The organism is Actinoplanes sp. NPDC051859 (genome assembly GCF_044452725.1).
In the GTDB taxonomy this organism is placed as follows: domain Bacteria; phylum Actinomycetota; class Actinomycetes; order Mycobacteriales; family Micromonosporaceae; genus Actinoplanes.
Genome location: NZ_JBITBX010000004.1, coordinates 530,472 through 584,754 on the forward strand (window position 1 = coordinate 530,472; position 54,283 = coordinate 584,754).

A 54,283-nucleotide genomic window follows, 5' to 3' on the forward strand; every position below is an offset into this window, starting at 1 on the left:
CGTCCTTGCCGGACTCGATGGCGTTCAGGCTCTCGTTCATTGGTCTTCCTCCTCTCCGCGTTCTCGATGGGGTTGTTCCGGGGGTGGGGTCGTCGCTCAGGTGATGGAGGCGACGGATACGGCCACGGCCGAGCTGATGCCCGCGCCGATGCTCACGCCGGTCCAGAAGCCCGGGGCCTCGAGGACCTCCAGCTCCTGCATCTCCAGCTCCAGCTCCGCCTCGTCCTTGCCGGACTTGGCGACGTCCAGGTTCTCGCTCATGTGGTCTCGCTCCTCTCGATGTGTGTGTGCGGTTCGCTGCCGGGGCGGCGACTTACGTGATGCTCCAGGCGATGGACACGAGGCTGACGCCCACGGAAACGCCGGCGCTGGTCGCCCAGCCCGGAGCCTCCAGCGACTCCAGCTCCTGCATTTCGAGCTCCTGCATCTCCAGCTCGACCGCGGTCTCTTCATGGTTCTCGGACAAGGTGGTGCCTCCCTTCGGACGTACGGATGAACGGTGGGGGTGGTGCGGGATCAGGTGATGCTCCAGGCGATCGACACGAGGCTGACGCCCACGGAAACGCCGGCGCTGGTCGCCCAGCCCGGAGCCTCCAGCGACTCCAGCTCCTGCATCTCGAGCTCCTGCATCTCCAGCTCCACCGCGGTCTCTTCGTGGTTCTCCGACACGGTCTCGCCTCCTTCCTTCGTGATGTTCAATGTGGTCACTCCCCCGCGGCGATAGACGTCGCGGAAGCTTCTATGGGTGCGGTGGTGGCTTCGGCCAACACCGCACGCAGTTCGTCGGCTTGCAGACCGCCGAGCATCGGCAGACCAGCGCCCCAGGCCCGCATGGCCCGTACGGTGGTCGCCTCGATCTGGTCGGAATCGGCGTGGACCACCTGGGTGATCCGCCAGTCTCGAATGAGTTGCTCCAGTCCGTCCGCGGGATCGACGGGCAGCCAGGGGGCCTGCTCCCGCACGATCCGCCACAGTCGGGTGATGCGTGCCGCCACGCCGACCCGGGCATCCCCGGCCAGCGCCCGCCGCCACAGCACGGGCCACACGACGGCCACCGCGCGCATCTTCGCCAGGCCGAGCGTCGTGGACAGCTCGTTGGCGATCGGCCAGGTCTTCACGGCGTGCACATAGCGGCCGACGTTCGTGTGCCCGATCTGACTTTCGGCGCTGAGCGAAGCGATCCGCAGGCGAAGCTCCGCCTCGATGGGACGACCGGCGACGCGGTCCCGCGCCACCCGGTAGCCCACGTCCACCAGCTGCCGGGCGAGGTCCTCCACCAGGGCGTCGGGAACCGGCCTCTCGACGGGATCACCCGCGTACGGACTGACCGCCCGGAACAGCGCCTCCAGAACCCCGTCGGCGACCAGGTCGACCGGCAGACTCTCGGTGGCGGCGGCGTCGTGGATCGAGGCGACCGCCCGCAGGCAACTCCCCGTGACGATGCGTTTCGCGTCGCCGTACGGATAGCACGCCACCGGTCCCAGCTCGCTACCCGTGCCGAGGGTGGTTGGCACGGCGAGCACCCGGACCGAGGTTCCGAGCCGTGCCGGAAGGATGACCATGCCGCTGCGCTGCGGAGCGGCAAGCCAGTCCCGGACTTCCAGCCAGACCGCGGCCAGTTTCGCCAGTTTGGCGAGGTCCATCGTCGTGCCGCCGCCGAGGGCGATCAGCAGACCGGCGGACGGCAGCGCGTCCGCCAGAGCGGTGATCTGGTCCAAGCCACCCTGTGGGGGGCAGGGAATCAGGGTGGGTTCGATACCGGCCTGCCGTACCTGCGCGAGGACCCGCTCGGTGACCGGCCGGTCGAGTACTGCCGGGTCCACCAGCATCGTGACCTCCGCGGTCCGGTCCCGGCGCAGCCAGCCGGCCAGGTGGTCGATGCCCTGCATCGGGGTCGCGGGTGCGTCGAGGGTCAACAAGTTCAGTCACCTCCGTCCATTGTTGATAGGGTGTGGTTCTGCCTGGGCCCAGCTCATTCCTTTGCCGGCGGCGGGTTCCGGGCAGCGTTCCGTGGCGCGGGCGGGAGGGGTCAGGCCCTTCCGCCCCGCTGCATCTCCGGCGCCGCGACCAGCGCATCCAGCCCCTCGGCCACGCAGACGACGAGCTCGTCGACGTCCGCTGCCGAGAAGGTCAGCGCGGGGATGAGCTGCACCCCGCCCGGTCCGGGATGGACGATCGCTCCGGCCCGGCGAATCCGGGCCACCAGCGCCGCGACCTGCGTCCCGCTGAGCGGTTCACCGTCGTCACCCTGGATGTGTACGGTGCGGAAGCAGCCGATTCCCGCCGCCCCGGCCACCCGCGGGTGCCCGTCGACCAGGTTGGTGATCGCCGCGTCGAGCCGGGCGGCGACCGCCCGACCGGACACCACCGCGTCGAGCCGGTGCATTTCGTCGATGGTCGCGCTGATCGCGGCGGACGGAAGTGAGCTGCCGCCCTGCGTCTCGGCGTGCACCAGGATCGCGTCGCCGGTGACGAACGGTTCGGCGACCCGGCCCGAGAAGACCACCGCCGAAGCCGGGCAGACACCGTTGGTCAGCCCCTTCGAGGTGATCAGCACGTCGGGCTGGCCCGGCCAGGTCTGCGAGGCGAAGAAGCTGCCCGTCCGCCCGAAGCCGGTAGCCACCTCGTCCGCGACCAGGAGATACCCGGTCTCGTCCCGCAGCCGCACCAGTTCCGCGATGAACTCTTCGGTGAGCGGCACCGTGCCGGAACCGAGCACCGGCTCCACCACGATCGCCGCGATCCGGTCGGCGTTGCGGTCGACCAGCGCCCGCAGTTCGCCGATGTCGTTCGGGGTGATGTGCCGGATCTGCCGCTGGTCCACCTGATAGAGCCGCTGGCCCAGGTCCTCCCCGGTCAGCGCGAAGCCGCCGAACGTCAGCCCGTGGAAGCTCCCGCGCAGACCCACGACCAGCTTGCGGTCAGGCTGTCCGGTCAGCGCATGATGATGCCGCACGAGCTTCATCGCGGCGTCGTTCGCGGCACCACCGGACGAGGAGAACAACACCTTCGCGTAATGGTCGGCGCCGCACACGTTGACCAGTGCATCCGCCGCCCGCCGGGCGTAGTCGTTCTCGTAACGGAACGCCCCCAGGTACGAGGCGTTCGTCGCGGCTTCCCGCACCGCCTCGGCGATCGCGGCGTTCCCATAACCGAGGTTGACGTTCCACAGCGCACTGCTGCCGTCGAGGACCACATTGCCGTCCGCGAAGGTCACGCGGTGCCCGTGTGCACTCACGGCTCGGATGTCCGCCGCGCCGTGCGCACTCGGGGGGATCAGATAGGGCCACAGGGCCGAGGGGCTGGTCATGCGCGCACCGCCTTCAGCAGAGTCACGTGGTGGCGGCCACCTGCCGGGGTCAGCGCCCGGCGTTCCAGGATCCGCAGACCGGCTTCGGCCAGCTCCCTCTCGACCGCGGGGACGTCAGTGATGCCGACCTCGTCGGTGCAGGCGTACACCGGGCCTTCCGCCGGATCGGCGGGCAGGATCGTGACCACGCGGGACGCGGAGCCGACCGGCCAGTGGTCGTACACCTCGTAGCGGGTGCCGGAAGCCCCGGCCACCTGATCCACCTGCTCGTCCGGACCGGACGTGTCACCGCGCTCCAGGACCGTGAAGAGGAACTGCCCGCCGGGTTCGAGATGGTCCACCACCGACCGGAACAGGCGGCCGCGGCCCGCGGCGTTGAGCAGCGAGATCGAGGTGGTGCCAAGCACGATCGTGGCGAAGCCGGACCCGAGGTCGAAACCGGCCATGTCGCCGTGGACCACCGTGCAGGCTGCGCGCAGTCGTGCCGGTGCGGCTTCCAGTCGCTCACGGAGCAGGCCGAGCATGTCCTCGGACAGGTCCAGGGCGGTGACGCTGCGACCGAGTGCCAGCACCGGGAAGGTGAACCGGCCCGAGCCGGCGGCCAGGTCCAGGACGGCACCGGGCATCGCCCGTACCGCGCGGACGATCTCCCGCACCTCGAAGGCGTCGTTGGCGGCAAGGTCGTGATAGATCGGGGCGCCGTGCACGTCGTACACGTCGCAGAGCCGCACCCGGTCGCCGAGCTGCGCGATTCGTTCTCCGGCCCGCCCGGGCGGCATGACGATCGCCGGGGCCGTCACCGCGCACCCGCCGACTCGTCCTCGGCGGTACCGGGGCGGACGCCATGCTCTGCTTCAGTGGTGCCCAGGCGAACGCCGCGGTCGGTCAGGAAGCCGCCAACGCGGGTGAGGGCCGCGGGTGGGACGAACTCGGCTGCGATGTCGGAATCGCCGGAGGCGATCAGGCACTCGACCGCCATCGCGGACTGCCGGTCCATGGCGAAGACGCGGCCTGCGGTGTCGTACACATAGGCCTGGTCGTCGGTCCAGAGCACCATCGGGAGCTGCGGGTCGCGGAAGTCGCAGGCGTCCGTACGAACGCCCAGGTCAGGGTTGAGGCGACCGCCGAAGCCGGAGACTCGCACCCCGGTGACCTCGTTCGCGGTCATCATCCGCAGTGCTTCCAGGGCGACCAGATAGCGGCCGATGAAGGGCCGGCTCAGCAGAGCCGCGGACCGTTCCTCCTCCGGCACGACCGCGCCCAAGCTCACCGCACAGGGCGCGTCGCTCGCCGCATTGGCCTGTTCCCACGCGGCGACGATCTCGTCGAGCGGGGCACCGACCTGCGCCAGTGGCACACCGCCCGGCGACGTCGAGATCCCACCGTCGGGGCCGACGTAGAGTCGCAGCATCGGCCCGCCCTCCGCGGGACCGGCGCCCAGCGCGGGCAGGTCCGTGATCCGCACCGGTGGCGTGATCGCGAAGTCCGGAAAGACCCCGCTGGTAAAAGCCGTGTCCGCGTCCGCCAGGAACGCGTCCAGGTCGTCGCCGCAGGTGATGCGCAGCAGGGTCGGACCGAGCACCGACATGAACCGGCTGCTCGCGTAGTCCTGGATCTGGAGGAAGAAGTCGTCACCGACGGCCAGGTCGGCGCCGGGCTCGGACAGCGAACCGGCATAGCCGACCACTCCCGTCGCCTCGTCGTCGGCACCGGGCGCCAGGATCACCGTGTCCGCACCGGCAATGCCCGATTCAAGAACGGCTTGCAGATGGGTACGGTCGGCGAGCGCGATCGTCGCGACGGTGCCCGCCGGCACCGACACCGGCTGGCTCGTGCCCGTACCCCACGACATGATGTGCCGTTTGACGAGCCTGAGTCGTGTCCTGTCCATTAAAGTCCCCCGCCCGCGGCGTGAATGATGTTCTTGAGGTCTTCGACGCCCGCGCGGGGTCCATGAACTTTGTGGACTCCGGTGACGTTCAGTACGATTTCGTCCACACCCGCATCGGCGTAGGAACGCAGTTTCTTGACCACGTCGTCCAGCCCGCCGGCCACGAAGGCATCCGTCTCGAGGACACCCCGGGCTGCCGCCGCCAGATCGCCGGGCGGCACGTCCACACCGGCACTGCGCAACATGTCCAGGTAGTGCGGCGCTTGCAGGTGTGCGCTGTTGCTGGCCAGGACGACCTGCACCGGATCGTCATCCCGCTCGACGGCCACCGGCACCATCGCCACGAGCCGCGGCGGAGTCGTCCGCCCCGACCGGGCCATCCCGTCCCGGATCGCCGGCCAGAGCACGTCCCGGATGTAGTGCGGCGGCGTGAGCCAGGTGATCGCCACGTCGGCGACCTCCCCCGACAGCCGCGCCATCCCCGTGCGCAGCACGCCCAGGCCGACGTCGACCCGCGGCGCCCGCACCGGCGGCAGCTTCGCGTGGACCTTGAGGTATCGGCCGTCGACCTGCACTTCTTCGCCGTCCAGCAGCCCGCGGACCACCTGCACGTACTCCCGCGCCATCGTGAGCGGGCTCTCGTACGGCGCACCGAGCATGCCCGTCTGCATCTCCCGCGAGCCCGGCCCGAAGCCTGCGATCACCGGGTGGCCGGTAGCCAGCGCCAGCGACCGGGCACTCACCGCGGCCTCGTACGGGTGCCGCAACGGCATCAGCGTCACGCCTGTCCCGACCGGCACCCGAAAGCCGGCACCCGCCGCGGCGGTGAACGCCTGGTGGGTCTCCAGCACCACGGACTGGCCCTGCCACAACCGGTGTGCGGTCGACCATTCGACCATCGCGGCGTACGGCAGCATCTGCTCGGAGCGGCCGGGTACGAATGGCACGAGCACCGAAAGCTCTGTCATCGCAAATCCTCCCCCTTCGGTCCGGCCGGTACGCCACGCTGGAAATACCGGGAACTTCTCGGCGCCCCGTCCGGGTGGCCGTTCGGCGATCGCTCGCCGCTGATGAGAGAAGTCTCGTTGGCGCGACCGGGTCTGAGTAAGTGGTCTGATCCGGTCGCGATTCGCGATGGCCGGTTGCGGACGGGTCGACATCGGACGCCTGGTCAGGGCATGATCATCATGGATGTCCTGATTCGGGGGGCCGTGCCACGAAAGCGGTGCAGGGACATCCGGCCGCACATTGAGGAGTTGCGCCTTGACACTCGATCGCCTAGGTCTCGATCCGCTCGCGCAGGCCGTCTATCGCGCCATGCTGGCCAGTCCCAGTTCCGACCTGAACGCGATCAGCGAAATCGCCGGCGTCAGCGAACCCGAGGCCAGGAGCGCTTTCGACCGCCTGGCCAGCCTGGCCCTCGTGCGTCAAGCCGACGACGAAATTTCTCCCCCGATGCTGAACAACCCCTCGGTCGCCCTCTCCGCCCTGCTCGCCCGCGAGCAGGTCCGGATCGCCGAACGGCAGCTCCAGATCGAAGAGAGCCGCGCCGCCATCGCTGAGTTGCTGGCCGCGGGCGCAGCGTCCGGCCAGGGCCCGGATCATCACGACGTCGAACGGGTGCTGGGCATCGACGCGGCTCGGGAACGGATCAGCGATCTGGCCGCCAACTGCCAAGAAGAAGTGTGGAGTTTCAATCCTGGTGGTGGACAGACGGCGCAGAACCGGGCCAACTCCCGCCCGCTGAATGCCGAGGCCCTCGAGCGCGGCATCCGCATGCGCGCCGTCTACCTCGAGAGCGTGCGCAACGACCCGGACACCGTCGACCACGTGCAGTGGCTGACCGAACGCGGCGCAGAAATCCGCACCACGCTGACCCTGCCCATCCGCATGCTCATCATCGACCGCGCTACCGCCGTCGTCCCGATCGACGATCGGGCCACTAGCCAGGGGATCACCGTCATCACCGGCCGGGGAATGGTCGCCGGCCTGGTCGCTCTCTTCGTGACGACCTGGAAGTCCGCGCAGCCGCTGTCCTCGCGCCGCAGTCGTGTCCCCGGTCAACCCAACAGTCAAGAACGGGCCGCGCTCCGGCTCTGGGCCCAGGGTGCCACCGACGCCTCGGTCGCCCGCACTCTCGGCATTTCCGAACGCACGGTTCGTCGTATCAGCGAAAACTTGGCGGAGCGGCTGAACGCCCGCAGCCGCTTCGAAGCCGGCGCCCGGGCCATGGACGTGGGTTGGCTGAACGCCGAAGACCTCGTCTGAAAAAGAATCGAGGCGGTCCCGTCGGGACCGCCTCGGTGGAAACTCATTTGTCGCGTCCGGAATCGCTTCGCGCACGCCCTGGTCATCCATCCCAGGGCCAGGGGGTCCGATCCGCGAGCGGCTCCAGCGGCATCCGCTCCACCAGGATCGTCGTGGCCTCTCCCCGCCTCACCACCGAGGCGAGCGCCACCCGCACCCGCTCCACATCCCGGTCCGGGGCCCTCGACGACGCTCCGTTCAGGAACAGACCGATGATCAGCCAGTCATCACGCTCGCACAGGAACACGTGCGCGACACGCGTCTGGGAAATCTCCCGATCGACCGCCCAGGCGATCCGCTCCCGACTGAGTTCCGGGCCGGCGGGAAACACCCAGGCCGCGATCAGGTACATGACTCATTCCCAGCCGAAGTCACCGGCGAAGTAGCTAAGGACGCCGGCCTGCATCCACATCGCCATCAAGATGTTCTTCATAATCTCCGCCCTCCGTCGCCGCCCTCTGTGCCATCAATCCTGCGTTTCTGCCATTGATGAAGGTAAGTGGTCGGATTCGGCCATGGCCGAATCCGACCTGGTCGAGGACTCTTCCGCCAGGCACCCACGGTGGGCATCGCCCCAGCTCAGACGGCCTTCCTGAATCCGCACGCAAGCCGCGCTCAGGTGCTCCTGGCCGCTGCCGGCCACACCCGGAAGGGCATTGACCTGATCCGGACACGAGAATGCGGCACAGCTCTTCCCTTTGCCGTAAATCGATTCTCACAGGCAACCCTCAGGGACCGCCGGCACCTATTGCGTAATACAGAAAATTGGCGGGCTCGCGATGGATGTCCCGCGGGGCTGGCTCCACGGCGTCGCACGAAGATCTGCGCGCCATCCCACAAGCCCGGCCTCACCTGTCGAGGGATGGGCGAGCTCTCCGGAGGGCCGGGCGGTGTTCGACACCGTCCTGGCAAATATCAGGGCCGAAGCATTCCGCGGCCGGTCAGACCGCGCCGCCGCGCAGGATCGCCGCGGCCAGCAGCGCCTCCACCGGCAGCCGCCGCGCCATAAGCATCGGCGTCGGCCTCGTGCTGGCGATCGGTGTGGGCGGCGGCGTTGCGGTGGCCGATGGGCTGCCGTTCTCCGCCGCCGATGGCAGCGGCATGTGTGCCCGTACGGTGTCCGCGGACGCTGATCTGTCTCAGCCGGTCGGCAGATTCGACCCGCAAGACCCGGCGAAGGCCTGTGCCGACAGCGGGGATCGGCTGTGGGGGCGACGGCAGCCGAGACCGCCCACTTCGTGGCTCGGTATCACCCGGGCGCGAACGCTGGCGGGTCTATCGGCTACCCGGCTGGCCTGTTCACCGATGACGCCTCGGCCTGCGCCTCGATAGGCAGCAACCCGAGTTGATAGCGGGTTCGCCGGCTCTTGACCCGGGCCAGTTCCGGGTCAAGAGCCGGCGATAGGCCTATTCGGCAGCGTTGGTCTTGCGCAGCCGAAGAATCCAACCCTGCGCTGTGTACCGGGGTACGCCGTAATGCTCGGCCACCGCGATCACCGAACCGGCCTTCTTCACCACCTTGGCAAGGTCGTCCGGGGTACGTCGGTAAACCCGACCCTGACGACCACTTGCCGCCTTCTCCACCGGGGCAGCCTTGGCGCCCCTCCTCCGCCCGGCCGCAGCCTTGGCCGGTGCGGCCGTGGGGACCAGCGCTTCGGCGGCTTTGGCGGACTTTCTGCGCCCGGCCGCAGCCTTGGCCGGTGCGGCCGTGGGGACCAGCGCTTCGGCGGCTTTGGCGGACTTTCTGCGCCCGGCCGCAGCCTTGGCCGGCGCGGCCGTTTCGACGGGCGCTGCAGCCGGCGGTGTCCGGCGCGCACGGGCCGGCTTGGCCGGAGCAACTGCCGGTTTCGCGGCGCGCCGGCGCCGGGTCGGCGTCGCCACCGGTGCTTCCGGTGCTTCCGGCGCTTCCGGCGCTTCCGGCTCAGCGGCGGCAGTCACCGGCGCCTCGAGCTCTCGGGCAGGGGCCGGCGTCTCGGCGGCGGTGATGGGGTGGCCGGTGGTGGCCGACTCGATCCGCGTCGGCGCCGCGGGCACGTTCGCGCTGACCGCTTGCAGCAGCAGACCAACGTCCACTGTGGGCATTTGTCCGCCGACCAGACCCCCGTCGGCGTGCAGGTGGACGTCGGTGATGCGCACCTCGGGGCCAGAATTGTCCACGATCAAGGTCGTGGTGGTGCCGCTGTCGTCGTTCGGCGCAATGGTGATGGTGTACGAGGGCATGAAGGGTGTCCTTTGACAGTGATGAGTCAGCGCCATCAGGCCACATCCCACAGACGACACTCAGGAGCCCCCGCACTGGGCAGCCGCGATAGTGACCTCTCGATGACGAGCGCAATGTACCGCAGCGTCGGCGCAGCTCAACCTTTACGCCCCACGGAGGCTTGACAACGTACAACCCATTGGTTGTATGTTTAGCGAGTGACGGACGAGAGCGCAGACCGAGCAGATGCTCTGTTCCACGCGCTCGCCGACCGCACCCGGCGCGACATCCTGCGCCGGGTGCTGGCCGGCGAGCACTCCGTCTCCACGCTCGCCGCGAAGTACGACATGAGCTTCGCCGCAGTGCAGAAGCACGTGAGCGTGCTGGAGAAGGCAGGGCTACTGACCAAGCGGCGCTGCGGTCGCGAACAGCTAGCCAGCGGCGACATGGCCGCAGTGCGGTCAGTGGCATCCATGCTGACGGAGTTCGAACAGGTGTGGCGCGGCCGCATCGCCCGCATCGACGTACTGATAGCAGCTGATCTCGAGCAGGAGGACTGAACCATGCCCGTGACCGACGTCCAGAAGGACCTCGACAACCTGACCCTGACCATCACCGCGGACTTCGCGGCGCCGGTCGAACGAATCTGGCAGGTGTACGCCGACCCGCGTCAGCTGGAAAAGGTGTGGGGCCCGCCGACCTACCCGGCGACCTTCGTGGACCACGACCTCACCCCCGGCGGCCGCATCAACTACTTCATGACCGGGCCGGAAGGCGACAAGCACGCCGGATACTGGCAGGTCACCGCCGTCGACGAGCCGAGAAGCTTCGCCTTCGAGGACGGCTTCGCCGACCTGGACTTCACCCCGAACCCGGACATGCCGACGTCCAAGTGCGTCTACACCTTCACCGCGCACAACGGCGGCACACGCGCCACTTACGTCAGCACGTACGCGTCGGCCGAGGCGCTGCAGCAGGTGCTGGACATGGGCATCGTGGAAGGAGCTTCGGCGGCGATCAACCAGATCGACGACCTGCTCGCCACCTGACCAGTTGCGGGGCCGGGGTTGCCGACCCCGGCCCCGGGGCTGGAACTCACCCCTACCCGCGGCGGTAGTGCACGGCCAGCACGCCGTTGCTCAACGGGTCCGCCGAGACCAGCTCGAGCTGGCGCGTGCTGGGCAGCCCGCCCTGATACAGCGTCGGGCCATGACCGGCGATCCTGGGATGGATGAGCAGCCGGTACTCGTCGATCAGGTCCAGCCGGTCCAGCTCGGTCGCCAGCTTGCCGCTGCCGATCAGGACGCCGGCCGGGGTCTCGTCCTTCAGCCTTTGCACGCTTTCGCGGAGATCACCGGTGAGGTGGTGGCTGTTGGTCCACGAGTATTCGGTGCGCGTGGCGGACACCACGTACTTAGGCTTGTCCTCCAGCGTGACCGCCCACTCGCGGATAGCCGGCGGCGCTTCCTCGTCACCGCGGGCGATGGCTGGCCAGACGTCTTCCATCATCTCGTAGGTGACACGGCCCCACAGCATTGCCCCGCTCTCATCCAGGAGCCGGGTAAAGAAGGCATGCGTCTCATCGTCGGCGATCCCCTCCTGGTGGTCGACGCAACCGTCCAGAGTGAGGTTGAGGCTGAAGGTCAGAAGGCCCATAGTCAACGAGCCTATCGGCGGCACTGTGCTGCGGGGCGCATCGTGGCCGAGTTTGCCTCCGCGCCGTAGGCTCGCCCGCGAATACGAACGTCGCCATGACTTCCCAAAGGCGCTGAGGCTTCAAGTGATCAACTTTCGGTTCTACGCAGTGGCGCTCGCCTCGGTCTTCGCGGCGTTGGCCATCGGCCTGGTCCTGGGCACGGCCGTAGCCAACGGCCCGGTCACCGACGACCTCAAGGACCAGACCGCCAAGTTGAACAGGAACCTCAGCAACCAGCGTGACGAAAATCTGAAACTTCTCGCGGAGGTTGATCGCGATCAGACCTTCGCGACAGAGATCGCCCCGTCGTTGCTCAGTGGCAAGCTGCCCGGTCGAAAGCTACTGGTGATCGCGCTTCCCGGCTCCTCGGAGTACGCCGATGACGTGGTCGCCAAACTCACCATGGCCGGGGCGACAATCACCACGCAGGTCACCATGCAGGAGAAGTTTTTCGATCCGACGGCAGCGCCCGAACTGCTCGAGCTTGCTGGTGGACACCCGAACAATTCCGACGCTGTCGAGACGGCCAGCGCCCACCTTGCCCTCGCGTTTCTCCAACGCTCCGACCCACCCGCCGCGACACCTGAGGTGTCGGCGGTGGTGTCCGCGTACACAAAGGCTGATTTTCTGCGCGTGACCGACAACGCTGCCGGCGGCGCTGAAGGCACTGTGATCATCGCCGGCGAGCCCTTCGCCGACAAGCACGCCGAGAAGATGAATCGGTCAGCGGTCGCCCTGGCAGCTCAATTCAGCAAGAACAAACCCCTCGTGATAGCGGGATTCGGCCCCGGCGACGGCAACTTGATCTCCGCGGTACGGCAGGATCCGACGCTCGCCAGCACGATATCCACAGTGGACAACGCGCGACTCGCGAAGGGTCAAGTGGCGACCGCGCTAGCCACCGCCGAGCGGATCGTGCACGGAAGGACCGGCCATTACGGCCACGACGCCGGGGCCACTTCCGAAGTACCCAAGGCCTCCTAGCGGACCGAACGTAGGTAGTATCGTCGCTCCGATGTCAGCAATGCGGGCCGGAGCGGGGTTGCCCAGGTGATCAGCCCACTCCTGCCGACCGACCCGCGCCAGCTCGGCGGCTACCACCTGCGCAGCCGCCTCGGCCAGGGCGGCATGGGCACCGTCTACCTCGCGGAGAGTAGCGAGCACCGCACGGTGGCGCTCAAGGTCGTCAAACCCGAATACGCGCACGAAGAACACTTCCGTGCCCGATTCCGCAGCGAGGTCAACCGGGCCCGGCAGGTGCCGCCGTTCTGCACCGCCGAAGTCCTCGACGCAGACGCCGACCACGATCCGCCTTACCTGGTCGTCGAGTACGTCGACGGTCCCAGCCTGGCCGACATCGTCACCAGCCAAGGCCCACTCACTGGCGGCAACCTGCACAGCGTGGCCGTAGGCGTCGCCACCGCCCTCGCGGCAATCCACAGCGCCGGCGTCATCCACCGCGACCTCAAGCCCCAGAACGTGCTGTTCGCCCTCGGCACCCCTAAAGTCATCGACTTCGGCATCGCCCGCGCATTCGAGGCCACCAGCCAGCACACCGGCACCGACCAGATGGTCGGCACAGTCGCCTACATGGCGCCGGAACGCTTCGACACCGACGCCACCCGCACCGTGGGGCCGGCCGCCGACGTGTTCGCCTGGGGTGTCGTGCTCACCTACGCCGGCACCGGCCGTACCCCGTTCGGCGGTGACTCCGCCGCCGCGACCGCCGCGGCGATCCTCACCCAGCCTCCTGCCCTGACCGGCCTTCCCGCATCCCTACGCGACCTGGTCGCGCTCACCCTGGACAAAGATCCCGCCCGCCGCCCCTCCGCCGCCGACCTGCTCGACCAACTGGTCGCCGCGGGCGGACAGGACACCGCCGACGCTGCCGGCGGATCGGAACTCACCCGCGCCGTCCAAGCGGTGCAACAGTCTGGCCGGCGACACAGCCCGAGCAGGAGCGACGACAGGTGGGGCCGACTGCCTCGCACCCTCACTGTCTTCCTGCAGATACTGTTCGGGTTCGCGCTGCTCGTCGGCCTCTTCGCGCAGATCGTCGTCATCCCCACGGTTGCCGCCGACGAGGTTGCTGCCTTCGCACCGTACGCGCCGCTGGAAACGCCCCTGGTAACCGCCGCGATCCTCTTCGTCGCCTGCATTCAGGTGGGTCTCGTCGCGCTGATCCGCTTACTCGGCTTGGCGGGTGCCGGCACTCTGTTCGCGCGTCCTGCCCTGATCTGGACCCACGTCTGCGTGGGCGCCGCTGCGATGGCTACCGCGGTCACCGCGGGCCTCTTTCTCTACGTCACCTTCGCCGACATCCCCTCCCAGGCCGACGGCATGGACGTTGTCGGTCTCTGGCTGGGAGCCGCGTGCGGCGTCGTCGTGGCAGGCGCACTCTTCCTGCTCACCCTCGTCGGCCGACACCTGCTCGTCAGAGCGATCACACTGCGCCGCGAACTTGACCGGCTGAGCTGAAGCGTTCCCTACTTGACCCGGTTGAGCAGGATGCGGCCGATCTTGCTGTCACAGCCACCGAACTCATTGATGGTCTTGACGCGCAGCGTGTACGCCCGCTTCGGGTCCAGCCCACTGACCGGGTAGTTGACGGAGTTGCTCGAGTATCCGCCCGTCAGACGCTCCTTGCGGATCACCTTATTGTCCGACATCCGAACCAGCTCGACGTCGTAGTCGAGGAAGACCTGGCGCGTGGCGCTCGGCTTCTGCGGGTAGCCGACGATGCCAGCGTATCCGCGCATTGTCGGGGGCTTCCACCAGAACGTGGCCGTCGTCCCGCCCTCCCAGCGATTCGCGTTGGCACCGAGGATGCTGCCGGGGCGCAGGGCCGGCTCGAGCCGAGGGCGAGTCGTGCTGCCCTCACCGCGGTTGTTCTTCGACGCGACGGTCACCATGTAGCTGGTGCACGGGTCCAGGTCGACGTCGACGCTCTGGTACATGCCCGCCGGCTTCCAGCTCGGGTCGGGCGTGTGCTTATAGACCTTCTTCGTCCCGTTGCTGGTGAAGGTGATCTCGTAGGAGTCGGCGTTCATCAGGTCGTCGTGGCTGCCGGCTTCGACCAGCGCACCGTCGTGCATGACGATGATCCGGTCAGCGTGAGTCACGTTCGCCAGGCGGTGGGTGAGCATCTGTGCTGACACGCGTCCTGAGTCGAGGTGCCGGGTCAGGTCGAACGCGACCAGGCGGGCCGCGGCCCAATCGGAAGGCTCGTAGAACACGGCCTATCCGGACTCGGCTAGCGAGCGGTACCAGTCCGCGGCGATCGGATGGGCCGGAAAGCCCAGCGGCGGCGCGGGCACGGGCGTAGCCCGCGGCGCAACCGTCGAGACAGCGGTGGCCTGATTGCGGCGGCGACGTTGATCAGCGCGTTTCGGGACCGGGCCGCGGGAGCCAGTCATGCGTGCACCCTCCGCCCCACGGATAGCGGTGTCACGCCGGTGCGAGCCCGACGGGTCAGAAAGATCGTGTAATCCGGAATCCGATATCCCACGGACTGGATGGGCAGGCGGCGACCTGCGCGACCAGCGTCCCGTCGACGTCCTGCTTGGAATTCGTCTTACGAAATGCCGCCTGCCATAAGCCGCCATGGCGCAATATGCCAATTGGACGCACGCACCGCTGCAGCCAACACGCGCAGCTTGCGTGACGCATATCACAATTCATGCTCCCGCGCAGGTCAGTCTCATGTTTCCGCAGTTCGGAAGGAGTTTCTGTAATACAAATATACGCTTCTTAACTCTAAAGAAATCCTATGCAGATGCCTAGCGTTACGAACTTTTGGAAGGCGTCAGATAACGTGCCATAGGCAACGAACGGCGACGGCTCGCTTGGCAGAGCGAGCCGTCTTGCCATCTCTATATCCGTCTGCGAAAGATCGTGAAGGAGTACGACGTGGCTAATGTATCGCCGAACGCAGCCTCTGACCAGGCGGAGCCGGATCACCGACCGGCAGTGGTGAAGGCGGCACTGCTGGCCTCGGGAAGCTTCGCAACAGCAATCGGCACCCTGCTGGCCGTCGCTGGCGAGTGGGGCACGCCCGACGAAACCGTGCGCTACGCGATCACGGCGATCGGCATCATTACCGCCCTCGCACTTGGGATCGCAGCGGCGTACGTGTGGCAACGACGGTAGGCGCGCACCGAGAAAGACGGTAGGCGGCGCACCGACAAGCAGAGGGTGCGGTACTGGCCCGCCACATATGCGTGCGGGCCGCACCCTGCTCTAACGATTCAGGATCGGGTATCACCGTGCGTATAGCTTTACGACCCCATACAGGGCCGAGATTGCTATGACGTACCGGTCTCCGGGCCTGCGGGATGGGGATCCTCGCCCAACCCAGACGCGACCGTGGAAATCCATGAATATCGATGTTACCCAGGCCACAACAACTACCACTGGGACTACCACCGCGCATTTGGCCCCTGTCATACCGCGTTCAGGACCGCCTGATCGAAGAGAAACGGCCCCCCACCTGCGGTGGAAGGCCGTTTCTTGTTTGTGCGCCCGAAGGGACTCGAACCCCTAACCTTCTGATCCGTAGGTGCCTTCTTGATCGTTCATGTCGGGGTCGGCGATGCCGGGTTGGACGGCGTTGCGGTAGGTGTAGGTGAGCCGCGCATGCTGGTGTCCTTCGGTGCTGAGGTTCGCGGCGATGGAGTAGGAGCTGGATGTTCGAGTGCCGAGGACCTCGAAGCGGATGGCGATACTGGTCCAGCTTTGGTCGATGCAGATCTTGATGGGCAGTGTCGTGTTGTTGTACGAGGAGACGAGTCGCCCCTCATAGATTCCCTCGACGATCGGAGTCTTGATGAAGCCGAGCCGGTGGAGCCAGGTCCAGCGCCACGCGGTGGCGTCGATCAGCCGGTAGAGCAGGCCGTACGCCGCGGCGGCAGTGGGTGCGCTGAAGAGCAAGCCAGGTCCGATGTCGAGTGCCTCGGTGACGGTGTCCGCGGCGATCGCGGTCAGGACCGCGATCAGGGCGATGATGCCGTAGGCGGAGATCCGGCTGTCGGTGCTGCTGTAGAGGTGCACGGCTACAGGGCTCGCCAGAGCGCCGCAAGGATATGGGAGGCGGTGGCGGCGCTGCGGTGTCCGGGATCATCGACGAACAGCCGGTGGGCCTCGTCTCCTGACGTGAAGGTGCTGGTCAGGTCGGAGACAGACTGGCTGTTCAGCCAGGCGAGGACGGCGGAGAGCCGCTGGGAGTCATCGGTGAGGAAGTAGGTGTCCGGGACGTTGTAGGTTACGCACTCCAGCAGGTAGCCGGTGGCGACCGCCCGCTTGCGGGGATGCTTGATCTGGCGGACGGTCGGTTTGTACCGCTCGGAGCAGCGCTTGTTCATGTCCCGGCCGTTCTTGATGTGTTCCTTCGGGTAGTTCACGATCCGGGGACCGTGCAGCGGGTCGATGGCGACGCCGTCGATCCAGGTGGGCTGCCCGTACGCCGGGTACGAGGTGTAGAGCCGGTGCTGAAGCGTCGGAACGACGTCGGCGTCGACATACCCGGCGGCCTTGTCGACGCGCAGGCACTTGTTCTTCGAATGCACCCGGCCGGTCCCGTAGTAGTCGATCAACGCCTGGTGAACCAGGTTTCGGAAACGGCTGGCGCTCGTGGCGGCGCCGGTTCCCCGGCCTCGCAGCTCACGGTCCCGGTCGGCCGGCACCAGGCGGCTGATGTCGGGATACATGGTCGACGTGAGCATCACGACCACGTCGACATCGGAGTCGCCCCGAGTGTCGGTCGCGGAAAGAGCATCTGATCCATGGCGAAGGCGGAGACTCAGCTCGTCCGAGTAAAGGTTGACTGCAAGTCAAGAAATATTTGATGCCACGGCGAATTGCAATCGTCAAGTAGATTACTCCATTGGAGTTCCGTCGGCGCACTATCCGCCACCCTCACGCATCGGACGCCAGGCGAAATAGGGACGCCGAATGGCACGGGAGGAGACTTTGTTCTGCACCCACCTTGCCGTACTGTTGGGCGGCATGCCAAGCAGTCGATCACCAGGGCGGTAGTACGACATGACATTGAGCGATGAAGGCTTGCTTCCCGTTGAGGCGATGGGAGGCGCACCAGCGACACGCCGAGCAGCCTCCCTTCGCTACCCTGGATCCAAGTGGTCACTGGCGTCGTCTATTGTCTCCCACTTCGGAGGCCACTACCATTACTTGGAGCCATATTTTGGCAGTGGCGCGGTATTCTTTACCAAGGACCCTTCTCCACATGAGTTAATTAATGACACCAATGGCACCCTGGTGAATTTCTTCCGAATGCTACGCGATCGGACTGAAGACTTATGCTGGGCGCTTGAAACAACGCCTTGGTCTCGTGATGAATACGTCATCTCCGATGTCGCGACCGAAGATTCTCTGGAAAATGCCCGGCGCTTTGTAGTACGAGTCTGGCAAGCACACGCCAGCGATCTAGCTAAGAAGACGGGCTGGAAGAACCGTGGCGTCCGGCAGCGCGCTCGCGGAATGTCAGACCGATGGAGTCGCGTACCTGACGAACTCCGCAACATGGCAGTGCGGCTAGCTGAGGCAGAGATTGAGAACCGGCCTGCACTTGAGGTGATTAAACGCTTCTCTGCATCAGACTGCTTGATTTACGCGGATCCTCCGTACCTGCCGGAGGTCCGAACCCAGAAGATGTACGGACAAGAAATGACAACGGATGAGCACATTGAAATGCTCGCAGTTCTGAAGAGCCATGCTGGCCCAGTAGTGCTCAGTGGTTACGACAATGAGCTTTACAACACGACTCTGGCGGGCTGGACTCACGTTTCACTTAAGCCTCCGAAGGTAGAAAAGGGTGCGGCCCGAACTGAAAAGTTGTGGGTCAAGCCTTCTAGCTAAGCGCCGAAAGGCGGGTTCAGTGTCACAGCAACTAAATTCGTGACACTGAGCCCACCAATTCCACGCTTCAGTCCACTAAGGCAAGATGGCTAGGACGGCCAGCTTCCTGGGAAGTACTCATCGATTTTCTCGCGAAGATTACGCGCAGGCGGCATATCCAATCGGAATACGGGCGACACCCATTCCGCCCACTCTAGAAGTGGGTAGTACTTCAATTGACCACCTGAATTCTGATACAGCTGCCACAGCCTGTGACTTCGGCCGTTTTCGTTGACATACCCAGCTACAGTGCTCGGTCCGCCGTTCTTGTCACTCCCCTCGTTGCACCATTCAACCTCATTGAACGGATCGGCGATGCTCAGATTTAGCGGGAAGCACAACAACTGGAAGTTCTCCCATCGGGCATCATGCGAAAGAACGAAGTACCGACTTCCAGCCAAGTCGTAAAGATGCCGAAGAGAACTGTGCCAACTCTCGACTAGTTTGACAATAGCCGGCCCGGCAAGCTTCGGTTGACTCTGCCAGATTATGCCTTGACGCGCAAACTCATCATCGAACTTCTTCTTTGAGTTACTTAGCTCCATGAAACTGGATTTAAGACGAGCTGGCTGAACACTAGCCATCTTGCAGCTAACACCAATCGGCAAGCCGTCGGGAGTCGGCACTGCTACATCGAATACACCTTTATTCTCCCCCGTGGTCCCGCCGCAGACCATGGCAGTTGCTCTCTCGAAGTCAAGGAAGTCAGGCATAAACAGGCCAAGCTTTCCTAGGTACTGGCCGCTGCCATCCCGGAAGGTACTAAGAGCAAGTCTGAGACGCTCGACCTCGGCCGCATTAAGCGGACGGTCCCTGAATGGCACAGACAACGTGTGGCCCTCCCCGACTAGTTGTGTGCATCAAGTCTAGGTCCAGCGCTACAAGGGCCTGCCTGAGCGAGCACTTGACACGGCTGTTGGCTGGGCATCCGAAGCTTTCGGCGGAGCGGCAGTTACCTGCTTCCGGTCGGGGAAGGGGTGAGGTTATCTGGCTCGGTCCGGGTGTGCCAGACAGGGCATTGCGTGTTCGGGTAGCTGCTGCGTCACGCACGGTGTCTTCGTGCCCGGCGATCAGCCGGGTGATCCCCTGCACCGGGGTTCCGGACGCCGACGCCATGATGATTAACGCCCGGCGCACCCGCATGGAGTCGTGTTTGCCCCGACGGACGCGACGATCTACTGGTGCGGTCACTGGCATGAGGCCGACCCGAAATCACACGATCGGGTTATAGCCGCAAAACTCGTGGAACAGCTTCTTGCTGCCGACGGCATGGTGGGCAGCGCCTTATCTGAGGCGTCGCGTTAATCGTTTGAAGCACTAGCTAAAGTAGGGCGAGTTTCCTCAGCTTCCGCTGTCTTGCAGGATTCCGGGTAGCTGTCCACCCGGCGGTCTCATTAGCGCTCACCCCCGCCGATCAGGATTTCCAGGGCATGGCTGACGTCGGGGGCGGTCGAGGGCTCCTGGATGTAGAACTTCTTGGTGATGCTCTCGTCGACGTGCCCGAGCTGGGCAGCGGCCTCGGTGACCAGGCCCTGTCCGCTCAGTACGGTAGCGACGGTTTTGCGGAATACGTGAGGGCTCACCCAGGTGAGATCAGCCTGCCGTTGCAGGGCGCAGCGTAGCGAGCGGCGCATGTTGTCCGGCTGTACGAAGGTGCCGGTGCGGCTGGCGAAGAGGGGGTCGTCGCCTCGATGGGGTTCCTCGGCCTGCCGACGGCCGAGCATGGTCACGGCAAAGGTTGGCAGGTGGATCGTGCGTTGCCCAGCGAGGGTCTTGGGGAACTCCTGACGTTCCCAGCCGGTGTTCTTAAGGAAGACCATGGTGCCCGCGACGGTGAGGGTTCGGGCATGCAGGTCGATGTCCCGCCAGCGCAGGGCGCAGGCTTCGCCGATACGGCAGCCGGTGGCCAGGAGAAGGTCGAACAGGTCGGTGCAGGCGCGGCTTTTCCTAGGTCCGACGGCTTTGGTGGTGCGCCACAGGTGCAGGGCGTGGCGGACCCGTTGGATCTCGTCGAAGCTCATGGCTTGAACGATCTTGCGTGGCTTCGGCAGGCGGCCGACGTCGCGGACCGGGTTGGCGGGGATTGCACCGTGGCGGACGGCCAGACTGAACATCTGCAATAGGGTTCCTTTGCAGCGCTGTGCCCCGGATGGATGAGTTCTGGCGAGGGTCTTGAGATAACGGTCGAGCGCACCGACCGTGGCTTCTTGGATGGTCATGTCCCCGATGGCGGGCAGGATCCAGTAGTGCAAGTTGTTGGCGTAGTGGTCAACTGTTTGTCGTTTGATTCGGTTCTCGATAAGGATCTCGTCGGTCCAGGCGTCAGCGAGTTGTTCTACCGTCGTGTCTGGAGTGACATCGCCGCTGACGTCGCGGGGCGCGGCTCGTAGGCGGTCGAAATGTTCATGCTCGCCGCGCAGCGCATTGCACAGCACCTTATGGGCACCTCCGAGAAGACGTCGTTGCTCATCGGTGAAACCGTGGGCGCGTCTGGCGAGGGTGATGCTGGCTTTGAGTAGATGCATGTGAGCAGGGCTCAGGGTTATGAGTGCCACTCAGGCAACCTAGCCGCTCGTGAGCAGCGCAAATAGCCGCTTGAAAAGATGATCACGTTCAGGTTCCACCTGGCCGGCGCCACCGCTGAAGGCGAACGAGGGCTTACCTTCTCAGAGGTCGCGGTCCGCGTTGAGGTGCTCGTCGGCCCTCTTGAGATCGGCCGCGCAGTCGTCGGCTTCCCGTTGGCGTTCGTCGTCACTGAGGCTGTCGTACCACTGTGTGAAGTCGTCAAGCTGTCCGGTCAGCGCCTCGGAGTATGCGGAGAAGGAAATGCCGTCGGCCAGCTTGATATTGCCTCGTAGGACCTGGTCGGACATCTCCCGGAGCAGCTCGTTGTCGCTGTGGTCGGCGAGGTGCTGGAGGAACCGGTGGATGACCTCGTTCTCGATCCTCTCGTTCACGAGCATCCTCTACGCGGCCGATGAGGGGTGCTGGTAGGCAGCGTTGGGAAGCGGATATCGGGAGAAGGCGCCGGTGTCGGCGGACCAGGACTGGATCATGCCGGCGAGCATCATGATGTCGTTGTACCCGGTGCTGATGATCAGCTTGAGGCGGGCGCCGAGCATGTAGATCTTGCGTGCCTGGTAGGCCGCGAACGCGTAGCCCGCCACGGCGCCGACTCCGGTCTCGATGGCGGCCGTCCCCGCCGAAGCACCGATCACCCCCATGATGGCGGCGTCACCCATATCTTCAGGATGCCGGAGAACGACTCGGCGATCCGGAATGTGCCCTCGGCCGCCTTCTGGTAGGACTCGGCCAGGCCGGTCAGGCTCTGTCTCTGCTCGCTGAGAGTGGCACCGAGTTGCGTGAAGTAGACGTACGCGGCTTCCGAGGCATTGCCGTCCCACTGGTTGTCGAGGTCCAGATTCCCACTGGCGGTGTTGATCCCGATGTCTTGCAGGGCGTCGCCGAGGTTGGCGATGGCGCCGGCGGCCTTCTCGCCCTGCACCGCCACATCGACGACACCCTCCACCATGACGTCACGATCACCGCGTGGTGGCAGGCCCTCACCGCCTGAACCACCGGGCGATCGCAAGATCGATTTCCGAATCGGACGCATAATCCCTGGTCAACACCGGAGCGGATCGACCGGCCTGAAACAACCGATCACCACCGGATCACCACATCCCAATAAGCGGGATTTCAGAGGCGAACACTGGGACAACAAAATGGCTGTGACCCGCGTTTCCGCTGGTCACAGCCATTTCTAAATGTGCGCCCGAAGGGACTCGAACCCCTAACCTTCTGATCCGTAGTCAGATGCTCTATCCATTGAGCTACGGGCGCTCAGTGCTTTGCCAGCATACACACCGGCTCAACACGCGGAGACTCCGGGATTCGAACCCGGGAGGGGGTATAAGCCCCCAACCGCATTAGCAGTGCGGCGCCATAGACCAGACTAGGCGAAGTCTCCTCGGCGGCTTTCAGACCACCGACCGTCGAGGATACCGGACCGCCCGAGGCCCAGGCAAAGCGGATCCCCTCGGCGCGCCGCGGCGGGATTGGGGGAGGCCACGCCGCTCTTCGGCAGGGTGAAATCGCCGGTGCCAGGATAGGCTGCCACGGCATGGAGGAGAACCCGCAGCCGCAGCGCCGCGAGCAGACGTCCGGGCCCGCTTTCCGCACGCCTGAGCAGCCCGAATCCTCCCCGGCGCCGGAGCGCAAAGCCCGCAAATCACCCCCATCGGTGACCTTCCGGCCCCCGGCTGCGGACCAACCCCAAGATCCGTCAAGTACGGCCGCACACCCCCCAGAAGCAGGCACCCCCACCCGCCCTCAGGGCCAAACCCCTGCCTCCGCCCGCCCCGCCGCCACCAACCCCCGCTCGACCGGGCAACCCCGCCCCGGCCAGAAGCGCACCCCCGCCAAGAAGCAGCCCGCGAAGAAGGCCGATCCCGCCGCGACCAACGCCCCGCCTGCTGCAGCCCCCCGGTCCAAGGCCACGCCCGCGACAAAGACCCCGTCCAAGGCCACGCCACCCGCGTCCAAGGCAACGACAGACGACTTGCCCACGACAAAGGCCGCCTCCCAGGCAGCGACAGACGACTTGCCCACGACTAAAGCCACGCCCGCGCCGCCCGCGGCCAAAGCGACAACAGAAAGCTCCCCCGCGGCCATGGCAGATGGCTCCCCCGCAACCAAGGCCACACCCACCGCCAAGGCGACGCCCCCGAGAAAGGCGCCAGCGAAAAAAGTGGCCGCGGCGCAAAAGCAGTCGCCCCGCAAGGCCACAAGCCAAAAGGCCCCGGCGAAAGCAACGCCAGCCAAGGCCACAAAGGCGACACCTCCCGCGGTGGCAGAAACTGCCGCAAGCACGACACCGCCGACCAGTCCCGCAAAGCCGCCGCTTGCGTCAAGCCCGAAGCTGCCCGAGGCGGCAACGGCAGAGAAGTCAGCGACATCGGACAAGTCCGTGCAGCCGTCAGCGCTAAGCCACGCAGCTAAGGCGGCAGCCGCAGAGATCGTCCCGGCGCTTGTCGAGCCGGACATGTCGACCGTCTCGGATGAGCGCGAGCAGTCCGCAGTCCGCACTCCCGTGGACGAGAGGACCGGGGGGACAACCCCCGCTGCCGAGCCCCCGGCTACGGCCCCGGGGCAGCCGGGGGCTGTCGCCCCCGTGTCTTCGACACTGCCGTCGCAGCCTCAGCCCGCAACGGACATCCAGTCCGTCACACCGAACTCCGGCCCCGCGTCGTCGAACGCTCAGCGCACCGATCCGTGGGCGCGGATCGCGGCCGATCCCGGCCATTCTCCTGAGGTGCTCGCCCTCGCCGCTGTGCAGACGATCGGTCCGCGGGCGGCGGAGTGGGCTGACCGTACGCGTGCGGCCTATCCGACCGCCGACGCCGACGGGCTGGCCCGCTTGGCCGTCGCTCAGTTCTCCCGGTTCAGCAGTGTGCACAGTGTCTTCGCTGCGGTTGCTGGCCCCTATGCACCGTTCGCTCTGTTCGGGGTGGCGGCACTGACGCATGCGGAGCTGAGCCTGCACGTCGCTGCCGCGTACGGTGTCGATCCGGCCGATTCGGCGCGGGCGGTGGATCTGTTGGTGATCGCGCAGGTGCACCCGAGCCGGTCGGATGCGGAGGTGGCCGTGGCGGCGGCGCTGCACAACGGTCGCGGTGGTGGCCTCACCGACGCGGTGTGGCGACTCGGGCGGATGCTTGCGGCGCAGACGGGTGGTTGGGCGGCGCTGCGGGTCGCTAACCGGTTCCTCCCCGGTGCGAGCCTCCTGGGCGCGGTCTTGGCTCATCGTGCGACTGCCCAGACGATCGGTGCCCGCGCCACTCACTACTTCCGGTCTGCTGGCGCCCGCTGATCCAGCGCTGAACCTTTCGGGCAGCTGAATCACGGAGAACGGCGCCGCTTAGCGCCCGGCCGCCTTCGGGTAACTGGATCACGGAGATCGACGCCCTCCAGCGCCTGCTGAATTCGGGGGCGGGGCGGGAGACGCTACGGACGGCTTACCTCGCGTGGGTGACGGCACGGCGTGGCACATCCGGACCTTTTCGGGCAAGCGACGCGCCGACTGTCGGCAATTGTGCGGTCTAAGTCGCACTTCGCGTGCGATGCGTTACCTTCCGCTCTGCCCACCCTAAGGGCATGGGAGACCTCGCGCGCTTGCTCAAGGAAAGCTGGAGCCTCGTCGAGGAGCACCAGGACAAGGTCGCCGGCTATTTCTATGCGCGCATGTTCCTGTCGCATCCGAGTCTGCGGGACCTGTTTCCCGTCCACATGGACGTTCAGCGTGCGCGGCTTCTCCAGGCCATCGTGACCGCGGTGCAGACGTTGGAAGATCCGGAGCGGTTCGAGGACTATTTGCGGGCGCTGGGCCGTGATCACCGGAAGTTCCATGTGGAGCCGGAGCACTACGAGGTGGTCGGAGGCGCGTTGATCGAGGCCATGCGGCATTTTGCCGGCGAGGAGTGGGGCATCGAGTACGACCAGGCGTGGGCCGACGCGTACGCGGTCATCGCTTCGAAGATGCTGGCCGGCGCCGAGGCGGACACCAATCCCCCCTATTGGTACGCCGAGGTAGTCGCCCACGAGCGCCGCGGCAACGACATAGCCGTCTTCACTGTGCTGCCGATGCAGCCGTTGGAGTTCCGGGCGGGCCAGTACCTCAGTCTGGAGTGTCCGCGCTTCCAGCCGCGCTTGTGGCGCACCTATTCGCCGGCCAACGCGCCCCGACGAGACAACAGCTTGGAGTTCCATGTACGGGCGATCGGTGCGGGTTGGGTGTCCAGCGCGCTGGTCCGGCGATTAGAGGTCGGCGACATGATCCGGCTCGCCGCGCCGATGGGCTCCATGAATCTGGATCGGCGCTCGACGCGGGATGCGGTGTTCGTCGCGGGGGGCACCGGGCTTGCCCCGATCAAGTCCCTGCTCGAGGAGCTGACTCGGTATAACCGCACGCGCTGGGTGCATGTGTTCTTCGGCGCCGGCAACCGCGACGATCTCTACGATTTGGCCGAGCTGAACCGGTTGGCGGCCCGCTACCCGTGGCTGTCGGTCGTTACCGCGTGCAGCGATGATCCGACTTTCCCTGGCGAGCAGGGCAACATCTCGGACGTGGTCGGCCGGTACGGCCCGTGGAACGAGCATGACTTTTTCGTTTCCGGCTCCGGCGCGATGGTCAAGGCGACCCTCAAGACGCTGGCCGAGCTTCAGGTCCCTTCGATCCGCATCAAATACGACAGCTTCTCTGAGGCATAGCAACGTTGGAGATCAGTAGATCCAGGGGCGGCCGGTCTGTCCGTACTCCTCCACCGGCACCAGCAGCGCGTCCACGGCCATCCGGTCGACGTACAGCCGCCCTTCGAGGTGGTCGATTTCGTGGCTGACCAGTCGAGCCATCGCGCGCTCGAAGGAGGTGATCACCCGCGTACCGTCGGGCCGGGCGTGTTCCACGTCCACGCGCAGCGGCCGCGCGACGAGTCCGCGGTAGTCGAAGAAGGACAGACAGCCTTCGTACTGTTCGTCAGTCTCGACGGATTCGTCGACCACCCGCGGGTTCAGCAGGACGATGGGCTCCGCGTCGCGGTCGGGTGGCCGCACGACGGCGGCCGCAACGGGCACGCCGATCTGCGGCGCGGCCAGGCCAACTCCTTTGCTGAAGTCGTGGACGGCCTCCAGGCGGTCCAGAGTGGTCCGGAGGGCGGCGGCGGCGACCTGTGCCTCCGCCTCCTCCCTGGGTAACTGGAAGTGCCGGGCGCGCTGGCGCAGCAGCTCCGCGCCGCGCTGCACGATGCCTAGTCCGCGCATCCGCTGGCTCGCTCTCAGCTCGTGACCGTTTCGCTCGGCTCGGTGCTGTCCCGTGCTGCTCCGCTGCTCACCGTCGAGCCGCCCGGCAGCCTGTCCCCCGATCTGTGTGGTTTCCCGCTCGGGGAACCGTTCCTCATCGGTCGCCCGCCCGTCGACCTGCATGGTGACCGGCCCCCGGGCCGCCGGCACCCGCATCGGCACGGTCGCTGCCGGCTGATGCCCGGTCGCCGGCAGCGACGTCGTCTGCCGGGAGCCGGCCGGTGCGGATTGCCCGCGGAACCGCCATTCCAGGCGGTACCGAGCATTCAACAGCGGCGCGTCGGTCGACCATTCGAATACGGCGCGCTCGGCGTCGTTATGCCGTTCGAGCGGCGTCCGTACGGGCACCTCAGCGGCGAGGGACGTCTCCACGCCCCAGACCTGCGGCTCGAACTCGACGGGGAAGTCCAGCCGTACGGTGAGATTGCGGGTGGGCAGCCGCACGGCCCGCTGGAACCACTGCCCCCATTTCTCCTCGCCGACCGTGTAGGCATACTCGATCGTGGTGCGTTCGCCCGGGTACAGAGGGAATTGTCCGTGGTCGTTGGCAAAGAGCAGCCACACCTCTTTGGCCGCGTCCCGGTCGAGCTTGAGTCGCCAGAGCATCGGCTCCGCCGCGTCGCCTTCGCCGGCGACGGCGTTGAGGTCCAGCTCCTCGAAGCTGAGCGGATGCTGGCGGTGGTGTTGGTTCGAACCGGCAGGATCATGCGGATAGCGGTCCACGGCGATCTTGACCAGGTACCGAGTGACCGGCTCGACTCCGGCGTTGTAAAGGGCGCGCCGGATCCGGCAGCGGTACGCCCCGGCGACATGGGTGAGTTCGGCGATTTCCTGCTCGACGATGAGCCCGGTGCCGGGCGGCATCCACTGGACGGGCACCGGCGGGTCCCGGTGCAGCGCGGCACCGCGGGCGTGACGCAGTTCGTCGTACTCCTGGAAGCGCTGCCAGATCGCACCGCCCGCGGCCAGCACGGCCTCGGCACGCCGGGCGAAGTCTTCGGTGGGTTTGTGCCGCCGTCCTTCGACGTGGCTGACGTAGGAGGGATCGAAGCCCATTCGGGCGGCGAGTTGCTTCTTTGTCATCCCGCGTTCGACCCGCCATTGCGCAAGCGCCGACACGAACGCGTCGGCAGCCCTCTCGACAGGCGAGGTGGTCATCACGGATGTCCCCTTTGCGACAGGAATTTCAGTGTCCACGTCTTCCGTCGTCCGCATGGGGCTAGTAGCGCGTTGCCGACAGATACCTTGACGAAACCGGCAACGTCGCAACGCTGCGTTAGGTCACCCTTGCTGGGGGTATTCGTCCGAAGAGCACCTGTCCGGAACCCGAAATCCCGGGCATTTCGAAGCATGGTTAGGCTAGCCTTAACGGAGTAACGTGGGTCGTCTGACGTGCCCACCCCCATGACGATCCACGATGGCAACCGGCGAGGTGAGAGCGGTGACCCGGCAGACGATCTGCTCGCACCGGGCGGACGGCTGCCCGTGACCACCGCCCTCGACCGGGCATTCGCCGACCGGTCCGCCTTCGCCGAGCAGCCACTCGCCCCCGTCACCGCGACGCTGCGGGCGATGTTCGGCACCTCCACGGAGCTCCCGGGCCTGGCGCCTGACCTGTTGGTGGGCGACCCCGCCGGCTGGCGACCCGCGGCCGATCTGACCGGCCCCACGCTGGACACGCTGCTGGACTCGTCGCGCCAGCGCTGGCAGGCCCAACCGCACGCGGCCGCGGCGCTCGCCTGGAAGGCCTACACCTACTGGCTGGCGTTGCCGGCTGTGCTGGGCTGGGCGTCGGCACGCCGAGTGCCCCTGCTGACCGGTTCTGCCGTGCTCATGCACTTTGCCGATCCGCGCCCGCTAGTGACCTTGGGGCTGCACCGGGACGTGACTGTGGCCGTTCTCCCCTCGGACCCACTGGCCGTCAGCGGCCTGCCCGAGGTCCGGGTGGTCCCGACCGAAACCGCCCTGCTCGAAGAGCTGCGCCGGTCCCTGCTCGACGAGCACCTCACGCCGCTGCTCGATGCGATCCACAGCCGGGTTCGACTGGGCAAGCGCACGCTGCTCGGCTCCCTGGCCTCCGGCGTGGCATATGCCATCCTGCGCGGCGCGGACGTGTTGCCGGGCTCCTCGGCGGAAAACATCGGCACCCTGCTGACCACGCTCGGCGTCGACGACCTCATCGAGCTCGTGCCGGGGCACGCCGGCCGGCTGGACGTGCAGCGCAAGACCTGCTGCCTGGCGTTCACCCTGCCCAAGCCCAAGGTCTGCATGGGCTGCTGCATCCAGCAGCACAACTAGCACCGGCCCGGACAGGCCGGACAGGAACGGCGCCGACCAGACCCGAACGACGGGCCCGCGGGGGCTCAGCCCAGCTTGGCCTGCGGGTCGTCGACCAGCTCCCGGACGTCCCAGACCCAGGCTCCCCCGGTCCAGGTCGGCTGGAAGCCAAGCAGCTTGGTCATGGTGCGCAGCATTTCCATGTCGCGCTCCTGGGGAGTCAGCACGATCGCGCCAGCCTGCCAGAAGCGCAGGTCGGCCAGCGTCATCTCCCGCCGGGTGGCGGTGATCTCCGGGATCGGATTGCCCTGCCGGATCGACGTCATCAGGCCGCTGGTCGGCCGCCACGGCGGGGCGAACAACGCCGTCTTGTCGTCCGGGTCCAGCGGGTTGCGGTTCGGCAGGAGCGCGTACGCGCTGGCGATCCGCATGTCGTGGCCGGTGTAGGCGCTCCAGCGCATCGGGTCCGGATAGGTGGAGTCCGGCAGGGGCAGCGTTACCAGCGTGTGGTTGTCGTCGACGTACTGCCGCCAGGCACCCGACGTGACGAACTCCGGCACCGGCTCCATGTGCGCGGTGCGCAGCGGGGTCGGGGCGAGCGGCACCAGGGCCATCGCCAACGCCGTGATCATCGCTGCGCGGACCGGGCCGCGAGTGGAGGGCTGAACCTTCATCAGGTGCGAGGCCCTCTGAATGCCGAGTGCGAGGACGATGGCGATCATCGGGGCGATCGCCATGGCCCAGCGAGTCGGCACGGCGGAGTTCAGCACGGGGACGCTGTGCAGCAGCGCCCACAGGCCGGAGACCTCGGTGGGCACGCCGTTGACCTGCACCCGTGGGCCGAGGGACATCGCACCGAAGAACAGCGCGAGGCCAGCCAAGGTGAGCACGGCGGCACTCCGGCGCATCCACACCACGAGACCGAAGAAGAGAATGACCAGACCCCACCCGAAGAACGCGTTCTCCTCGGCGGGATTCTGGGCGAGGCGCGCCGCGGTCAAGCTGTTGCCGGCAATAGAGCGCTGAGCGTACGCGGTGAAAGATCCGAGGTCGGCACCGAAGTTGCGAACCATCGGCGAAAGACCCTCGTAGCTCTGCGGCCCGAAGAACTGCACATAGAGCGGGTACGCCAGGACGGCCAGGGTCGCGGCGGCCGTGACGCCGAGCGCGCGCAGGAAGGCAACAACCTCGGACCGATCTCGCCGGACGACAGCCAGGACCGCGCAGAAGACCCCGAGGCCGACCGCGGTCATGAAGAGGATCTCGAGATTGATGAACGCCTGCCAGACCAGCAGGCCGGCCAGGATGAGCCCGTTGCGGACGGCGCGTCCTGGCGTACGCAGGGCGAGGGTGCGCCAAATGATCAGCGGCACGAGGAATTGCGAGACGATGTTGGGGTGGCCGCCGGCGTGCGAGATCATGCTCGGCGCGAAGGCGGCGAAGAGCGCGCCGACCCAGGCAGCGAGCCGGGAAGTCACGAACTGCCGGGACAGCACGAGGTACCACGAGATGCCGGTGAACGCCAAGGCCAACGTTAAAAACGCGTTGAAGGCCACATGCGGTCCGAACAGCGCAGTGATCGGCGTCATCGGCAGGGAAACGGCCAGCACCGAAGTGTTGGCCATCATGTTCACCCCATCGGGGTAATTCATGCGATCCGAGAAGAACGGATAAACGCCATCCGTAACCACTCGCGCACCGTGTGCCAGCATCCACTCAAAGAATGCGTGATCCTGCGGATCATCACGCAACTCATGATCAAGATTGAGCCACAACGGCGAGACGATGAAGAGCGCTACCCCAATGAAGGTAGTAATCGCGAGCACATCTCGCCACGTGAGAGAGCGCCACCAGCGCCGCTGCGGCGCCGTGTCCGGCTCAGCCTCAACCACCGTGCGATCTGCGGGTATGACTGAGATCGGCGCGGCAGCAACCTCGGTTTCGAGGGCGATGAGCTCCGCATCCAAGTCGTCGGCGGTGACCGCGGAACTGGGCGGAAGAACGTTCCCGCCGGCTCCCTGGCCTGTCGAGTCAATACCCGTAATCGTCATAGCATCGGCGAGCCTAACGGAGGTTGGTAACGGTGTTGTGACGGGCGGGCCGGGCGTGACGCACCCGATATGAGCACACGATTTACCGCCCCTTGACCTACGTAGTGCATGATGGGGGAACGGCCCGGTCCACCCGGCGCTATGTCTCAATCAGGCAAAATTAGAGCGGCCACCCCCCGCTCAACTTTCGGTTGCGCGCAGCGGATGCTTAAATCTTCCGGTCCCGCTGTCAGCTCGGATCGGCAAGACGAGGGAACCTTACTTATGGCAGACATCACTGGAGACCAGCGGATCCAGTCCGAAGTGCTCGAGGGCCTCGCCATGGCCGTGAACCACCGTCGCTGGTTCGTCGAGCTCGCCCTCCCGTACCTGGGCGAGAACCCCATCGAGGTCGGCAGCGGTCTCGGCGACTATGCCCTGGAGTGGGCGGAGCGCGTTCCGCGCTTCACCGCCACCGAGGCGGACCCGGACCGGCTGGTGCAGCTCAAGGAGCGCCTGGCCGACCACAACAACATCGACGTGCGGCAGATGCTGCTCCCGTCGCCCGACGCCAACGGTGAATACAGCGCGGCGGTGTCCTACAACGTGCTCGAGCACATCGAGGACCACGTCGGCGCGCTGCGCAGCATGGCTGAGCTGGTCCGTCCGGGCGGCCGCATCATCCTGATCGTCCCGGCCTTCATGTTCGCCATGAGCCAGGTCGACATCGCCACCGGCCACATCCGCCGCTACACCAAGAAGTCGATGCGGGCCGCGATGACCGAGGCCGGCCTCACCATCGAGAAGCTGCACTACGCGAACGCGCTGGGCCTCATCGGCTACTACACCGCGACGAGCATCTTCAAGCTGGCCCCGAAGGAGGGCCCGATGGTGAAGATCTACGACAGCGTCGTGCTCCCGGTGACCAAGGCCGCCGAGTCGGTCGTGAAGCCGCCGTTCGGCCAGTCGGTCTTCGTGGTCGCCAAGGTTCCTGGCTGATCCAGCACCACTGAAACGCTTCAGCATCACAAGAAACCCGCGGGGTCCGAGGCCTCGCGGGTTTCTTTGGCTGTCTCAAAACGATCTTCAATCAGCCGGCCACCCGGAAGGTGGGGCGGATGGTTGCCCGGGCCAGGGTGTGAAAGGCCAGGTTGAAGCCGACATAGGCCGGGGTGGCATCCGCGCCCACCTCGAGGCGGTCGACGTCGATCGCGTGCACCGCGAAGACATAGCGGTGCGGACGGTCACCCGGGGGCGGGGCCGCGCCGCCGTAACCCGCTTCGCCGTAGTCGTTGCGGATGGCAAAAGCGCCGTCCGGGAGCGGGTCAGCGCCGCGCGGCAGCTCGGTGGCCGAGGCCGGCAGGTTGACTGCCACCCAGTGCCAGAAGCCACTGCCGGTCGGCGCGTCCGGGTCGAAACAGGTCACCACGAAGCCGCGGGTCTCGGCGGGAAAGCCGGCCCAGGCCAGCTGCGGGGACAGGTTCTTGCCGCCGACGCTGGTGTGGGCATACAACTCGTCGAGCGGCTGCCCGTCGACGAGGTCCGCGCTGGTGATCGTGAAGGACGGCACCGGCGGAAGGATGTCGTACGGATCCGGTGCCTCGGCGCGCTCCAAGCTCATGCTCGATCGTCCCTCCGACTCGTACGGATCTGACCTCAGACTGCCCCATACGACCTCAAAGTAACCGGGTGACGTCTCGCACAGCCGGCGCCCGTCCCGCAGCCGTAGTCACCGTCTTACGGGAAACGCACAGCTAGTGCGCGGTGCAGGGGTTGACTGGAGCGATAGTTGTGTCAGACATCCGACCGGGTACGTGCGGCAGAGATCCCCGTGCCCGGTGGTGATCGGTCGCTGATCGCAGCTGGTGGCCAGCAAGTCGGCACCTGTCCTCCGGGACGGGTGCCGACTGCTGTCTGTACCGATGGGTGGGCCAGGCTCGAGGCCACCAGGCCGGCGAAGCGTGCCGGAGAAACCGCCGACCGAATCGGGCACCCGGTGAGACGATCAGGGCGTGGGTGCGCCAAAAGTGCAGGTAGAGCGGCCGGGCGACGCCCTGGAGCCCGACGCCGGGCCGGAACCCGACTTCGACGACATCGCCCTGCTCGCGTCCGAGATCTGTGATACCCCGATGGCGCTGGTCAACCTGGTGGACGGCGAACAGCAATGGTGCGCCCACGTCGGCATCGAGGCGGCTGACGTGCACCGGGACCTAGCCCACTGCGCGCACGCCGTACGCAATCAGGAGCTTTTCGAACTGCCCTACGGGGGACCGGACGGCTACCGGTATTACGCCGGCGCCCCCGTCGTGCTGGACGGCGTACACCCGGCCGGTGCGATCTGCGTGATCGACACCCGGCCGCGAGAACTCAGCGCGGCGCACAAACGCGCCCTCCGCAGCCTGGCCCGGCACGCGGCGGTGCAGCTGGAGTTGCGTCGCTACGCCCGGCACGCCGGCGAGATCTCCGACCGGCTGCGCCAGCTGGACCGCATGAAGGACTCTTTCCTCTCCAACGTCAGCCACGAGCTGCGGACGCCGCTGTCATCGATCCGCGGCTACCTGGAGATGCTTCTCGAAGACGACTTTGACGCCGAAACCTCCCAGCGCTTTCTGTCCGTCATGCAGCGCAACTCGGACCGGCTGCTGCGCCTCATCGACGACCTGCTCACCGTGGCCAGGCTCAGCGACGAGGGCATGGAGCTGGACCTCACCGAGGTCGACCTAGCCGAGATCGCCCACCAGGTCACCTCGTCCTGTCGCCCCCTCGCCGAACACCGGCAGGTGAAGCTGCGCGACCGTACGGCCAGCCCGGTCCTCGCCCGCGGCGACGCCAAACGCCTGCACCAGGCCCTCAACCACCTGGTGGTGAACGCGGTCAAGTTCACCGCGGCCGGCGGCGAGATCTCGGTGACCAGCAACTCCGGCGACGAGCCGGAGCTGGTGATCATCGACACCGGCGTGGGCATCCCCGCCAACGAACTCCCGCACGTCTTCGACCGCTTCTTCCGCAGCGCCGCGGCGGACACGATGGCTGCCCCCGGGCCGGGCCTCGGACTCGCCATCGTCCGCTCGATCATCGACGCCCACCACGGCAGCATTCACGTGGAGAGCGAACCGGGCATCGGCACCACCGTCCGGCTCACCCTGCCGAAGCCGTAGGGACGCCGAACTGCTCCAGGCACGGTTCCAGGCCGGTGATGGTCACGTCGATCGTGCGGGCAGCCGCCCAATGCTCCCGATCCAGCAACAGCCTGCGGCCGCGCACCCGGCGACCCTGCACCACATGCCACTCGCTGCCGTCGTCGACATAGCAGCGGCCGGCTTGAGTCCACGCCCATTGCAGGGTGCTGCGCGCCCGACCGGCCGCCGTGGTGTCGGTCCAGGCCGTCACGAAAGGCATGACGGCCGGGTCGTGCACGCCGGCGGCTGCCACGTCCGCGAGCTGGGCGAGGTCCTCGAGATCGGGCAGCCGAAGTTCGAGCTGCGGTGTGCGCAGCCGCAGCCCGAACAGCGACCAGTGCTCGGTGATCATGCGAGCGATTCTCACCGCCCGCCGGCTACCGCGGCAATTCAGAAACGCTCGATGTGCAACCCGGCATACAGCCGGCGATACACCACCCCGGTCCGCGAGTTTCCCGCGTCGATCATCATTCCGCGGCCCATGTAAATGCCCACGTGACCGGGTCCGACGACCAGATCGCCGGGCCGCGCCGCGCTCCGGGAGACCTTGCGCGCCCGTGCGGCCTGACCGCCTGAGGAATGCGGCAACCGCAGACCGGCCCGGGCGTACGCCCGTTTCGTGAAGCCGGAACAGTCGAAGGCGTGCGGGCCTTCACCGCCGGGTCGGTAGCTCTTCCCGACCTGGGAACGCGCGTAGGTGATGACCGAAGCCATGCGCCGGGCGGACGACTGGCGGGCTGCCTGTGCACGGGCGGCGGCTCGCTTCGCAGCGGCTTGGCGGACGACGGCTGCGCGCCGCTGGGCGGCAACCCGGCGAGCGGCGGCTGCGGCTCGGCGTTGGGCTGCGGCCGCCTGCTGCGCGGCGACTGCCGTCTGCTGCGCGGATACGGCGAGCTGCCGGTCGGCGATGGCGTGCCCCGTCGCAGCGGCCTGATCCATAGCGGTAGCCGAGCCGCTCTGCGCCGGCGCGGCAGAAGCGGTAGCCGAGCCGCCCTGTGTCGCAGTGGCGGGAGTGGCCGCTGCGGCTGCCGCGTCACGCTGGGCGGCGGCGCGGCTCTCGGCGAGCTGCCGCTCAGCCTCGGCCATGATCTCGGCGATGCCGCGGGGTTCCGTGTCGGCGCGGGGCTGTACGTCCCGGCGTACCGTCGAAAATTGGCGCTGGGTGGCACGCAGCGCGACCGTGGCAGGGCGGGTGGCCGACCGACGGGCCGCGGTTCGAGTGGCCGGACGGTCCCGGTGGCGCATTTCCAGCAGGGGCGGCACCGCCGCGGCGGCTGCCGCGACCGGATTGAGCGGAGTCTGCGCTTCAGCGGGAATGACGGGTTCGAGGGCCGGTGAACTGACAACCAGCGCGAGGGCGCCGGCGGCCAACACACGGCCGGTGGACGGACGGGACAGCACAGCCTCCGAACTAGGCCCGGGGCACTCACGCGTATCCCATTTTGTGGCGCAGCGCAGTGTTCGCCGTGCCGGTATCTGCCGGTGAACGGCGGACAATGGGAACCCGGGCGTTAATTTGTTTAATGCCGCCGACCATGCCAACACACATTTGCCGGGCCGATAGGCGGAACAGAAAAATTCCATCCCGGACCAACCGGACCTGCCGTGTTCCACGGCCCGTTCACACCCATCCGGCACGAGGCGCCAGCCCCGGGGCGGAATTGCACGACACTGGTGGCTATTCGCGGCCGCGAACATCGGCGATACTCAGCGTCATGCCACCCTCACTGATCGACGAGCTTCGTGCGCTGACCCCCGACATCCGCAAACTCGCACCGCTGATAGAAAGCAATCGGGGCGTGCCGCGCGCAATCCTCGATCAGCTCTCTGACCTGGGCATTTTCACCCTTGCGGTACCGCAAGCATTAGGCGGCGGCGCGGCTACGCCGAGCCTGCTCGTGGACGTTTGGGAGGAACTCGGCCGGGCCGACGGTTCGACCGGTTGGTGCGCGATGATCGGCGCCGCGACCGGCGTGAGCCTGGCCTATCTGCCGGCCGCCACCGCCAAGGAACTGCTCGGCGACCCGCACTTCCTCATCGCCGGCGTGGCCGCACCGATGGGCCGGGCGATCCCGGTCGACGGCGGCTACCTGGTCAGCGGCCGCTGGGCCTTCGCGAGCGCATGCCGGCACGCCACCCGGCTGATCGGCGGAGCCATGACTCCGTCCGGGGTACGCCTGTGCGTACTCGAGCCCGCCCAAGTGACCATCCACGACACCTGGGACGTCGCCGGCCTCCGCGGCACCGGCAGCCACGACTTCTCCGCCGACAACGTCTTTGTCCCCACCGAACGGACCTGCACGCTGTCCGAACCGCCCCAGCAGTCCGATGCGCTGTACTCGTTCCCACCGCTCGCGCTCCTTGCCCTCGGCATCGGTGCCGTGGCGCTGGGCATCGCACGGGCGGCCATCGAGGACTTCGGCGAGCTCGCCCGCAGCAAGCGCAACCCGCTCACCGGTGCGACGATCGCGGGTAAGCCCGCTGTGCGCTCCGCGGTCGCGCAGGCCACGGCACTGCACGGGAGCGGACTCGCGTACCTTCGGCAGGCTTTTGTCACCGCCGGCACCAGTGTGTCGCAGCGCGCCGCAATGCGACTCGCGATCGCTACCGCGACCCGCAATGCGGCACTGGCGGTTGATCTGGTCTACCGCGCCGCCGGCGGAAGCGCTGTGTACGCAGCCAGCCCCCTACAACGACACTTCCGGGACGTGCACGTGGCGACCCAACACGCGATGGTTTCCGACGACGTGGTCGATCTGGTGGGTGCGGTCCTGCTCGGCGACGACGATCCGGCGTTGACTGCGCGGCTATGAGCGCCCTCGTTCAGCTCGCATAGGGACGGGCCACCCGGGCGTCGCGGAGCGTGTGCGCCCACCAGGTGAGGCGGTCGAGCAGCCGACCGGCCGCGGCGGAGCTTTCGGGGTCGGCAACTCGACCGTCCACATCGAAGCATTTTCGTCCACCATGGAAGCTGACGGTGTCGCGGACGGTGACAGCGTGCAGTTCGGCGAAGATGGGGCGAAGCTGCTCGACGGCGCGCAGACCGCCCGACAAGCCGCCGTAGGACACGAACGCAACCGGCTTGGCCTGCCACTCGGTGTAGTGATCGTCGATGACAGCCTTGAGCGGCGCGGGGAAGCTGTGGTTGTACTCGGGCGTGACGACGATGAAGGCATCGGCAAGCCCCAGCTGCTTGGTGACCGTCCCGCTGCCGACCTCCGCCACGTCCACCAGCTCGGGTACCAGCTCTGGGCGCAGTCCGATTTCGGCAGCGATCCAGGCGGCCACCGTGGGGCCGAACCGGCCTTCCCGGGCACTACCGATGACGACTGCCACACGCAGCGGGGTGATCTCCATGCCGGAACGCTAAAACTTCAACCGACGTTGAGGTCAACCGGCCGGGTCGCTCCGGACCTCGGCCGCGCGCTCGCCATTCGGCGCCATTCGGATTAACCGGACACGGTGGTCTTCGGCTGCCGCCTCGACGGCCGCCGCCAAGCCTGCAACACTTCGGACATAAGCCACCTATAGCCCGAAAGGTCTACGGCCGATGCGTCGCAAGCCCGCCCTGCTCCTCTCCCTCCTGACCGTGCTGGTGGCCCTTGTCACCGCGCCGGCGCCGGCCCAGGCCGCCCCCGCAGCGGTGAAGATGACCTTCAACGCCACGCCGGAGCCAGCGATCAAGGGCGGCACCGTCACCCTGAGCGGCCGCGTCTGGGTGGGCGCCACCGGCAACACGAGTCGGGTCAGCTTCTACTTCCGCAAAGCCGGCACCGCCGCCACCGCCTTTGTCTACAAAGGTTTCACGACCGCCACCGACGCCGGCACCTTCATCCGACGCTTCACCGCCGACACCACCGGAACGTGGAAAGCGGTTTTCGCCGGCACTGCCGCCCGCAAGAACGCCGCCCGGCTCGACGCCATCCAGGTCGTCCAGACCCGCTCCAAAGAAATCGCCAGCTGGCGCGGCACCTCGACGCCCTGGAAGAGCCGCACCATCAAAGTGCCGACCGTCGACTACAAGGCCATCGCCACCTGGGACTGCGCCGACCCCGAATTCCCCTTCCTCTACCTGACCTGGGAAGGCAAGGGCAGCGGGTACGAGTACGTCGGCTCGGAACGACAGCGGGGCACGCTCACCATGAACGGCCACGAGGGCGGCCGAGCCGGCTTCTTCGAGGTCAGCAGCGCATCCGGCTGCTCCTGGACTCTACGGGTCTTCTCCGGCACCACCACGGTCCAGGTCTGAGGCTCTGGGCATTTCGCCGGCCGCGGTGTCAGTCATGACACCGCGGCCAGCGCGTCTAGGGGAGGAGCACAATCTTGCCGAGGTGGTCGCTGGCTTCCACCCGCCGATGCGCCTCAGCAGCCTCGCGCATCGGCATGGTGCAGTCGATGACCGGGCGAATCGCCCCCGCGTCAATCAGGGGCCACACCTGCTCGCGCACCCCCCGCACGATCCGGGCCTTGTCCTTGCTCGGCCGGGCCCGCAACGTCGTCGCGGAGATCGAACCGCGCTTAGCCATCAAAGCCCCGAAATCGAGCTCACCCTTGCGGCCGCCCTGCAACCCGATGGTCACCACGCGCCCACCCGCGGCCAACGCAGCCACATTCCGCGCCAGATACTTCGCACCAATAATGTCCAGAATCACGTCAGCGCCATGCCCCTCGGTGAATTCCCGAGTCGCCTCGACAAAATCGGTGCTGGTGTAGTCGACGACGAGGTCAGCACCCAGCGCGAGAAGCTGCTCGTGCTTGGCCTCCCGCGCGGTCACGACCACCGTCGCCCCCAGCGCCTTGCCCAACTGGATCGCAAAAGTCCCGATGCCACCACTCCCGCCGTGCACCAGCAACGTCTGCCCCTTCCGCAGACGCGCCACGTCCACGACGTTCGACCAGACCGTGCAGGCGACTTCCGGCAACGCCGCCGCCTCCTGCAGAGACATGCCCTGCGGCACCGGCAACAATTGGCCGGCGGGCACCGCCACCCGCTCGGCGTACCCACCGCCGGCGAGCAAAGCACAAACCCGTTCGCCCACGTGGTGCTCTGAGACCTCTGTCCCGACGGCCGTGATCACACCGGCGCACTCCAGACCTGGATATTCCGAAGCGCCCGGCGGAGGCGGATAGTGGCCCAGTCGCTGCGACACATCCGCCCGATTCACCGCCGCGGCGGTGACCTCGACAACGACCTCACCAGGCCCGGGCTCCGGATCCGGCACCTCGGCCCACACGAGCACCTCCGGCCCACCAGGCTTCTCGATCACGATGGCGTGCATGCCTGCAAGCTTGCCCGACGGGTCCGACAAGAAACGGATCTCCCGGTGTCCGCTCCGCCGCCCGTGCGGTGATCTGGCAGACTGGTGCCCGTCATCTGGAGGGCTCGCCTAGTGGCCGATGGCGCCGGTCTTGAAAACCGGTATGGGGAAACTCATCGTGGGTTCGAATCCCACGCCCTCCGCACTGCCTGACCTGCCCCTTCGCAGGTCAGACCCCGTTTCTGGCCGTCGTGGCTGGGCGGCTCCGTCGGTGTCGATGTCCAGCTGTTCACGGCCAGAAACGGGGATTCACGGCTGTCTGCGTCGTATTTGCGTTGGCGGCGCGGCGCGCTACCCGGCCTGTTCGCCCTGGTCATCGTCACTTTCGGTGACATCGGGCGGCGGCGGTGCGTCGGCAAATGCCTCCCGAGTTGCTTCCTCGAAGCGTTGCCGGTCGATCTTGTCCCGCCCGACGAGGCACTTGGCGTAGACCCTGAGCAGAACCTCGACACTCTGGCCGGCCCACTCCGCTACCTGAGTGGGCGAGATGCCGGCGTTGAGCATCGTCGACACGCAGGCGTGGCGCAGGCTGTAGGGCACGGCCAGCAGCGGGGAGGCTATTTCCTCCGTAGTCAGGGCGATAGAGCGGGCTTGGTGAAAGGTTTCTAGGTACGCCCACTCCGCGAGCAGCCCACCGCGGGGGCCAAGGAACAACAGATCATCGGGGCCGATGCCGAACGCGTCGAAGTGAGCGAGGAGAACTTTCACCAGGGCGGGGTGGACGGGGAATGGCCGCGTGGCGCCGGCTGGCCGGTGTTTGAGCTGTCGCACCTCACGCGACTCGCCGCCGTTTGTCCAGCGGCGGCCACCTCGAGGGTTGGACTCGTCAAGCAGACCTTCACCCCAGCCCGTCTCGGGCAAGTCGAGGAAGTTGCTGCGCCGTACCTGCAGGGCTTCGGAGGGGCGCAGCGCGGCCCAGTATTGAAGCGCGAAGAACGCCACTAGTCGCGTGCCGCGCGGACCGGAGTCTCGGACCGCGTCGAGGAATCGGCGGGCTTGGGCGGGGTTCACCACGGTGCGGCGGTCGACTTCGCTAACCACTTTGGGGGCCGTCCATTTCAGCAGGTTCATGGGGTTGGTGGGGATGAATCCGAGCTCGACTCCGTAGTCGAGGCACCCGTAGAGGACTGCCCTGCGGCGGGCGATGGTGTTCGCACCGACGGGCCCGCTGTCGTCCACCTTGGTGGCGCAGCGGTTGAGGGCTGCCCTGGTCAAGGCAGCAGCTTCGGTCTTGTCGAAGAAACGTGCCATTGCGACCGTGTTGGTGCTGATCCACTCGACGGCAGCCGCGAGGTCAGAGGGTGGCGGACCAGCCGCTCGCGCGGTGGTGTTGAAGGCGTAATGTTCGAGCGCTTGCCGAAGGACTTTCGGGTCCGGCGCACCGCGGGTGGTAGTCGTCAAGGCGGCGGTGGCACGTGACAGGCTCTCGGCAACGGAGTAGCGGGATTTCGGCGCAAGATCCTTCCACTTCATATCGACGAACGAGGTCGCTAGCTTGTACCAGGACACGGACAGCGCTTCCCGCGCTAAGGGTTCTGGCAGCCCGGTGCCGATGTCGAAGAGAGTGCCTTCGCGCTGGTAGGTCAGCAGCTTGGATCGCCAGCTATCGGCTAACCCATAGGTGGCGAAGGTGCGGGGGAAGGTTTCGCCGTCCACAACCCACCGCACGGTGTACGACTTGCGGGGCTTTCCGGGCTTGCCGTTCTTGCCGATCTTCGGCTTGAGCTGGTTTTCGAGGATGTCCCAGATTCGCACGTTGGCGGTAAGTCGGAGGCCATCGCCGGAGCCGGGGCCGGGGCCGGGCGTGCCCCGCCGACGGGTCATGCGGCGTCCTTCATGCTGGCGACCCATTCGTCTAGGTCGGCACGTTCGACGCGGATCTTTCCGTTGGGCAGGCGAATGCAGCGCGGCGCCTGGTTCGTTTGACGCCAGTGGTAGAAGGTCGATCGCTCGATCTTCAATTCCTCGCAGACCTCAGGAACAGTCAGCTTTTCGGTGGGTGGGGTGTTCCGATCAGCAGGCGTAGCAGCCATGATGATGGGCGCTCCTCAGCGTTGTGTTGGACGAGGGGAGTGCGGCCCTGGCGGTAGCTGGGTAGGCGGACGCCAGGAGCCGGTTAGTGGTGACCGGGCGGGTGCTGGACGGCTGTCACCGTCCAGCACCCGCCCGGGTCAGAACAGGCTCGCGATGGGTGGTTCGGCGAGTTCGGGAACGTCGTCGCCGGTCTGTTCGGTCCACCAGTCGGCGAACATGCGGCGGTGGCACCAGCCGTCGGGCTTCGACAGGTCGTCGAAGCACAGCAGGACCAGCCGCGGGTCGGTGGCCTGGTCGGCGATGGCCTGCAGCTCGGCGCGGACGGCGTCGAGGCCGTGGGCGTCGAGCAGGAGCCGGTACTGGCCGCGGTAGGTCGCCTGGTCGTTGATCGACACCATCGCCCAAGTGGGGCTGATGAGATGCGCGTGCCCGGCCAGCTCGTACGTCAGGGGGAATCGGGGAAGGCCCGCGGTGGTGCGGACGGGCGATCCCATGGCGGGTTGGAACCGCTGGTAGCGGCAGGTGAATAGGTCCACGGTCACGTCGTTTCTCGCAGCAGCGGTAGGGGGCGGTGTGAGGTGCGCGGTTCGGGCTGGGCGGTGCGGGCGCCGGCTGCCATCGGGGCGGGGTCGGCCGTGAGGTGTTTCCACTCCGCTTGCACGCTGGTGTGCAGGTCGTGCATCCCGGCGAGGTATTGCAAGTGGGTGTAGAGGGTGTCGGCGGTGTCCTGCCCGGCCTCAGCACGTCGGCGTGCCGGCGTGATGAGGTAGCGGTCGATGTCGCCGATGTACTGCTCGACGCGGTCGCAGGCCAACCTGAAGCCTCCGATGAGCAGGGGTTGGCAGATGTCGTCGATGATCGCTTCGACCAGCTGGTCGATCGTTGCGCGGTTGAGCGGCAGACTTTCGCGGGCGGCGATGCGGCAGGCCGCGGTGACAGCGATGCCGCGCACCTCGGCGGTGACGGCTGCGGGTAGCGGCAGGGATCTCGCGTTCACGGTTCTAGCCGCCTGCCTGCACGCTGCGCCGCGGGTGCAGCGTGCGGATCGGCCGGGCCCATTCCTTGCGCCAGGTTTCGATCCAGCCGGTCCAGGCGGAGGTGTTCCACTCGGCGTAGTAGTGACCGTCCGGGGTGCGCTCGAACCAGTCGCGGACCTGGTCGATGTAGCGCTGGGAGGTCACGGCCGCGCCTTTGTAGATCAGGTATGCCTCGATCTGCGGCCAGGTGGTACCGACGGCCTCGACGTGGCCGCGGGTGGAGCGGTACACGATCGGCGCGGGCGTAGTGGGTTCGGTCGAGTCGTCCGGCGTTCGCGGGGCCCGATCGGTGGGGGGTGCTGCGTGGTGCATGGCGGTTTCCGTTCCTGGTCAGGAGGCGGCGGGGTGCGCCGCTCGTGTGCAGGGGAATCGGCCGGGAGGAAGGCTGTCCAGCCGTCGTCCACAGTCGATGACCATACACGGTGGCACTGTGGCCGTATATATTGAACCGACAGTGCCACCGCGTGATTCGTGCCGGAGGGGTCAGGCGGAGGCGAGCGCGAGATCGGCGACGGCCGGCGTAACGCGCTGCTCGCCGTCTTCCTGGTTGTCGTCGAACTCCTCGCCCTTGTCGTCCTCGTCGGTCGCGGCGTCCGCGTGGATGTCGGCGTCGTCGTCCTGCGGAGTCTCCGGCTGCTCTTCGCTCTGGTCGCCGTTCCCGTCGGCGGCGAGGGCGGCCGGGTCGATGTCGATCGTCACCGCTGCCGCAATGGCGGCGGCCTTGCGCAACACCGTCACCGCCTTGCCGGCGGCGGCCTGCAAATGGCTGATGCGCTCCTGGTAGGCAGCGATGCCGCCCTCGGCGCCGGCCAGGACCTGGGCCAGTTCCGCCGGGTCGGTGCCCGCGAGTTCGGTCAAGATCTCTCCTGCGGTGGCCAGGCGCTCGACCTTCGAGATGACCCGCCGCCGAGCGGCGGCGACTTCCTCTCGCCGCTCTTCGGTGTGCTCGGACTCGTCCAGGGTGAAGAAGCTGCCCTGCGCTTCCACGGCGCGGCACGCCTTCGCGAATTCTTCAGCGTCGCGAGGGCTGCGGAAGTCGCCGCGCGCCCACTTGACCAGGAAGCGCTGCTGGGTGTCGGCGGGCAGCTTGCACACGTACCAGGCGGCGTTGATCGGCAGGTGGCCCTTCTCGACTAGCTCTTTGGCGTCCGGGTTGAGGTTGAGCAGGTCGATGCGCCATTGCACGTACGGCTCGGTCTTGCCGTAGGCGCCTGCGATGCGGGAGATCTCCCAGCCTCGGCGGTGCAGCACGTCGTAGGCCGCGGCTTCCTCCATCGGCGACATGTCTTCGCGGTTGACGTTCTCGGCGATCTGCAGCTCGAAGGCGCGGTCGTCGTCGATGTCGAACACCTGCGCGTTCAGCGTCTCGATCCCGCCGTGCTGGGCGGCACGCCACCGCCGTTCACCGGCGACGATCCGGTAGCGCTTGGACGACTTGTCGTAGCGCACGGCGATGGCTTGCAGCTGTCCGTTCGACTTCAGCGACTTGGCCAGCTCTGCGATGTCTTCCTGCTTGAACTCCTTGCGAGGCTGATCCGGGTCCGCGTCGATGCGGGCAACCTCGATTGTCCTGAAGATCGGCTTGGCAGTCATGGTGTCCTCCACAATGCACAGCAGTGTCTTTGCTGTATATATTCATTGTAGTAAACGACGATCTTGACGTCAATAAATTATATACGGACGAGCGTCGTCGACGGAGGGGGTTTCGGACTAGGTTCGTCGCGTGCGGCCACCTCGCGGAGCTGCGGTGATCAGATCCGCGAGGCGCTTCACGACTTGGTCGTCGATGTCCTTCTCGGGCAGCTGATCGGCTGTCAACGCCTGTTCGATCAGCTGCGCTAGTTTCAGTTTGCGTATGGCCCGCTCGCGGCTCACGCAGCCACGCCCCCCGTCCCTGGTTGTGTAAGTGTGCCCCGCAGAACTACTGCGGCCCCACATACCCGAGACAGAGCACCCTACCAACCATCATCTATCCCTCGCAGCCCCAGGTCCTTTAAGGACCACAAATAGCTCCTCAAGGGACAGTGTTCGATCGTGCCTGTATAGACCAGGCAAGTTACGTCTCGGACTTCGGAGCAGAGCGGACCTCGGTCACTTCCAGACGAACTCAAGCCGTTCGGGATCCAACGGGACGTTCCCGCGGCGGGGAGCGGGCTTGACCATCACGTGGTCGAGAACGAGAGACAGAAGTTCACGCTGTTCATCCACGGAGGCGTCCACCCACCAGTCGGCCAGCGCCTCGGGGGCCGGCAGCTTCTGGAACCGTTCCGCCTGTTTCTGGCGCTCCACGAGTTGCTTGCGCTCGCGTTTACCCTGGGACTCGATAGCCTTGAGCGTCGTCATGCTCAGCTCCCGCTGGGCGTACTGCTCCCCGGCCTCCCGGAGTCGGTCATCGAGGTCCTTGAGCTCCAGGTCGATGGTGTCGACGGCGCCGACAGCGCGCCTGAGACGTTCCATGACGGACGGAGAGGCGAGACGGGCGAGAGCGCGGGCGGCAACGATCTCTTCCAGCGCATCCGCGCCGATACGGATTCGCCCGCACCCGTAGGACGGGCTGCTGGATCGGCACACGTAGCCACGCGTCTTGCTCGCGGACGGCTGGGTGTACAGCGTCTTCCCGCACGGGTGCGAGCCGTTCTCGTCCTTCAGCGGGCACCCACATGTCAGCAGCCCGGCCGACAACAGGTACTTGGGGGTGTTAGGGGTGTCCGGCTGCTCGCGGCTGGGGTCCCCGAGCAGCGCCACCAGTTGCACATGCTGCTTGCGGGTGAGGATCCCCGGCCACCGGGCCTTGACGAGCTTGCCGTCCCGCTCCTCCAACCCGGCCAGTCGCGGATACTTCATGAGGCGGGTCAGCGAGTGCTGCGACCAGAGACCGCCGGTGACTGTCTTCACTAGGCGGGCGCGCAGATCGGCCACGATAGACGCCATCTTCTCCGCTGACACCAGGAGCCGGCGGGCGACTTCAACGATCACCTCTGCCTCGAGCTCGATGATATTTTCGCCCGACGAGTCATAGCCGTAGCACCGCAACATAACCTCCAGCCGACGGCTACGTCACTCTGGGCGTAGCCGCACCCACCTCTGCCACCGTCGTTCAGCCCGCATGCGTCACTGAATGGACGGGCGATGCCTGAGCCAGCTTGTCGTCACCCCTGGCGAAAGTGCTTCGGTGGCACCGACATGCCGTGGCCAGCCTGCTTCGATAAGGCTGTTCACGGCGTGTGTGAGATTACTGCCTCACCCGGTCTGTATGCCGCCCCGTCTGCGTCGAGACGTTAGTCGTTGCTAATAGCAATGTCTATACGCTAACGGTGCCTTCGCGCAACCGCTACAGACACAGAAGTACGACCCACACAGTCCCTCATCGCGCCCCCACTTCCGTAACCCAAAGTACGTGCCGCAATAGCGCAGGGAGACCATCATGAGCTACTGATCTGGCGGTGGCCTCTCCGCAGCGTGACAACGGATGCGCAGCCGACGCGCTCTATGACAATGATGCTGGATGCAGAAGGCCGGGGGCATCACGTCGCGTCGCCCCCGGCCTTCTGCACGTTTCCCTTCGCGAGCGCTACCGGGCGTTACGGATCACGCCCCCCAGCAGTCGCCGGCTTGGCCCGGCACGACCTACCCGCCCACACGAGAAACATATGGTCACATTTAATCATGGAGGCCGTATAGATAGTAGCTGTGGGCGTCCAGTAGGTCTGAACTCCTAGGTCTCCAAGGTGTTACTGGCAGGCCCGGCAGGAGGCTGGCTTCCTCGGCGCCGCGGGAGGCACAACCTCATGACTCGGGCCGGGCGTACGCGTCGGCGGCGGGTCTACAGCGATATGCAGGGATCGTGCGCTCGGCAGCCGGGCTGGGCGCCGAGGCCAGCCGGTACGTGCTGGTCTGTTCGCCGTCGCTGGGCGGATCGGACAGGAGCCAGTCGTCGACAGCGTCGGCGAGCACCACCCGGTCCCGGGCCCGGAGCCTGCGGGTAACCAGCCCCAAGGACACGGAGTTCTCGAAGGTGTTCGCCTCGGCGTAGGGGCTACTGGTCATGGACCGCAGCACGGACAGGAAGTCGGCGTCGGCGCGCGACACCGTGGCCCGGCGGGTGAGGTTGGGCATCCCCAGGCCAGGCTTGAGGCGACCGTCGGGGTGCCAGTGCAACCACAGAGCGGCCCGGAGGATATCCGAGAACCCCGCCATGGCGACGCAGCGCGCGGGCGGCGGCACGCTCGGCCACCCCGGACGGTGCGAACGGGTCCGATCGGTCGACTGCGAGGTCGAGCAGCGCCCCCAGCTCCGCCGGGCTGCATGACGCGAGCACCTCGCGTCCCCGTGCCAGCACGTGCATCATCACGACGTCGCGGCTCGTGCCTTCTTCGCCGCACGCGCATCGCCCGGGGCAGTCCTCCACCGGGTAATGCACACCCACATCGATCACGTGTCATACCCCTCTCAGCGGGCCGACCATCCATGCTGCACCACCGGCGTGGCCCAGGACTACCCCCGGACGCGCTTTTGATCGCCCGCAATCTATGCGGTCGTCGTCGATGCGCCGGAAACATCCGTGGCTTGTTCCGCCGCGAGGGCCGCTTTACGGGCCCTCACCTCGGCGATGCGCTCCCTGCCCCACCGTTCGGAGCGTCCGCACTCCTGTCCAAGCCGGGCACCACTCATCGGCTGGCCGGTTGCCCAGGAAAGCTCGAACAGCTCGGACGCGCGTAGGTACAGCTCAGGCGTCTCGTCATGGGCAGGGTCCAGCCACTCGTGCCGCGGCCTCACCCATCCGGGAAGTCTGCACGGTAGTACCGCCGCTAATGCGGCAGCGGCTTCTACTCCATCCTGGAGATCCATGGCCTCCGCTGTGTCATCGCCGCGTGCCACCAGCGGGTCCGCCGCTGCCGAAGTCGTCGCCGCCGCGGACGCCTGCCGGTCATCGGCAGCCATAGTCGTTCCTGGCGGCGGTGAGCAGCGCGTCGGCGTCGGCGGCCGGCATGATGAACAGCTGTTCCTGTCGGCAGGCGTTCAGGACGGCGTCGGCCGCGTGGGGCGGGCAGGGCTGCCGGTTGCGGCAGTGCTGACAGCCAGGGATGACAGCCGCGGTGATCGCCGCCGTCAGCCAGTCGCGCACCGGTTGCGGGCGGTTCTCGGCATCGTTGGTTGCGTCGAGCTGGCGCAGGGGAATGATCATGGTGGAACTCCTGAGATACGGTGCAAGGGCCGATAGCGGTGCGCAACCCCCGTGTGCGCACCGCCGTCGGCGCACTTAGGGTTTGGTCCGGGGTGTTTTCCTGGTCGTCCAGGTCTGGAGCCAGAGAGACCTGCGGCTCCATCTGCCGCTGAACGGGATCGGCTCGTCGCACTGGTCGTCGCGTTGCACCCACAGGTCCTGGTGCAGCGAGAGCGTGTTCAGCGGGATCGACGCGAACGAGGGTTCGTCGAGGATCTGCGCAAAGCCGCGCTCGGTGTCGAAGGCACGAACTTCGGCCGCATCGGACAGAAGTCGTGCAGCGATCTCGCGGGCCCGTGCTGCTCGGGCGTCGCCTGGCACAGCGGTGCTGGCCCACGTCTGAAGTTGAGCTGCGACGAGGTGCAGCACGATGGACACGGTGTGCGCGGCCTCGGCGGCGGTGTCGAACTGGCCGATAACCGGGGCGGCGGTGATCCAGTTGTCGGTGATCGCCAGATGCCAGGTGTTGTCGGCGCTCATGTGAAGCACGCCCCGTTGTCGCAGCTGCCCTCGTCAGGACCATCCAGGCCAGGCAGCATCGGCTGTGCCTCACGGACCGCATCGGCGAGGGGCCGGCCGAAGCGGGTCAGATATACCGGGTCCCTGCTGAGCGCAGACCGTCTCGTGTTCAGCAGTTCCTCGAGCGCGACCGCGCGGGCGAACAGTGCCGGCCGGTCGCGGCGCATCTCCGCCCACGTGTTGGCCCGGTGCAGAGGGCAGAACCAGCAGGCACTCTTCGGCGGTACCGGCAGTCCGGCGGCGGTGATGATCCGCTGGCAGTCAATGCGCCGTAGCGGCGGGTCGTGGTCGAGCAGCGGGTAGACGGGCCACTCGTACGGCATGGCTCGGCGGTTGTTGACCCGTTCGATCTCGTCGAGCGAGATCCCGATCCCTACGGTGGCGGGCCGGGCTGCGCTGGCGCCGTGCTGCTTGAGCCACCGCCCCATGACCGCAATCTTGAAATCCGCCGTGCACGCTCTGGTGCCCGGCGCGCCCCCGGCCATCCGGACCGGGATGGGCAACGACCTCGACCCGGGCCGGGTCAGCCGCCCGTACAGGGTTTCGGTGGTGCCGTCGCGGCGCTTGCGGGGCAGGACGTGCAGATGGATGCCGTGCAGGGCGGCGAACGGCCGCGCGTACCGGTCGACGTAGTCCACCGTGGCCGGATGCTCGGAGTCGGCGCCCACGTCGGCGAACAGGAACGTCGGGTAGTCGATGCGCCGGTGCGCGGCCAGCACCAGCAGCGCGGTGCTCTGGACGCCGCCGCCGAAGGCGATGACCCGCAGCCGCTCGGCGCTCATCCGGTCACCTGCGCGTACAGCCGCTCCACCGTTTCGCCGAGCTGCTCGTCGTGGACTCCCTGGTCGCTGCCGACGACCGCTTCGCTGATCCACTTCGGTGTCCCGGCGACGCGGTCGACGCGCCCGACTTCGACGGCGTACGTGTCGTCCTCGCGCAACACGATCACGATCTTGCGCTGTGGTCGGGGTGCCCCGACACAGAACCAGAGGACACCGATCGGGTTGTCGTGCACGTACTCGCGTGCGGCCAGGCGCAGCAGGCGGCGACGGCCGATGGCCGCGAGCGTCAGACGGTGGTCGGCGTGGGCGCCGCGCAGGTGTTCCAGGGCCGAGACGCCGGGGGCCGTCGCTGCGCCGGGCCTTCCCGCAGCGACGCAGCAGCGTGCATCGTCCAGGGCTGATCGGCCCGGCTCGGCTGCCGCGGGGCGGCCCGCCCCGGGGGCGGTCACCGCGGACCGCCGTGCAGCAGCTCGGGCAGCGACAGCCGACCCTCACGGTGGCTCGCGGCGACGGTGTCACGCCCGTGCGGTTTGAACGTCATCGTGGTCGACGTCGCCGGCGGGGCCGGCTGGGATTCGACGAAGTCCAACACGCGGCCGCTGTCCGGGTCCACGACGGCGCCGCCTGCCTCCACCTGCAGCCGGGCCAGCAGTGCCTTGCGCCAGGCAGGACGCACGACCTGGGTAGCGGGAATGTCCTCGATCTCGCCGGGGTACTCGCGGACGCAGTAGTCCAGCAGAGCTTGCTCGTCGACGCGCAGACTCGCGGCGGTGTCGGGAACGGTGATCTGCGCGATCGGGGCGTCCGCGCCCGGGAGCCGGACCTCCACCGAGCGGATGCCCGCGCCGCGGTGCAGGTGCAGCAGGGCGGTGTCGACCTGCGCGCGGGCCTCGTCGTACGCCTTGCGGACCTCGTCGAGCAGCGCCTTGAGAACGGCGGCGCGTTGCGCCAGCTCGGGCAGCGCCGCCAGGGTGGTGGGATCCGCGGTCACTGGACCGCCTCCGTCCGGGACTTCGCGCGGGCACCCACCGGACGGCGCCCGACAGCAGCGGAGTCCTGCGCTGATGGCTCACCGGCAGCGTCGCCGGTCTCGGCGGCCTGCTCTTGCTGCGGCGCCGCGCTTGCGGCGGCCGGCACGGTGGGGTTGTTACGAGCGGCGGTGATCTCCTGCCCGCGGGAGGCGAACTTGTCCCGCAGGAAGGCCGATTGTCCGGCGCGTTGCGCCTGCTGCCACCACACGGCCAGGTCGTCGCGGCTAGTGCAGTCGGCGAGGACCTGGTCCCAGTCGACGGCCTTCGGCGGTTCGCCGTGGGCCAGCCAGTCAAGCAGCTGCTCCCCCAACTCCTGGCCCGGCTTGTGGATCACCTGGCCGTCCAGGACATCGCACCGGGTCTTGCTGATCCGCAGGTAGTGCTCGCTGTCGATGTCGCCGACCACATCGAACTCAAACTCCAAGCCCTCCCTCTGGTCCGGCTGCATGCCCAGCTTGGCGACCCGCTTGCGGCCGTCGTGGCCGTCTTCGATCTCGTAGCGTTGTTTGGAACGCAGGCACACCACGACATGGCCCGGGAACGCCATCAGCGCCTCGATGTACGAGCGTTCGATCGGGCGGACATCGCGCCAGCCGTCCAGCGACCGTCCACCGGCGTTGCGGGTGAACAGGTCGACCAGTTCGAGGACGCCGCCCGCGCCGAACCAGTAGTGCGACAGGGAGTCGACCTGTAAGCCGGTGAACCCGGCGAGGGCGGCGTCCTCGACCATGGTGACCAGCTCGCGGGGGTCGTAACGCACCGGCGACACCTTGCTGAACCCGTGGCCGCCGGCCTGCTCCGGGGTCATGTCGGCGACACCCGGCAGGGTCGGGTCGGCGGCGTACTTGTCGGCGGAGTCGCGTTCGGTGTCGATGAACGCGATCCGTGCGCGACCGTCGCCGACGGTGCGGGCTCCGGTCAGGGTATAGAGCAGTTTCAGGCCGGTCAGGGTCTTGCCGGCACCGCTGGGCCCGACGAGCGCGAGCCGCGCCTTGGCCTGCTTGCGGGTGGCAGGGGCGAACATTGTCATCGTGTCGACACCTCTCATTCAGTGTGGCCGCAGTTAATAACTGTGGCCGTATATTTCTTGGGCAAAAAAACGCCGGTGTGATCGCGGCAGGCGGTGGCCCCTACGAGGGCGGGCAGGGCGCATGCCGGGTCGCGCTGACACAGGATCGGTTCGCCGTACTCGGTGCAGCCGGTGTCGTCGAGGTGCGTCCAGTCGTCGCCGGCCGCGACGAGCACCCCACCGCAGGTGGCGCATTGCGCCTCGTCCGGGCCGGACGCCGCGGGGTTCATCGGGGAGCCTTCGCCGGTTGGCGGGGGCGGCCGATGCCGTGCATCGGCGCGGAGACCGCGCAGCCCTGCACGGCGCAGTAGCCGTTCGGTCCGTCGACGTACGGGTGGTCGGCGCCGGCACGCGGCGCAGGAACGCGCCCACCAAGGTCAACAGATGAACTGGTCTGGTTGAGTCCGGCTGGCGGACCAACTCGGTCCGCCTGGCGGACCAGCTCTGGTCCGTGTCCCGGACCAACGGGGGCTTCTGCTGGTCCGCCTGCCGGACCAGCGAACCGGGCCGTATCGGGCGCTGGTCCGCCAGGCGGACCAGCGGTTTCCTGTGCGGCTGGTCCGGCACCCGGACCAACTGACGAGGAGTTATCGGGGACTGGTCCGCCTGGCGGACCAGCGGCACCCGAATCGGGCGGACCCGCCTGCGGGGTGTCGGCCGGGACGGCGAGGCGGTACACCGTGCGCTTTTTGCGGATCCTGGCATCAGCGATGCTCGGCCGGTGGCGGATCACCCAGCCGAGGCTTTCGAGGGTGTTCAGCCACTGGGCCACCGTCGACCGGGCGTACCCGGTGTCGCTCTTGAGCGTGGTCAGGCTCGGCGTGAACTTCTCGGGGATCGCGGCGGTGTGGGTGTCGGCGTACGTCAGCAGCGTCAGGACGAGGTGACGGCCGGGCGGTTCCAGGCTTGAGGACCTGACAGCTTTCTCGACGGCCCATCGGTCGACCATCCACGCGACCCCTATCCCTTGCGGGTCGCACAGGGACAGCACGCCACAGCGACGTACGATGCGAGGGCGACCCGGTCTGCACGTCGGGTACGTCCACCGCAGCCCTGCCGGATCCGACCCCGGCGGGGCTGCGACGTACCTGGGCACCCTACACCGAATAGGTACGGCCGCAGTGCGACCGTTAGGGTCTACTGATCGGCGAGGGTGTCCGTTGGTTGCCCGGACGGGGCGCAGATCCCCCACGGATCCCACACGATCTCCCGGTTCGTCTCCTCGGCCCAGGCGTAGATCGTGACGAGCTTCCACACGGGATTGCCTGAAATCGGCGAGGTCGGCTCGGGCATGACGCCACGTGCCCGCAGCTGGTACGCCGTGTTCGACGCGTACCCGAACATGCGGTTGATCTCCTTGAGACCTACCACCGACGGGATCGTCGACGGGCGGTCGGCGATCAGGTCCTCGGCGACGCGGCCCACCGCCGCGCGTAACTGCGCCTTCGTAACCCTCATCGGCTGCTGCCTCCCCTGTTCGGTAACCGTACATAGTCAATGTACGGCCACCGAGCACGGCGACGATCACGAGGCGACCGACCGGTCGGCCCGCGCGGGCACGGCCGGATGCAGCCCGGCTTCGGTGCGCCACGCGCGGCGCTCCGCGGCTCGCTGCCCGGTGCGGGCGAACCGCTTGCGGGGGTGCCCGTCGTGACCCTCGCAGCACGGCCAGCGACGCCAACGCGTACGCCGCAGGGCGGATTTTCCCAGCACAACAACCCCTTTCACAAAACCTAATGTATATATTCATTGTATTCAGCGGGCGAGCTGTCGTCAATGTTTTATATACGGCTCGGGGTTGTGGTCAGGGACGATGCGACGTCACCGCACGTCGACGGCGTGTGGAAAAGCGGCGGCTTCCCCGCAGGCGGTGATCATCAGGTAGCGGGGGCGCCCGGGAGCGCCGATGTGGGTGACCGTCCCGGATGCCGTCGCCAGCGTCAGCTGCACAGTCGCCGCTAGGGCGGTGTCCGCGGTGCGCCGGATGTAGCGGACCCCGTCGGCGTGCATCACCGGGCCGCCCTCCGTGCGGTAGCGGTAGAACTCCCCCAGCGAGGCTCCGGATCGGCCGTCGGCCAGGCGGAAGTCCGCGAGCACACCGGCCGCGGACGAGAGCACGCCGCCGCCGAATTCGACGCGGTACGCGGTCCGGGCGCGCAGCACCACCGGCGCGGACAAGACGACGGTGGGTGTCGCGGCAACCGGAACAGAGTTGCTGTCAGAGAAGGCGAGCCCGGCGGGACCGCCGCCAGGGGCGGGTGGGCCGGCCCAGCCGACGATGTGGTTGCCGGCCGGTGGGGTGATCAGCACCATCACCCGGGCGGCGACGGCGACCGGGCCGATCATCGAGGCGACCCCGATGGGCTGCGAGTCACCGTCGAGCCGCACGCGTACCGTGCCGTTGACCGTGTCGGTCACGGTGGCGGGTCGCAGCCGCCACACCAGGCCGGTGCGGCGGGCCCGGTCCAGGACCGCCTCGGCGATCGCCTTCACCGGCAGCCCACCGCCCGGCGCGTTCGTCACTGGTCACCGTCGCTCGGGTAGGCGCGGCGCAGCGTGTGCCGCATCTCGCCGCCCGCGGCCAAGGGCATCTCCCAACCGGTCTCCAGCCACAGGTGCCCGTCGAAACGCACCACGTCGTAGCCGTCGTGGCGCGGGTCCGGCGGGGTGCTCAACTCGACGACCTCGTACACGCTCTGCTGGATGCCCAGGGTCCGCGCGTACACCGCGGCGTGCCGCGGCGACGGCAGCTGCGCCTCGACGACGGTCGGAAGCACGAAGCCGCGCCGGCTAATGGAGTGCGGCGCCGCCGAGGGGACGTCGTAGGTGCCGATCACCGGGGCGGCGTCCGAGGCCGGGTCGTTGGACACCACGACGAACCGGTTCGGGGCGCGCAGCAGCTGCGGGCTGCGGGTGACCGAGCCGCGCAGCACCCGGCGCGGGTGGTCGAGGTCGATGGTGGGTGGCCGGGCGGCGGGTTCAGCCGCGCGGGGCATCCGCAGCTGGCCGGCGTGGTTGAACCAAGGCTTCACATAGCCGCCGACGGTGGCCAGGTCCAGCAGCGCGGCCGCCCGCGACGTGCCGGCCGGCCACGCGTTGCTGCTGGTCTGCTCGGTGGCGTCCAGGACCAGGTCACCGATCGGCAGCCCGTCGAGCAGGCGCCGCACGGCGGTGTCGACCAGCGCCCCGCCGGCGTCGAACCCTGTGTCGAGCTGCTGGTCGACGATGAACATCGGGTCGTACAAGGTGAGCTGGGTGGTGAGACCGCCAGGCGTGTGCACGTTGACGGCGTCGGCGATCAGGTAGCGACCCAGCGGGAACACCGCGGGTGGGCTGGTGGCGAGCACCATGGAGAGGTGAATGCGGTCGGTCAACGGCCGGACCAGCGCGCTGTCGTCGGCACCCAAGGTAAGCCCGGTGACGCGGCGGCTGATCGTCGTAGTCGTGTCGTGGCTCAACGTCGGCGTCGAGGCGCGCAGCGGCGTGAGCTGGCCGCGGTGCACGCCGAGCCGGTCGACCAGCGCGAAGCGGAAGCTGACCTGGCGCTGCCCGACATGCGCGTCGAGGGCGAGAAGGTCAGGTGGTGGGGCAGAGGCCACGGCCATTGATC

General features: G+C 67.2%; 64 protein-coding genes, 3 tRNA genes and 1 pseudogene (1 of these 68 running past the window's edge). 15 read left to right on the forward strand and 53 right to left on the reverse strand.

What is annotated here, in order from left to right:
* Positions 1-96: 96 nt before the first annotated feature.
* From ACIA1L_RS13395 to ACIA1L_RS13430, 8 genes are all read right to left on the reverse strand, one after another.
* Complete coding sequence (locus ACIA1L_RS13395; protein WP_396072923.1) at positions 97-261, reverse strand: daptide-type RiPP; 165 nt, start codon at positions 259-261, stop codon at positions 97-99.
* Between the two features lie 52 nt (positions 262-313).
* On the reverse strand, positions 314-466 hold the full coding sequence (locus ACIA1L_RS13400) for a daptide-type RiPP (RefSeq protein ID WP_396072924.1): 153 nt from the start codon (positions 464-466) through the stop codon (positions 314-316).
* A gap of 50 nt (positions 467-516) precedes the next feature.
* On the reverse strand, positions 517-669 hold the full coding sequence (locus tag ACIA1L_RS13405) for a daptide-type RiPP (RefSeq protein WP_396072924.1): 153 nt from the start codon (positions 667-669) through the stop codon (positions 517-519).
* Positions 670-704: 35 nt separating this feature from the next.
* Entirely contained in the window at positions 705-1,919 is a 1,215-nt protein-coding gene (gene mpaC, locus ACIA1L_RS13410) for a daptide-type RiPP biosynthesis dehydogenase (protein ID WP_396072925.1), read from the reverse strand.
* A gap of 110 nt (positions 1,920-2,029) precedes the next feature.
* On the reverse strand, positions 2,030-3,310 hold the full coding sequence (mpaD, locus tag ACIA1L_RS13415; protein ID WP_396072926.1) for a daptide-type RiPP biosynthesis aminotransferase: 1,281 nt from the start codon (positions 3,308-3,310) through the stop codon (positions 2,030-2,032).
* Positions 3,307-4,110, reverse strand: a complete 804-nt coding sequence (gene mpaM / locus ACIA1L_RS13420; RefSeq protein WP_396072927.1) for a daptide-type RiPP biosynthesis methyltransferase — start codon at positions 4,108-4,110, stop codon at positions 3,307-3,309. The genes mpaD and mpaM overlap by 4 nt, the downstream gene beginning before the upstream one ends.
* Positions 4,107-5,201, reverse strand: a complete 1,095-nt coding sequence (mpaB, locus tag ACIA1L_RS13425; protein ID WP_396072928.1) for a daptide biosynthesis RiPP recognition protein — start codon at positions 5,199-5,201, stop codon at positions 4,107-4,109. The genes mpaM and mpaB overlap by 4 nt, the downstream gene beginning before the upstream one ends.
* On the reverse strand, positions 5,201-6,169 hold the full coding sequence (locus tag ACIA1L_RS13430) for an LLM class flavin-dependent oxidoreductase (RefSeq protein ID WP_396072929.1): 969 nt from the start codon (positions 6,167-6,169) through the stop codon (positions 5,201-5,203). The genes mpaB and ACIA1L_RS13430 overlap by 1 nt, the downstream gene beginning before the upstream one ends.
* A 295-nt stretch (positions 6,170-6,464) precedes the next feature.
* On the opposite strand from ACIA1L_RS13430, the gene ACIA1L_RS13435 reads away from it, so the two are divergent.
* Entirely contained in the window at positions 6,465-7,469 is a 1,005-nt protein-coding gene (locus ACIA1L_RS13435; protein ID WP_396072930.1) for a LuxR C-terminal-related transcriptional regulator, read from the forward strand.
* Between the two features lie 82 nt (positions 7,470-7,551).
* Here ACIA1L_RS13435 and ACIA1L_RS13440 read toward each other — a convergent pair whose 3' ends face one another.
* The 3 genes from ACIA1L_RS13440 to ACIA1L_RS13450 form a co-directional block, all read right to left on the reverse strand.
* On the reverse strand, positions 7,552-7,860 hold the full coding sequence (locus ACIA1L_RS13440; protein ID WP_396072931.1) for a hypothetical protein: 309 nt from the start codon (positions 7,858-7,860) through the stop codon (positions 7,552-7,554).
* A 589-nt stretch (positions 7,861-8,449) separates the two neighbouring features.
* On the reverse strand, positions 8,450-8,611 hold the full coding sequence (locus ACIA1L_RS13445; protein ID WP_396072932.1) for a hypothetical protein: 162 nt from the start codon (positions 8,609-8,611) through the stop codon (positions 8,450-8,452).
* Between the two features lie 304 nt (positions 8,612-8,915).
* Positions 8,916-9,728, reverse strand: a complete 813-nt coding sequence (locus tag ACIA1L_RS13450; protein ID WP_396072933.1) for a hypothetical protein — start codon at positions 9,726-9,728, stop codon at positions 8,916-8,918.
* Positions 9,729-9,926: 198 nt separating this feature from the next.
* Here ACIA1L_RS13450 and ACIA1L_RS13455 point away from each other — a divergent pair, with 198 nt between their 5' ends.
* On the forward strand, positions 9,927-10,268 hold the full coding sequence (locus tag ACIA1L_RS13455; protein WP_396072934.1) for an ArsR/SmtB family transcription factor: 342 nt from the start codon (positions 9,927-9,929) through the stop codon (positions 10,266-10,268).
* A gap of 3 nt (positions 10,269-10,271) precedes the next feature.
* Positions 10,272-10,757, forward strand: coding sequence for an SRPBCC domain-containing protein (locus ACIA1L_RS13460; RefSeq protein ID WP_396072935.1), 486 nt, complete (start codon positions 10,272-10,274; stop codon positions 10,755-10,757).
* Between the two features lie 52 nt (positions 10,758-10,809).
* Here ACIA1L_RS13460 and ACIA1L_RS13465 read toward each other — a convergent pair whose 3' ends face one another.
* Positions 10,810-11,364: a dihydrofolate reductase family protein gene (locus ACIA1L_RS13465; protein ID WP_396072936.1), complete on the reverse strand. Its 555-nt coding sequence runs from the start codon at positions 11,362-11,364 to the stop codon at positions 10,810-10,812.
* On the opposite strand from ACIA1L_RS13465, the gene ACIA1L_RS13470 reads away from it, so the two are divergent.
* Positions 11,339-12,388 carry a copper transporter gene (locus ACIA1L_RS13470; protein ID WP_396072937.1) on the forward strand — a complete coding sequence of 350 codons (1,050 nt, stop codon included), beginning with the start codon at positions 11,339-11,341 and terminating at the stop codon, positions 12,386-12,388. The two genes, ACIA1L_RS13465 and ACIA1L_RS13470, sit on opposite strands and share 26 nt — an antisense overlap.
* A gap of 66 nt (positions 12,389-12,454) precedes the next feature.
* Positions 12,455-13,882, forward strand: a complete 1,428-nt coding sequence (locus tag ACIA1L_RS13475) for a protein kinase (protein WP_396072938.1) — start codon at positions 12,455-12,457, stop codon at positions 13,880-13,882.
* Between the two features lie 8 nt (positions 13,883-13,890).
* Here the strand turns inward: ACIA1L_RS13475 and ACIA1L_RS13480 are convergent, their stop codons facing one another.
* Both ACIA1L_RS13480 and ACIA1L_RS13485 read right to left on the reverse strand, forming a co-directional pair.
* Positions 13,891-14,640, reverse strand: coding sequence for a hypothetical protein (locus ACIA1L_RS13480; protein WP_396073065.1), 750 nt, complete (start codon positions 14,638-14,640; stop codon positions 13,891-13,893).
* 3 nt (positions 14,641-14,643) lie between these two features.
* Positions 14,644-14,820, reverse strand: a complete 177-nt coding sequence (locus tag ACIA1L_RS13485; RefSeq protein WP_396072939.1) for a hypothetical protein — start codon at positions 14,818-14,820, stop codon at positions 14,644-14,646.
* A gap of 478 nt (positions 14,821-15,298) precedes the next feature.
* Here ACIA1L_RS13485 and ACIA1L_RS13490 point away from each other — a divergent pair, with 478 nt between their 5' ends.
* Entirely contained in the window at positions 15,299-15,553 is a 255-nt protein-coding gene (locus ACIA1L_RS13490; protein WP_396072940.1) for a hypothetical protein, read from the forward strand.
* 390 nt (positions 15,554-15,943) lie between these two features.
* Here ACIA1L_RS13490 and ACIA1L_RS13495 read toward each other — a convergent pair whose 3' ends face one another.
* Together ACIA1L_RS13495 and ACIA1L_RS13500 are read right to left on the reverse strand one after the other, a co-directional pair.
* Complete coding sequence (locus ACIA1L_RS13495) at positions 15,944-16,453, reverse strand: hypothetical protein (protein ID WP_396072941.1); 510 nt, start codon at positions 16,451-16,453, stop codon at positions 15,944-15,946.
* Positions 16,454-16,455: 2 nt separating this feature from the next.
* Complete coding sequence (locus ACIA1L_RS13500) at positions 16,456-17,133, reverse strand: hypothetical protein (protein WP_396072942.1); 678 nt, start codon at positions 17,131-17,133, stop codon at positions 16,456-16,458.
* Between the two features lie 310 nt (positions 17,134-17,443).
* On the opposite strand from ACIA1L_RS13500, the gene ACIA1L_RS13505 reads away from it, so the two are divergent.
* Positions 17,444-18,277, forward strand: a complete 834-nt coding sequence (locus ACIA1L_RS13505; RefSeq protein ID WP_396072943.1) for a DNA adenine methylase — start codon at positions 17,444-17,446, stop codon at positions 18,275-18,277.
* A gap of 89 nt (positions 18,278-18,366) precedes the next feature.
* On the opposite strand, the gene ACIA1L_RS13510 is transcribed toward ACIA1L_RS13505, so the two are convergent.
* The 8 genes and pseudogenes from ACIA1L_RS13510 to ACIA1L_RS13545 form a co-directional block, all read right to left on the reverse strand.
* Entirely contained in the window at positions 18,367-19,146 is a 780-nt protein-coding gene (locus ACIA1L_RS13510) for a hypothetical protein (RefSeq protein ID WP_396072944.1), read from the reverse strand.
* A gap of 211 nt (positions 19,147-19,357) precedes the next feature.
* A pseudogene (locus ACIA1L_RS13515) lies at positions 19,358-19,483 on the reverse strand (IS630 family transposase); the annotation flags it as partial.
* 227 nt (positions 19,484-19,710) lie between these two features.
* Positions 19,711-20,871: a tyrosine-type recombinase/integrase gene (locus ACIA1L_RS13520; protein ID WP_396072945.1), complete on the reverse strand. Its 1,161-nt coding sequence runs from the start codon at positions 20,869-20,871 to the stop codon at positions 19,711-19,713.
* A gap of 111 nt (positions 20,872-20,982) precedes the next feature.
* Positions 20,983-21,273, reverse strand: a complete 291-nt coding sequence (locus ACIA1L_RS13525; protein WP_396072946.1) for a hypothetical protein — start codon at positions 21,271-21,273, stop codon at positions 20,983-20,985.
* A 9-nt stretch (positions 21,274-21,282) separates the two neighbouring features.
* Entirely contained in the window at positions 21,283-21,558 is a 276-nt protein-coding gene (locus ACIA1L_RS13530; protein ID WP_396072947.1) for a hypothetical protein, read from the reverse strand.
* Positions 21,531-21,848: a WXG100 family type VII secretion target gene (locus ACIA1L_RS13535; protein WP_396072948.1), complete on the reverse strand. Its 318-nt coding sequence runs from the start codon at positions 21,846-21,848 to the stop codon at positions 21,531-21,533. Before ACIA1L_RS13535 ends, ACIA1L_RS13530 begins: the two co-directional genes overlap by 28 nt.
* Positions 21,849-22,086: 238 nt before the next feature.
* Positions 22,087-22,159 (reverse strand) — tRNA-Arg (locus ACIA1L_RS13540).
* Between the two features lie 36 nt (positions 22,160-22,195).
* A tRNA-Ser gene (locus tag ACIA1L_RS13545) sits at positions 22,196-22,286 on the reverse strand.
* A gap of 1,203 nt (positions 22,287-23,489) precedes the next feature.
* On the opposite strand from ACIA1L_RS13545, the gene ACIA1L_RS13550 reads away from it, so the two are divergent.
* Together ACIA1L_RS13550 and ACIA1L_RS13555 are read left to right on the forward strand one after the other, a co-directional pair.
* The gene (locus ACIA1L_RS13550; RefSeq protein WP_396072949.1) at positions 23,490-24,188 is read left to right on the forward strand and encodes a hypothetical protein; all 699 of its coding nucleotides are present in this window, start codon (positions 23,490-23,492) and stop codon (positions 24,186-24,188) included.
* A gap of 284 nt (positions 24,189-24,472) precedes the next feature.
* A complete protein-coding gene (locus tag ACIA1L_RS13555; RefSeq protein ID WP_396072950.1) occupies positions 24,473-25,585 on the forward strand; it encodes a globin domain-containing protein in 1,113 nt (370 codons plus the stop codon).
* A 12-nt stretch (positions 25,586-25,597) separates the two neighbouring features.
* Here ACIA1L_RS13555 and ACIA1L_RS13560 read toward each other — a convergent pair whose 3' ends face one another.
* The gene (locus ACIA1L_RS13560; protein ID WP_396072951.1) at positions 25,598-27,331 is read right to left on the reverse strand and encodes a peptide deformylase; all 1,734 of its coding nucleotides are present in this window, start codon (positions 27,329-27,331) and stop codon (positions 25,598-25,600) included.
* Between the two features lie 414 nt (positions 27,332-27,745).
* Here ACIA1L_RS13560 and ACIA1L_RS13565 point away from each other — a divergent pair, with 414 nt between their 5' ends.
* Positions 27,746-28,471: a hypothetical protein gene (locus ACIA1L_RS13565; RefSeq protein ID WP_396073063.1), complete on the forward strand. Its 726-nt coding sequence runs from the start codon at positions 27,746-27,748 to the stop codon at positions 28,469-28,471.
* A 65-nt stretch (positions 28,472-28,536) separates the two neighbouring features.
* Here the strand turns inward: ACIA1L_RS13565 and ACIA1L_RS13570 are convergent, their stop codons facing one another.
* A complete protein-coding gene (locus tag ACIA1L_RS13570; RefSeq protein WP_396072952.1) occupies positions 28,537-30,501 on the reverse strand; it encodes a hypothetical protein in 1,965 nt (654 codons plus the stop codon).
* Between the two features lie 264 nt (positions 30,502-30,765).
* On the opposite strand from ACIA1L_RS13570, the gene ACIA1L_RS13575 reads away from it, so the two are divergent.
* Positions 30,766-31,479 carry a class I SAM-dependent methyltransferase gene (locus ACIA1L_RS13575; RefSeq protein ID WP_396072953.1) on the forward strand — a complete coding sequence of 238 codons (714 nt, stop codon included), beginning with the start codon at positions 30,766-30,768 and terminating at the stop codon, positions 31,477-31,479.
* Between the two features lie 91 nt (positions 31,480-31,570).
* Here ACIA1L_RS13575 and ACIA1L_RS13580 read toward each other — a convergent pair whose 3' ends face one another.
* Positions 31,571-32,101: a YbhB/YbcL family Raf kinase inhibitor-like protein gene (locus ACIA1L_RS13580; protein WP_396072954.1), complete on the reverse strand. Its 531-nt coding sequence runs from the start codon at positions 32,099-32,101 to the stop codon at positions 31,571-31,573.
* Positions 32,102-32,492: 391 nt separating this feature from the next.
* Between ACIA1L_RS13580 and ACIA1L_RS13585 the strand changes: the two genes are divergently transcribed.
* On the forward strand, positions 32,493-33,638 hold the full coding sequence (locus ACIA1L_RS13585; protein WP_396072955.1) for a sensor histidine kinase: 1,146 nt from the start codon (positions 32,493-32,495) through the stop codon (positions 33,636-33,638).
* Here the strand turns inward: ACIA1L_RS13585 and ACIA1L_RS13590 are convergent.
* A complete protein-coding gene (locus ACIA1L_RS13590; RefSeq protein ID WP_396072956.1) occupies positions 33,619-34,011 on the reverse strand; it encodes a hypothetical protein in 393 nt (130 codons plus the stop codon). The genes ACIA1L_RS13585 and ACIA1L_RS13590 overlap by 20 nt on opposite strands.
* A 38-nt stretch (positions 34,012-34,049) precedes the next feature.
* The gene (locus ACIA1L_RS13595; RefSeq protein ID WP_396072957.1) at positions 34,050-35,060 is read right to left on the reverse strand and encodes a C40 family peptidase; all 1,011 of its coding nucleotides are present in this window, start codon (positions 35,058-35,060) and stop codon (positions 34,050-34,052) included.
* A 314-nt stretch (positions 35,061-35,374) separates the two neighbouring features.
* Here ACIA1L_RS13595 and ACIA1L_RS13600 point away from each other — a divergent pair, with 314 nt between their 5' ends.
* Entirely contained in the window at positions 35,375-36,472 is a 1,098-nt protein-coding gene (locus ACIA1L_RS13600) for an acyl-CoA dehydrogenase family protein (RefSeq protein WP_396072958.1), read from the forward strand.
* A gap of 10 nt (positions 36,473-36,482) precedes the next feature.
* Here the strand turns inward: ACIA1L_RS13600 and ACIA1L_RS13605 are convergent, their stop codons facing one another.
* On the reverse strand, positions 36,483-37,016 hold the full coding sequence (locus ACIA1L_RS13605; protein WP_396072959.1) for an NADPH-dependent FMN reductase: 534 nt from the start codon (positions 37,014-37,016) through the stop codon (positions 36,483-36,485).
* 193 nt (positions 37,017-37,209) lie between these two features.
* Between ACIA1L_RS13605 and ACIA1L_RS13610 the strand changes: the two genes are divergently transcribed.
* Positions 37,210-37,908, forward strand: coding sequence for a hypothetical protein (locus tag ACIA1L_RS13610; RefSeq protein WP_396072960.1), 699 nt, complete (start codon positions 37,210-37,212; stop codon positions 37,906-37,908).
* Between the two features lie 55 nt (positions 37,909-37,963).
* On the opposite strand, the gene ACIA1L_RS13615 is transcribed toward ACIA1L_RS13610, so the two are convergent.
* A complete protein-coding gene (locus ACIA1L_RS13615; RefSeq protein WP_396072961.1) occupies positions 37,964-38,938 on the reverse strand; it encodes an NAD(P)H-quinone oxidoreductase in 975 nt (324 codons plus the stop codon).
* Between the two features lie 97 nt (positions 38,939-39,035).
* Between ACIA1L_RS13615 and ACIA1L_RS13620 the strand changes: the two genes are divergently transcribed.
* A tRNA-Ser gene (locus ACIA1L_RS13620) sits at positions 39,036-39,120 on the forward strand.
* A 148-nt stretch (positions 39,121-39,268) separates the two neighbouring features.
* Here the strand turns inward: ACIA1L_RS13620 and ACIA1L_RS13625 are convergent.
* The 22 genes from ACIA1L_RS13625 to ACIA1L_RS13730 form a co-directional block, all read right to left on the reverse strand.
* Entirely contained in the window at positions 39,269-40,801 is a 1,533-nt protein-coding gene (locus tag ACIA1L_RS13625) for a tyrosine-type recombinase/integrase (RefSeq protein ID WP_396072962.1), read from the reverse strand.
* Positions 40,798-41,010, reverse strand: a complete 213-nt coding sequence (locus tag ACIA1L_RS13630) for a helix-turn-helix transcriptional regulator (RefSeq protein ID WP_396072963.1) — start codon at positions 41,008-41,010, stop codon at positions 40,798-40,800. The genes ACIA1L_RS13625 and ACIA1L_RS13630 overlap by 4 nt, the downstream gene beginning before the upstream one ends.
* A gap of 138 nt (positions 41,011-41,148) precedes the next feature.
* A complete protein-coding gene (locus tag ACIA1L_RS13635) occupies positions 41,149-41,553 on the reverse strand; it encodes a hypothetical protein (protein WP_396072964.1) in 405 nt (134 codons plus the stop codon).
* Positions 41,550-42,008 carry a hypothetical protein gene (locus tag ACIA1L_RS13640; protein WP_396072965.1) on the reverse strand — a complete coding sequence of 153 codons (459 nt, stop codon included), beginning with the start codon at positions 42,006-42,008 and terminating at the stop codon, positions 41,550-41,552. The genes ACIA1L_RS13635 and ACIA1L_RS13640 overlap by 4 nt, the downstream gene beginning before the upstream one ends.
* Before the next feature lie 4 nt (positions 42,009-42,012).
* Complete coding sequence (locus ACIA1L_RS13645) at positions 42,013-42,360, reverse strand: hypothetical protein (protein ID WP_396072966.1); 348 nt, start codon at positions 42,358-42,360, stop codon at positions 42,013-42,015.
* Positions 42,361-42,531: 171 nt separating this feature from the next.
* Positions 42,532-43,641, reverse strand: coding sequence for a ParB/RepB/Spo0J family partition protein (locus ACIA1L_RS13650; protein WP_396072967.1), 1,110 nt, complete (start codon positions 43,639-43,641; stop codon positions 42,532-42,534).
* A 117-nt stretch (positions 43,642-43,758) separates the two neighbouring features.
* Entirely contained in the window at positions 43,759-43,923 is a 165-nt protein-coding gene (locus tag ACIA1L_RS13655; protein WP_396072968.1) for a hypothetical protein, read from the reverse strand.
* A gap of 216 nt (positions 43,924-44,139) precedes the next feature.
* Complete coding sequence (locus ACIA1L_RS13660; RefSeq protein ID WP_396072969.1) at positions 44,140-45,084, reverse strand: hypothetical protein; 945 nt, start codon at positions 45,082-45,084, stop codon at positions 44,140-44,142.
* A gap of 750 nt (positions 45,085-45,834) precedes the next feature.
* The gene (locus ACIA1L_RS13665; RefSeq protein WP_396072970.1) at positions 45,835-46,272 is read right to left on the reverse strand and encodes a hypothetical protein; all 438 of its coding nucleotides are present in this window, start codon (positions 46,270-46,272) and stop codon (positions 45,835-45,837) included.
* Between the two features lie 703 nt (positions 46,273-46,975).
* Complete coding sequence (locus ACIA1L_RS13670; protein ID WP_396072971.1) at positions 46,976-47,233, reverse strand: hypothetical protein; 258 nt, start codon at positions 47,231-47,233, stop codon at positions 46,976-46,978.
* A 75-nt stretch (positions 47,234-47,308) separates the two neighbouring features.
* A complete protein-coding gene (locus ACIA1L_RS13675; RefSeq protein ID WP_396072972.1) occupies positions 47,309-47,752 on the reverse strand; it encodes a hypothetical protein in 444 nt (147 codons plus the stop codon).
* On the reverse strand, positions 47,749-48,573 hold the full coding sequence (locus tag ACIA1L_RS13680; RefSeq protein ID WP_396072973.1) for a phosphoadenosine phosphosulfate reductase: 825 nt from the start codon (positions 48,571-48,573) through the stop codon (positions 47,749-47,751). The genes ACIA1L_RS13675 and ACIA1L_RS13680 overlap by 4 nt, the downstream gene beginning before the upstream one ends.
* Positions 48,570-49,022, reverse strand: coding sequence for a hypothetical protein (locus ACIA1L_RS13685; RefSeq protein ID WP_396072974.1), 453 nt, complete (start codon positions 49,020-49,022; stop codon positions 48,570-48,572). The genes ACIA1L_RS13680 and ACIA1L_RS13685 overlap by 4 nt, the downstream gene beginning before the upstream one ends.
* Positions 49,019-49,564, reverse strand: a complete 546-nt coding sequence (locus ACIA1L_RS13690; RefSeq protein ID WP_396072975.1) for a hypothetical protein — start codon at positions 49,562-49,564, stop codon at positions 49,019-49,021. The genes ACIA1L_RS13685 and ACIA1L_RS13690 overlap by 4 nt, the downstream gene beginning before the upstream one ends.
* A complete protein-coding gene (locus tag ACIA1L_RS13695; protein ID WP_396072976.1) occupies positions 49,561-50,634 on the reverse strand; it encodes an AAA family ATPase in 1,074 nt (357 codons plus the stop codon). The genes ACIA1L_RS13690 and ACIA1L_RS13695 overlap by 4 nt, the downstream gene beginning before the upstream one ends.
* A 14-nt stretch (positions 50,635-50,648) precedes the next feature.
* Positions 50,649-50,903 carry a hypothetical protein gene (locus ACIA1L_RS13700; protein ID WP_396072977.1) on the reverse strand — a complete coding sequence of 85 codons (255 nt, stop codon included), beginning with the start codon at positions 50,901-50,903 and terminating at the stop codon, positions 50,649-50,651.
* The gene (locus ACIA1L_RS13705; protein ID WP_396072978.1) at positions 50,900-51,622 is read right to left on the reverse strand and encodes a hypothetical protein; all 723 of its coding nucleotides are present in this window, start codon (positions 51,620-51,622) and stop codon (positions 50,900-50,902) included. The genes ACIA1L_RS13700 and ACIA1L_RS13705 overlap by 4 nt, the downstream gene beginning before the upstream one ends.
* 188 nt (positions 51,623-51,810) lie before the next feature.
* Positions 51,811-52,131: a hypothetical protein gene (locus ACIA1L_RS13710; protein ID WP_396072979.1), complete on the reverse strand. Its 321-nt coding sequence runs from the start codon at positions 52,129-52,131 to the stop codon at positions 51,811-51,813.
* A gap of 66 nt (positions 52,132-52,197) precedes the next feature.
* Complete coding sequence (locus tag ACIA1L_RS13715) at positions 52,198-52,401, reverse strand: hypothetical protein (protein WP_396072980.1); 204 nt, start codon at positions 52,399-52,401, stop codon at positions 52,198-52,200.
* Positions 52,402-52,494: 93 nt separating this feature from the next.
* Entirely contained in the window at positions 52,495-53,196 is a 702-nt protein-coding gene (locus ACIA1L_RS13720; RefSeq protein WP_396072981.1) for a hypothetical protein, read from the reverse strand.
* On the reverse strand, positions 53,193-54,278 hold the full coding sequence (locus tag ACIA1L_RS13725; RefSeq protein WP_396072982.1) for a hypothetical protein: 1,086 nt from the start codon (positions 54,276-54,278) through the stop codon (positions 53,193-53,195). The genes ACIA1L_RS13720 and ACIA1L_RS13725 overlap by 4 nt, the downstream gene beginning before the upstream one ends.
* On the reverse strand, positions 54,250-54,283 hold the final stretch of the coding sequence (locus ACIA1L_RS13730) for a hypothetical protein (protein ID WP_396072983.1). Its footprint extends 4,202 nt past the window's final position; only the last 34 of its 4,236 coding nucleotides appear in the window; its start codon lies beyond the right edge, outside the window — the gene reads right to left on this strand; its stop codon occupies positions 54,250-54,252. Before ACIA1L_RS13730 ends, ACIA1L_RS13725 begins: the two co-directional genes overlap by 29 nt.

Bases quoted from the DNA above. Each gene is read 5' to 3' on its own strand.
- ACIA1L_RS13395 (WP_396072923.1), bottom strand. From the start codon at position 261: ATGAGCGAGAACCTGGACGTCGCCAAGTCCGGCAAGGACGAGGCGGAG.
- mpaD (WP_396072926.1), bottom strand. From the start codon at position 3,310: ATGACCAGCCCCTCGGCCCTGTGGCCCTATCTGATCCCCCCGAGTGCG.
- mpaB (WP_396072928.1), bottom strand. From the start codon at position 5,201: ATGGACAGGACACGACTCAGGCTCGTCAAACGGCACATCATGTCGTGG.
- ACIA1L_RS13430 (WP_396072929.1), bottom strand. From the start codon at position 6,169: ATGACAGAGCTTTCGGTGCTCGTGCCATTCGTACCCGGCCGCTCCGAG.
- ACIA1L_RS13440 (WP_396072931.1), bottom strand. From the start codon at position 7,860: ATGTACCTGATCGCGGCCTGGGTGTTTCCCGCCGGCCCGGAACTCAGT.
- ACIA1L_RS13445 (WP_396072932.1), bottom strand. From the start codon at position 8,611: ATGCCGCTGCCATCGGCGGCGGAGAACGGCAGCCCATCGGCCACCGCA.
- ACIA1L_RS13450 (WP_396072933.1), bottom strand. From the start codon at position 9,728: ATGCCCTCGTACACCATCACCATTGCGCCGAACGACGACAGCGGCACC.
- ACIA1L_RS13460 (WP_396072935.1), top strand. From the start codon at position 10,272: ATGCCCGTGACCGACGTCCAGAAGGACCTCGACAACCTGACCCTGACC.
- ACIA1L_RS13465 (WP_396072936.1), bottom strand. From the start codon at position 11,364: ATGGGCCTTCTGACCTTCAGCCTCAACCTCACTCTGGACGGTTGCGTC.
- ACIA1L_RS13485 (WP_396072939.1), bottom strand. From the start codon at position 14,820: ATGACTGGCTCCCGCGGCCCGGTCCCGAAACGCGCTGATCAACGTCGC.
- ACIA1L_RS13505 (WP_396072943.1), top strand. From the start codon at position 17,444: ATGACATTGAGCGATGAAGGCTTGCTTCCCGTTGAGGCGATGGGAGGC.
- ACIA1L_RS13530 (WP_396072947.1), bottom strand. From the start codon at position 21,558: ATGGGTGACGCCGCCATCATGGGGGTGATCGGTGCTTCGGCGGGGACG.
- ACIA1L_RS13535 (WP_396072948.1), bottom strand. From the start codon at position 21,848: ATGGTGGAGGGTGTCGTCGATGTGGCGGTGCAGGGCGAGAAGGCCGCC.
- ACIA1L_RS13555 (WP_396072950.1), top strand. From the start codon at position 24,473: ATGGGAGACCTCGCGCGCTTGCTCAAGGAAAGCTGGAGCCTCGTCGAG.
- ACIA1L_RS13560 (WP_396072951.1), bottom strand. From the start codon at position 27,331: ATGACCACCTCGCCTGTCGAGAGGGCTGCCGACGCGTTCGTGTCGGCG.
- ACIA1L_RS13565 (WP_396073063.1), top strand. From the start codon at position 27,746: ATGTTCGGCACCTCCACGGAGCTCCCGGGCCTGGCGCCTGACCTGTTG.
- ACIA1L_RS13570 (WP_396072952.1), bottom strand. From the start codon at position 30,501: ATGACGATTACGGGTATTGACTCGACAGGCCAGGGAGCCGGCGGGAAC.
- ACIA1L_RS13575 (WP_396072953.1), top strand. From the start codon at position 30,766: ATGGCAGACATCACTGGAGACCAGCGGATCCAGTCCGAAGTGCTCGAG.
- ACIA1L_RS13580 (WP_396072954.1), bottom strand. From the start codon at position 32,101: ATGAGCTTGGAGCGCGCCGAGGCACCGGATCCGTACGACATCCTTCCG.
- ACIA1L_RS13590 (WP_396072956.1), bottom strand. From the start codon at position 34,011: ATGATCACCGAGCACTGGTCGCTGTTCGGGCTGCGGCTGCGCACACCG.
- ACIA1L_RS13600 (WP_396072958.1), top strand. From the start codon at position 35,375: ATGCCACCCTCACTGATCGACGAGCTTCGTGCGCTGACCCCCGACATC.
- ACIA1L_RS13605 (WP_396072959.1), bottom strand. From the start codon at position 37,016: ATGGAGATCACCCCGCTGCGTGTGGCAGTCGTCATCGGTAGTGCCCGG.
- ACIA1L_RS13610 (WP_396072960.1), top strand. From the start codon at position 37,210: ATGCGTCGCAAGCCCGCCCTGCTCCTCTCCCTCCTGACCGTGCTGGTG.
- ACIA1L_RS13615 (WP_396072961.1), bottom strand. From the start codon at position 38,938: ATGCACGCCATCGTGATCGAGAAGCCTGGTGGGCCGGAGGTGCTCGTG.
- ACIA1L_RS13625 (WP_396072962.1), bottom strand. From the start codon at position 40,801: ATGACCCGTCGGCGGGGCACGCCCGGCCCCGGCCCCGGCTCCGGCGAT.
- ACIA1L_RS13630 (WP_396072963.1), bottom strand. From the start codon at position 41,010: ATGGCTGCTACGCCTGCTGATCGGAACACCCCACCCACCGAAAAGCTG.
- ACIA1L_RS13645 (WP_396072966.1), bottom strand. From the start codon at position 42,360: ATGCACCACGCAGCACCCCCCACCGATCGGGCCCCGCGAACGCCGGAC.
- ACIA1L_RS13650 (WP_396072967.1), bottom strand. From the start codon at position 43,641: ATGACTGCCAAGCCGATCTTCAGGACAATCGAGGTTGCCCGCATCGAC.
- ACIA1L_RS13660 (WP_396072969.1), bottom strand. From the start codon at position 45,084: ATGTTGCGGTGCTACGGCTATGACTCGTCGGGCGAAAATATCATCGAG.
- ACIA1L_RS13670 (WP_396072971.1), bottom strand. From the start codon at position 47,233: ATGATCATTCCCCTGCGCCAGCTCGACGCAACCAACGATGCCGAGAAC.
- ACIA1L_RS13675 (WP_396072972.1), bottom strand. From the start codon at position 47,752: ATGAGCGCCGACAACACCTGGCATCTGGCGATCACCGACAACTGGATC.
- ACIA1L_RS13680 (WP_396072973.1), bottom strand. From the start codon at position 48,573: ATGAGCGCCGAGCGGCTGCGGGTCATCGCCTTCGGCGGCGGCGTCCAG.
- ACIA1L_RS13695 (WP_396072976.1), bottom strand. From the start codon at position 50,634: ATGACAATGTTCGCCCCTGCCACCCGCAAGCAGGCCAAGGCGCGGCTC.
- ACIA1L_RS13700 (WP_396072977.1), bottom strand. From the start codon at position 50,903: ATGAACCCCGCGGCGTCCGGCCCGGACGAGGCGCAATGCGCCACCTGC.
- ACIA1L_RS13705 (WP_396072978.1), bottom strand. From the start codon at position 51,622: ATGGTCGACCGATGGGCCGTCGAGAAAGCTGTCAGGTCCTCAAGCCTG.
- ACIA1L_RS13710 (WP_396072979.1), bottom strand. From the start codon at position 52,131: ATGAGGGTTACGAAGGCGCAGTTACGCGCGGCGGTGGGCCGCGTCGCC.
- ACIA1L_RS13725 (WP_396072982.1), bottom strand. From the start codon at position 54,278: ATGGCCGTGGCCTCTGCCCCACCACCTGACCTTCTCGCCCTCGACGCG.